The sequence below is a fragment of the Streptomyces sp. CRN 30 genome (genome assembly GCF_034105845.1).
This window is the reverse complement of sequence record NZ_JAVRHI010000091.1, coordinates 1-57,292: the sequence shown is the minus strand read 5'-3', so window position 1 is coordinate 57,292 and position 57,292 is coordinate 1. Positions and strand designations below refer to the sequence as shown.

The window sequence follows — 57,292 nt, the reverse complement described above, 5'->3', positions numbered from 1 at the left end:
CGTCGAGGCCGTGGGTCTCGGCGGTGACGACGAGGTCGCGGGCCGCGGCGACCGTGCCGGACGGCAGGGCGGTGGTGAGCAGGACGCGGCCGGTCATCAGCCGCAGCTCGCGTACGGAGATGTCCAGTACGGCGTCGGCGGGGGTGGGGCCGGAGGCGGGGGTGGGAGTGGTCATGCGTGCTCCTCGTCGTGCGCGGCGGCGGCCGGGCGGGCGGGCAGTTCCCAGTCGGTGCCGTGGTCGCCGGGCGGGGTGTGCCGGGTGGGGGCGCCGTGGAACAGCAGCCCGAGGACGTTGCGTCCGGCCGAGTCGGCGGTCTTGTCCAGGCCGTGCACGGCCGCGTTGAGGAACCGCACGATGTGCACCGGGAGGAACGCGTCGTCGGCGGTGTTCATGTGCGGGCTGTGCAGGGCCGTGCCGGCGAGTCCCTGGACGCGGGTGACGGTGTCGCGGTGCTCGGGGTGGCGCACGCGGAAGACGCCCACGCTCTCGCGGGGGTCGGCCGCCCGCAGGTCCCGGGCCAGGGCCTGGAGCGCGCGGGGCAGGTTGAGCTGCCAGTCCAGTCCCTCGGTCACCTCTTCTCCGGGGCCGCGGCGCGGCTCCTCGGCGGCGCGCGACTTGTACCAGACGTGGCGCAGCGCGCCCGGTGCGGTGAGGTCGGTGCCGAGCGCCCAGCCGTAGGCGTCCTCCAGGTGGGCGAGGAGCGCGGCGACGGGTTCCTCGGGGCGGGCGGTGAGCGTCTCGTCGACGCGCTGCTCATCGACGAGGGGGTCGGTCAGGTCGGGGACGCTGTCGATGAGGACGCCGGCCAGCGCCTCGACGGCGGCCTCGTCCAGTTCGGCGTTCCACCGGGTCCACAGGCGGGGCAGCGCGTCGTCGGCGGCCGGCTCGGCCAGGGCGTCCAGTTGCTCCAGGGCGCGGCGCAGGGAGATGCCGAGGCCGGTGGGCGAACCGAAGACGCCGTAGACGGTCGGGTCCTGTTCGTGGAAGCGGACGGTGCGTTCGACGCGGTCGCGTATCGCGGTGAGGTGGGGAGCGCCGCGCCGGGCGTACAGCGCCCGGGTGAGGGCCTGTTCGCGCAGGGCCAGCCAGCGGTCGACGAGCCGGGGGTGGTTGCCGGTGAAGAAGACCAGGCCGAGCGCGGAGGCGTTGCCGAGGCCGAGGCCGCGGCGGAGTTCCGCGTCCAGGGGGACCGCGTCGGGGCCGCGGTGCCGGGCGAGGTGTTCGGCGAGGTCGGCGGCGAACTCCCGCATCAGGTACGCGGCGAGCATCTGGGCGTGCAGGGGCGCGGCCAGCGGGTGGTTGCCGGGGAGCGCGGCGAACGACCGGGTGCCGAAGGTGCCGTTGCCGTCGAGACCGGTGTTGCGCATCAGGTAGCCGACGTCCCACAGGCGGCGCGCGTCGGGCTGCCGGCCGGTGGCGAGGGCGTCGACGACGTGCTCGAACAGGCGCAGGCTGCGGTTGGAGCGGCACCACACGAGGGTGTGGGCGGTGGCCCGGCCCGCGTAGAGCTTGGGCAGTTCGCGGCGGGTGTGCTCCAGGTCGGCCGCGTCGGCGGTGCCGTCGAAGAGGGCGCCGGTCATGTCCCAGTCGGTGCCGACGATGCGGCTGGTGCGGCCTTCCAGGCGGGGGGCGAAGGAGAACGCCACGAAGTCGAACGGGCCGGAGGGGGTGTGCACGCGGTAGCGCGCCCGGCCCCTGGACCCGGCGTCGATGTCGAATTCCAGGCACTCGACACGCCATCGCTGCCGGGTCATGCGGTGCACGAGGGCCCGGCTCGCGCTGAGCCGCGTCGGCGGCAGCAGGGCGAGCCGCTCGGGCCGCAGCAACCGGGCCGGGGACCGGCCGAGGCTCGGCGTGGGCGGGGCGAAGGGGGTGGTGGGTGTGGTCATGGGCCTTTCCACGGGGAAGGGTCGGGTGCTCGGGTGCTCGGGGAGCCTGGCGGTGCGGGGTGATGGGGCGGTGAGCGCCCCACGTGGGCGCCGGGCGCGGGGTGCGCAGGGGTCGTCGGGCGCGGGATGCGCGGGAGTCGGGGCGGCGCGCGGGCTGGGAAGCCACGACGCCGCGGGGGGGCAACTCGTGGCGGGGTGCCGGCCGCCGGCCTGTGTGATGCGGCGCCGGCCTGTGTGTCGTGACGTCGGCCTGTGTGTGTGACGTCGGCCTGTGTGATGCGGCGTCGGCCTGTGTGGCTCGGTGTCGGCACATGGCGTCGCGCCACCGGTCGGAGGAACGCGGCGACCGGTGAAAGCCACCGTTCAGGGCGTCGGCCGGTGCGTACCGCGGGTCGGGCGCCGCGCCGCCGTGCATGACGCGGTGCGCGGCACACCGCCGGGCCACGGCATCCGGGTGGGCCGGGGGTGTGCGGCACGGGTGCGCGACACCGCGTGCGGTGTGGCGACGGCCGTACGCCTCGTGGGCGTGGCGGCCGGTGCGCGGCGGATCGCCGCGCCGTCCGCGCGGCCGGTCAGGCGCGCAGGCCGAACGCCGCGCCGTCGAGACGCAGCAGAGGCTCGATGCGGTGGGTCAGGGGCCGCAGCACGGCGAGGGCACCGGCGGAGGTGATGCGGTCGCGCGGGCCGTGGACGCTGAGCGCGGCGACGGTCCGGCCGTCCTCCCGGCAGAGCGGCACCGCCAGCGCCGCGACACCGTCCTCGGCGTCGTCGGTCGAGGTGGCCCAGCCGGTGGCGCGGATGAGCGCGATGTCGTCCTCCGACGGCAGCGGGACCCCCCGCCGGGCCGGCACGGCGGCGCTCTCCTCGTCGGCCAGGGCGTACAGCAGCCGCCCGGTGGCACTGCTGTGCAGTGGCAGCCGGTCGCCCAGGAGCAGCGTGGCGTGCAGGGCCCGGCCGGGTTCGGCGCGCTGCACGACCCGGGCCGTGTCGCTGTCCAGTACGGCGATGCTCACCACCTCACCGGCGGCACGCGCGGCCTCGGCCAGGAGGGGTGAGGTCCGCTCCCCCACCCCGGCCTGGCGCAGCGCGGTGTGCCCCAGGTGGGCGGGGCGCAGTGTCAGCCGGTACGCGCCGTCGGGGAGCCGTTCCATCCAGCCGCCGGACTCCAGCGTCACCAGGTGCCGGTGCACCTCGGCACGCGGGGCGCCGACCTCGCGGGCGAGCGAGGAGACACGGACGGGTTCGTCGAGGCCGGCGAGGTGGTCGAGGAGCGCCAGTGCCTTCAGCACGGTGCTCAGGGGGCGGGTCGAGCGGGGGGAGGAGTCCTCGCCGCCGCTTGTCACTATATGCATGACACTGTCCTTCTCTGCGAGACGGCGGAACTCTAGGTGTACACCCGGGGTGCCACAAGACAATCGCTGTTACTTTTTGCCGAGCGGACCCCGGCCCGGCCGCTCCCCCCGTCGCACGCGGACGACTCCCCCTGTCACCCGCGGACGACTCCCCCGGTCACACGCCGACCGGTGACCTGCCCGGCGCGGCGAACCGCTCCAGCGGGGTGAGGCTCGGGTGGCCCTCCAGATCCTCGTCGGTCAGGAAGCGCGCCAGGACGTCGCTGAAGTCCTTGGGCCGCTCCAGGTGGACGACGTGCCCGCTGCCCTTCATCGTGGTGAACACTGCGCCGGGGATGCTCGCGGCGACCGCGCGGGCGCGCTGCGGCGGGCAGAGCCGGTCGTGCTCCCCGCTCACACACAGCGCCCGTACGCCGCGGATGCCCTCGGGGTGGTTGAAGGGGTGCCGCAGCAACCGGTCGTTGGCGGCGGCGTAGCGTTCCGCGTCGTGCGGGTCGGCGGCCTCCAGGATTCGACGCAGCACCTCCGCCGCCTGGTGCGGGTGGGCCGCCAGGCACTCGGGACGGCGGCACACCAACTGGTCGACGGCGCGCCGCGCGAACTCCGGCATCGCGCCCGCCCGCAGCAGCTCGCTGGAGGCAGCCAGCGCCTCCCGCGCGTCCGCCGGCAGGGAGGGGGTGGCGCCGACCAGTGCCAGGCGCGCCACCCGGTCCGCGTGGCGGTGCGCGTAGCGGTAGGCGATGGCGGTGCCGTACGACACGGCGATGATGTTGACCCGCTCCAGCGCGAGTTCGTCCAGGAGGTGTCCCAGCGCGTCGCCCATGAAGTCGAAACCGTGGTCGGCGGGCAGGTCGTCGGCGGTGCCCAGTCCGGGCAGTTCCACGTTGACGAGGGTCGCCGCCCGAGCCCAGGGGCGCTCCGAACGCCGGTTGGAATGCATCGTCTGGTACGCGCCGCCCAGCACCACGACGGGTTCCGTGCGCGGCGCGGGCTGTTCCACTACCCGGCAGCCGAACCGGAACCCCTCGAAGACGCTGTGATGGATGAACTCCACATCTACTCCCGACCTGTTCGACTCGCTTACCGGCGGTCAACGAGCGGTGCCCGTGCCCGGTCACCCCGTGGCGGTCACTGCGAGCGAAAGGATTCGGCGCGCTGCCCCGTCCGCCTTACATGCGGTTGCGGGTGTTGACGCGGTGCGCGGCGCGCGAGGGCCGGTCGCGGAAGGGGTCGGGAGCCTCGGAGCGCGCGGGCGCGGCGAGGGGCTGGAGCCGCATCGCCGACCGTGCGGCTCCAGCCCCTCCCCATGTCCTCACCGGCCGGTTCGATGCCCGAGGCGACTCCCGCTCACCCGGGCGGGCGGGGAGGACGGCGGGGGTGCGAGACACGCGCCTCGGGGGTGCGCGCGGTGTCTCGCACACGTGGGGCGTCCCCGGACGTGCCGGGTCCGCGGACGTGCGGTGCCGGGGTCCGGCCTCCGGCGCACCCGGCGCGGTTCGCGCCGTTCCCGCTCCGTCGGCCGGTCGCCGGTCCGTCCGCCGCTGACGAGTCTCCTCCGCCGGGGCGCCGCGCGATAGGGCCGGGCCGCTTCTGGCCTGAACCGTGTTGGACACTTGCGCCGGCCGCGCACGGCACCCAGGTCGGCAAGGGGTCCGCCGGGGTCGTCGCCACGGCGACGGTCGGGTTCGACTCGTCCTGTCCCGCCTGGACATGATGGGTGATTCTGCGGGAAGACGCGTCGGGAGAGTTGTACCCATGGATCACGTACTCCGGAACGGGTACGCCGAAACACGTCATCTCGCCTCGGGGGAAGACGTCGGGGTGACCCGCGCCGCGCACGGGGAGGGATTTGACGGCGGTGGCGTGGCCCATCCCCACCCGGTGTCCGATGACCGCCCACGCCGCCGCCCCGTACGGCGAGCCGAAGCACACGGGCCGCAGCCCGGGGAACCGCCGCAGCAGTCCGGACGCCGCCCGGGACGCCGGCGGGAGGGGACCGATCTCGGCCCGTACCGCTCCCCCGCCCGCCGGGGCCCGGTCCTGCCGTACGGCCGCGGTGACGGTGGCGCCCCGTCGTCCGAGGGGAAGGCCAGCCGCGGCACACCGTCGTGCCCACCCCGGTGGGCGCGGGGGTGAACCCCTCCAGGAAGCGCAGGGCCGCCGCGAGGGAGAACGGACCCTCGGGGGTGGGGACCACGGTGCTCGCCGTCAGCCTCCGTGCACGGTCAGGCGGTAGCCCTCGGGTCCGGTGAACGTGAACATCGGACCGAACGGGCTCTCCAGCAGCGGGCCGACGTCCGGCGTGCCCGCGTCGACGAGCCGGTCGCGCAGCGCGCCGGCGTCGGGGGCGCGCAGCCACAGCGCGACGCCGAGGCCGGGCCGGGCGTCGCCGGTGAGGTCGACGCCGGGGAGCGGCTCGCGGACGGCGAAGGGGACCGGGGTCGTGGTGAAGACGACCGCGCCGGGCGGCGAGGCGGGGGCGCGGCGCAGCCCGAGGCGCTCCTCGAAGAAGGCGGCGGCGGCAGGCACGTCCCGGACCTGCAGGGCGATGAAGTCGGGACCTTCCACGGCGACGGACATGGCTTCCTCCGGTGGATGCGGCTCCGGACCCGTCCGGAGCGCTCGATGTCAGAACTTTGACATCACCTACCGTAGGTACCGCTCCGCCTCCATGTCAAAATGCTGACATGGAGAACCGAGAGCCCGTCCCCGCACCCCACCCCGCGAAGGACGTCACCGAACACGTGGGCTACCGCCTCAAGCGCACCGCCGCCGCCCTGCGCGGCGCCATGGACCGGGCCCTGCGCGTCCACGGCCTCACCGTGCCGCAGTACTCCTGCCTGGAGCTGCTGGACGAGCGGCCCGGCCTGTCCAACGCCGACCTCGCCCGCGGCACCTTCGTCACCCGGCAGTCCGCCAACGTCGTCCTGCGCGGCCTCGCGGAGGCCGGTCTCATCACCCGGGCGGCCACCAGCGACCACGGCCGGGCACTGCCCGTCCACCTCACGGAGGCCGGCCGGGAGCGGCTGCACGTGGCGCGCGGCGCCGTCTACGCCATCGAGACGCGGATGATCGAGGCCGTGCCCGAGCGGCGCCTCACGGAGTTGCTCGCCGACCTCGACACCATGACCGCCGCGCTGGAGGAGTGAGACCGCGGGACCCGTGGCCCCCGGGGGGCGGGGCGGGCCGAGCGCACACACGCCGATCACATGTTCGGCCGGTCCTCCATAGGTGCATAGCGGCCCCGCGGGACAGCGGCCCCGGTCACTGTGGAACCGATGAGTGGGTGCGACGCAGATGAGCCATCGGAAGAGACCTGTTCTATCCGGGTCGCCACGGTCGATGACGGCCGACGCCTGGTGATCTCCCTGAGCGGGGAGTTCGACGTCGAGTCGGAGCTGGACGTCGAACTCGTCCTGGAGCTCGCCTCCCACGCCGAGTGCGTGGACCTGGACGTGTCCGGAGTGCGGTTCGCCGACTCCACCCTGCTGAACCTCATACTGCGGATGGCGGACAGGTTCCACCTGCGGCTCATCGGGCCGCTCCGGCCACAGCTCGACCAGTTGCTGCGGCTCACCGGGATCTTCGCCCGGTTCGCCCCGCTCATGGTCGGCGACGAGGGGCCGGCATGAGGGCGTACGAAGCGAGCGCGGCCACATCCGGCCCGGGGGGCGGGACCATCGACACGGACGGGTGCTTGTCGTGCTTCTGGGGCGGGGGGACCAAGACCTGGCCGGGCACCCTGGGCGAGTCCCCGGCCCTGCTGCGTGTCGACGGCGACCGGGCGTCCGTCGGGGTCGCGCGGCGGGCCGCCCGGCGGTACGCGGCGGTCTGCTGCCCCCGTCTCGACCCAGGGCACGTGGAGCTGGTGGCGTCGGAGCTGTGCACCAACGCGCTGCGGTACGCCGACGGCTGGTGGCGGCTGCGGGTGCACGCCCACCGCGACCGGCTCGTCCTCGACGTGGACGACGACTGCTCCGTCCTGCCCCGGACCCGGGTGCCCGACCTGGAGCACGGCTCGGGGGGCCTCGGCCTGGTACTGGTGGAGGAACTCGCCGAGGAGTGCCGCGTCATCCGGCACCCCGGCGGCAAGACCGTACGGGCGGTCTTCGCCCGCTGAACACGCCTGCCGGCGTCAGCCCCCGGACCGGCCCGCCGGGCGGCGGCGCGCCCCGGCCTCCCACAGGCACCAGGTCGACCACAGCAGCAGGACCAGGAAGGCGGCGAGCAGCCCCAGCAGCAGCACGGTCTGCCGTGCCGAGCCGTCACCCCTGACCACGCCGAGCAACAGGCAGAAGGACCAGGCGAGCACGCCGCCCGTGTACACGGCCCTGAGCTGTCGCAACTGAGACACCGAACCCATCGTCACCCTTCCGACCGACCCTCACGTTGATCACCCGGTACCCCGAACCGCCGTTCTCACCGCACGCGTCCGGGGGAAACCGGGACCGCCACCGGCGAGCGGGTCCGGGACCGCCGCCGGTGATCGGCGACGGTCCCGGACCCGGAGGCCCGAGTTCAGCGGTGTGCGGAGCGCCGGGAGGTCACAGCGTGCGCTCCAGGCGCTCGGCGACCAGCTTCACGAAGCGCGCCGGCTCCTTCGGCTGACCGCCCTCCGCGAGCACCGCGAGGCCGTGCAGCAGCTCCGCGGTCTCCACGAGCGCCGTGCGGTCCTCGCGCGCGGTGTACGCCTCGTTGAGTCCCTTGACCAACACGTGGTCGGGGTTCAGCTCCAGGATGCGCTTGGTCTCCGGCACCTCCTGGCCCATCGCCCGGTACATCTGCTCCAGCGCCGGGGTCAGGTCGTGGGAGTCGGAGACGACACAGGCCGGGGAGACGGTGAGCCGCGACGACAGGCGCACGTCCTTGACCTCCTCGCCCAGTTGCTCCTTCATCCAGCCGAGCAGACCCGCGTAGTCGGCGGTCTGCTTCTCCCGCTCCTCCTCGGACTTGCCGTCCTCGTCGGGGCCGAGGTCGATGTCGCCCTTGGCCACGGACCGCAGGGGCTTGCCGTCGAACTCGCCGACGGCGTCGGCCCAGACCTCGTCGACGGCGTCGGTGAGCAGCAGCACCTCGATGCCCCGGTCCCGGAACGCCTCCATGTGCGGGGAGTTCTCGATGGACTGCCGGGAGTCGCCGGTCATGTAGTAGACGGCGTCCTGGCCGTCCTTCATCCGCTCCACGTACCCCTTGAGCGTGGTGGGCTCGTCGTCGGAGCGGGTGCTGGCGAAGGAGGCGACGGCGAGGAGCGCGTCGCGGTTGTCGGCGTCGGTGACCAGTCCCTCCTTCAGGACGGCGCCGAACTCCCGCCAGAAGGTGGCGTACTTGTCCGGGGAGCCGGTCATCAGCTCCTTGACCGACGACAGCACCTTCTTCGTCAGCCGGCGCTGCATCAGCTGGATGTGCCGGTCCTGCTGGAGGATCTCGCGGGAGACGTTCAGCGACAGGTCGGCCGCGTCGACGACGCCCTTGACGAAGCGGAGGTACGGCGGCAGCAGCGCCTCGCAGTCGTCCATGATGAAGACGCGCTTGACGTAGAGCTGCACGCCGCGACGGTAGTTCTGGGTGAACAGGTCGTGCGGGGCGTGCGCGGGGACGAAGAGCAGCGCCTGGTACTCGAAGGTGCCCTCGGCCTGGAGGCGGATCGTCTCCAGCGGGTCACGCCAGTCGTGGCTGATGTGCTTGTACAGCTCGTGGTACTCGTCGTCGGACACCTCGTCCCGCGAGCGGGCCCACAGGGCCTTCATCGAGTTGAGCGTCTCGGGTTCCGGCACGGTGCCGTCCTCGCCCGGCCCGGACACCAGCCGGACGGGCCAGGTGATGAAGTCCGAGTAGCGCTTGACGATCTCGCGGATCTTCCACGGGGAGGTGTAGTCGTGGAGCGCGTCGTCGGAGTCGGCGGGCTTGAGGTGGAGGGTGACGGAGGTGCCCTGCGGGGCGTCGTCGATCGCGTCCAGGGTGTACGTGCCCTCGCCCCGGGAGGCCCAGCGGGTGCCCTTCTCCTCACCGGCGCGCCGGGTCACCAGGGTCATCTCGTCCGCGACCATGAACCCGGAGTAGAACCCCACGCCGAACTGGCCGATGAGCCCCTCGGCGTTGGCGCCCTCCTCCGCGGACTTCGCCTCCTGCAGCTCCTTCAGGAACTTCGCCGTCCCGGAGTTGGCGATGGTGCCGATGAGCTGCCCGACCTCCTCGTACGACATGCCGATGCCGTTGTCCCGCACCGTGAGGGTGCGGGCCTCGGCGTCGGCCTCGATCTCGATGTGCAGGTCGGAGACGTCGACGCCGAGCGAGTCGTCCCGCAGCGCCTCCAGACGCAGTTTGTCCAGTGCGTCGGACGCGTTGGAGACGAGTTCGCGCAGGAAGACGTCTTTGTTCGAGTAGACGGAGTGGATCATCAGTTGCAGCAACTGACGGGCTTCCACCTGGAACTCGAAGGTCTGGGCCGGCATGGTTGTCGAGCACCTCACAGGTCGGCTCTGGCGGACTGACGGGAGCTACTGTAAAACAGCCGGTCAGCCTCTGTGAGACGGTCGCCGCGGTCAGGCTGCCAGCGGCCTCGACATCGCGCGCGCCGGGGTCTCGGGAATCCGCGTCCGGGCGGCCGTGAGACGGGTCGGCGGGGCGGGGGTGCCGGCGGTGCGGACGCGGTACGTCGTCTTGCCCGGGTCCACGAGGGGACCGTCGAGCGCGATCCGTCCGAGCTCGTGCAGCCGGTCGCAGACCGCCGTCGGCAGCGCGACGTAGCAACCGCCGCGCTTGCTGCGGGAGTCGTACGGCTGCCAGTAGCCGTAGCGGCGCCGGCCGCCGGTGTGCACGGTGACGAAGACCGGGGTGCGCGGGTCGGCGATGACGCGCAGGACGGCGGCGCTGTCCGTGTCGAACGGGTCCTGCGGGAGTTCGGCGAGGTAGTTCTCGCGCGGCGGCGCGACCGCCCTCGGGCGGGGCTCGGCGACCCGCAGGGTGCCGTGGTTCCTGGTCTGGAGGCATCCGGCCGCCCGCCCGCCGCGCACGGCCACGCCCCGGCCCGGGGCACCGGTATGGTCCGTCGCCGCGCGCGACGGGGCGGGCGGGACGACGGTCGGAGCCTGGGCGAGGGCGGGAGACATCAGCGGTTGCCTTTCACGGGGAACTCAAGATCACCTACCCAATCCAACCAGATGTTGATCTTATTTACCCAACTTTTCGCGAACTGCGTGTCGTTGACTTCACAGCCCCGCTCACCCGCGTCGCGCGGCCCGGCTCACCCGCTCGCGCGGCCCCGCCCGCGCCCTTCGCGCCGCCCCTCACGCATCCCTCGCGCCGCCCCTCACGCACCCCTCGCGGTCCCCTCCGTGCTCTCCCGAAGCACCAGCCGGTGGGCGACGACCAGGTCCTGCGGCGACCGGCCCCGGTCCTCGGCGGCGACCGCCCCGGCCGTGTCCGCCTCCTCGTCCATGCGGTGGCGCAGGAGGTCCACGGCGACCCTGGCGACGGCGGCCTTGTCGGGCGCCACGGTGCTCAGCGTCGGCACGCTGAACCGCCCGCCCTCCACGTCGTCGAAGCCGATGACGGCGACGTCCTCGGGAACCCGCAGCCCGTGCTCGTGCAGGGTGCGCAGGGCGCCCAGCGCCAGTTGGTCGTTGAGGCAGAGCAGCGCGTCGGGCCGCTCCCCCGCGCCCAGCACCCGGGCCACGGCCTCGGCGCCGTCCGGCATCCGGAACGAGGTCACGGGCAGCAGCGCCGCCGGTTCGAAGGCGATCCCCGCCTCGGCGAGGGCGGCCCGGTAGCCCCGGGTGCGGGCCTCCGCCGTACCGAGCCCGGTGTCGTCGCGGCCGCCGACGGCCAGGATCCTGCGGCGGCCGAGACCGATGAGGTGCTCGGTAGCCGCCCTGGCCGCCTTCTCGTTGTCGATGGCGACGTGGTCCGCGCCCTCCTCCAGCAACTCGCCGAGCAGGACGGTCGGCGGCGCGTCCGCGCGCTCGCGCAGATCGTCGGCGGTCAGCGCGAGCGGGCTGAGGATCACGCCGTCCACGAAGGAGGAGCCGAAGCCGGACAGGGCCGCCAGTTCGTGGTCGCGGTCGCCGCCGGTCTGGTGGATCAGCACGGTCAGGGAGCGCCGCTCGGCCTCGCGGATGACGTGCCGGGCGAGTTCGGCGAAGTACGGGACGTCCAGCTCGGGGACGACCAGGGCGATGATGCCCGTACGCCCCTTGCGCAGGTGCCGTCCGGCCAGGTTCACCTTGTAGCCCAGGTGGTCGATGGCCTCCTGGACCACGCGCCTGGTCCGCTCGGAGACGTGGACGTAGTCGTTGATCACATTGGACACCGTCTTCTCGGACACCCCCGCGTGCCGAGCGACGTCCTTGATCCTGGGCCGTGCCACCGCGTACCTCCCTGCCCCCTCGTCGGCCCCGAGTGTAGATCGGGGCAGGCCGGGAGCGGCCGGGCGGTCCGTCCGCGCTCCCCGGTCCCTGAATACCGGCCAGGGGACGCAGACTCTTTACAGCCAATGTACATCGATGTAAAAACGTGCCACCGCACCGCTTCAAGCCGGTGCGCACCCCGCCTGCCGGACACGGCGGGCCACGCCCGCCGTGGTCCGTCGCCCACCGGCACGCGTGTCCGGCGTCGAAAGGTCAACGATGACTGCGCGATCCCCTGTCCCCGCCCCGCCTCCCCGGCCCGCCGCCGTCAGCGGCCTGACCCGCCGTCGCCTGCTGGGCGCGGGCACGGCCGGGGCGGGCGCGCTGCTCGCCGCGGGCGCGCTGTCCGGCTGCGCCTCACCGGCCTCGGCCTCCGACGCCAACGCCCTGAGCGTCTGGGACCCGTTCCAGGGCGGTGACGGCCTGCTGATGGACGACATGATCAAGGCCGTCTCCGACGCCGGACGGGGTTTCGACATCGACCGGACGATCCTGGACTGGGGACCGTCGTACTACACCAAGCTGGCCATGTCGGCGGCCGGCGGCCGGGCCTCCGACGTGGCGGTCCTGCACCTGTCCCGGCTGGCCGGTTACGCCCCCGCCGGCCTGCTGGACCCCATCGACCTGGACGTGCTCGCCGAGTTCGGCGTCACCGAGAAGGACTTCACGCCAGCCGTCTGGAAGCGGACGCAGCACGACGACACCGTCTACGCGATCCCGCTGGACGTCCACCCCTTCATCGTCTTCTACGACAAGGACGCCGCCGACAAGGCGGGACTCCTCGACTCCTCGGGCGAACTGGCCCCCATGGGCTCCCCCGAGGCCATGCTGGACGCGGGCAAGGCGCTCGCCGACGCCACCGGCCACGCGGGCATCGTGTTCGGGCACGTCAACGACACCGCGCAGAACTGGCGGCTGTTCGCGGCCCTCTACGCCCAGACCGGGGCCGCCTTCACCCTCCCGGACGGCGGGGCGCCGAAGATCGACGTGGACGCCGCGGTCAAGGTCGTGTCGTTCATGCAGCAGCTGTTCGACGGGAAGACCAGCCCCGACGACCTGGACTACTACGCCGGTCTCACCATGTTCACGTCCCGCCGCGGCGGCATGGCCTTCCTCGGCGAATGGGAGCTGCCGACGCTGAAGGCGGCCGGATTCCCGCTCGGCGCCGCGCCCTTCCCGCAGGTCTTCGACCACCCCGCCGTGTACACCGACAGCCACAGCTTCGTCCTCCCGCACCAGGACAACCCCGACCCGGCCCGGCGCCGCGAGTCCCACCGGTACGCCGCGGAGATGCTCAAGCAGAGCCTCACCTGGGCGAGCGCGGGCCACATCCCGGCGTACCAGCCGATCCTCGCTGAACCTCAGTACGCCGGCCTCAAGCCGCAGTCCTCGTACGCGGACGCCGCGGAGGTCGCGGTGCTCGATCCGCCGAACTGGTTCACGGGAGCCGCCTCCGCCTTCCAGGTCGCGATGTGCCAGCCGCTCCAGTCGGCGCTGCTGGGCGACACGTCCGCCGAGAAGGCGGTGCGGCAGATGGTCCGCGAGTCGGACCGGCTGCTCAAGCAGCCGAACCCGGTGTCCTGACGAGCAGAAGGAGTGATCCCGTGACCACCACCGCACCCCCCGGCACCGACTCGCGGACGGGTCCCGACGCCCGCCGCGCCGAGCGCCCCCGCCGCACCGGCCGGCAGCGCTCGCTGAGCGCCCCCGGCTCCGGCCTGTTCTTCGTGCTGCCCTTCCTCCTGCTCTTCGTGCTCTTCCTCGTCTGGCCCGTCGTGCAGGGCCTCTGGATGAGTTTCACCGACTCCTCGCTGGCGCTGCGCGACACCGCCTTCGTCGGCTTCGACAACTACGCCGAGGCGTTCGGCGACCCCGACGTGTGGAGCAGCCTCGGCAACACCGTCTTCTTCACCGTCGCCTCCAGTGTGCCGCTGGTGATCGTCGCGCTGGCGATGGCCCTGCTGGTGCACAGCGGGATCGCCGGCCAGTGGGCCTGGCGGCTGGCGTTCTTCGCGCCGTACCTGCTGCCGGTGACGGTGGTGACGCTGATCTGGACCTGGCTCTACCAGCCGGACCTGGGCTTCGCCAACCAGCTCCTCGACACCCTCGGCATGGAGCCGGTGGGCTGGCTGTCCGACGAGTCCGTGGCGATGTGGGCGATCGCCGCCCTCACCGTCTGGTGGACGGTCGGCTTCAACTTCCTGCTCTACCTCGCGGCCCTGCAGTCCCTGCCCACGACCTTCGACGAGGCGGCGGCGCTGGACGGCGCGGGCGCGTGGCGGCGGCTGTGGTCCATCACCCTGCCGCAGCTGCGCCGGACCACCGGTCTGGTGGCCATGTTGCAGGTCCTGGCGTCCCTGAAGGTGTTCGACCAGATCTACATCCTCACCAAGGGCGGCCCCAACAACTCGACCCGCCCCGTCTTGGAGTACGTGTACGACGTCGGCTTCACCGGCTACCGGCTCGGTTACGCCTCGGCGGTCTCCTACCTGTTCTTCGCCCTGATCATCGTCGTCTCGCTCGTGCAGCTCCGCCTCTTCCGCCAGGAGGACTGACCGTGTCCGCCACTCTCACACCCTCGCGCCCGCGGCGTCCCCGGGAGGCGGCCGGCTCCCCGCTGCTCCTCGGCCACGGCCGGCTCCCCCGCGTCCTGGCCGGGACCGCGCTCGTCGTCCTGGCCGCCGCCTGGCTGCTGCCGTTCGTCTGGGCGGTCATCACCTCCGTGCAGAGCGAGCAGGACGTCTCGCAGCCCGGACTCTCCCCGTTCAAGGGCGCGTTCACCCTGGACGCCTACCGGCAGATCCTGGAGCGCGGGAACGTGCCCGTCTGGGCGTTCAACAGCTTCCTGATCGCCGGTCTGGTCACCGTCATCACGGTGGCCGTCTCCACGCTCGCGGCGTACGGCTTCTCGCGCGGCACGTTCCGCGGGCGGCGGGCGCTGCTCGCCGTCACGGTGGCCGCCATCATGATCCCGCCGCAGCTGCTGATCGTGCCGCTGTTCCAGCAGATGCTGATGTTCGACCTGGTGGACACCTACGCGGCGGTGATCCTGCCGCAGGTCGTCGCGCCGATGATGGTGTTCATCCTGAAGCGCTTCTTCGACGGCGTCCCGCGGGAGCTGGAGGAGGCGGCCCGGATCGACGGCGCCTCGGAGTTCCGGGTGTTCTGGTCGGTGATCCTGCCGCTGTCCCGGCCGATCGTGGCCGCCGTGGCGATCTTCGTCTTCATCGGCGCGTGGAACAACTTCATGTGGCCGTTCATCGTGACCAACGACGCGGAGCTGATGACCCTCCCGGTCGGCCTGGCCACCGTGCGGGACTCCCACGGCGTCCAGTACGTACCGGGGATGGCCTCCGCGCTGCTGGCCGCGCTGCCGCTGATCGTGGTGTTCCTCTTCTTCCAGCGCCGCATCGTCAACTCCGTGGCCACCACCGGCCTCGGCGGTTCCTGAGCCCGAATCCCCTTCGCCCCACCGATCGACTGGAGCATGTGTGCCCACCAACTCCGTACCGCGCCCGGAGTATCCGCGACCGCAGTTCACGCGCCGCGACTGGCTCAACCTGAACGGCGCCTGGCAGTTCGAGACCGACCGGGGGGACAGCGGCCTGGAACGCGGCCTCCTCGGCCGTGAGCTGCGCGACGAGATCCTCGTCCCCTTCCCGCCCGAGTCCGAGCTGTCGGGCATCGGTGACACCGACTTCCTGGAGGCCGTCTGGTACCGGCGGACGGTGGCCCTGCCCGCCGAGTGGGCGGGGCGCCGGGTGCTGCTGCACTTCGGCGCGGTCGACCACGACACCACGGTCTGGGCCGACGGCGAGGAGGTCGCCCGGCACCGCGGCGGCTTCACCCCGTTCACCGCGGACCTCGGCGACATCGCCGGCACGGGCGAGGAGGTCGTGCTCACCGTCCGCGCCCGCGACCCCAGGTCGGGCCCGCAGGCACGCGGCAAGCAGGCGGTGCAGTATGCCAACCACGACTGCAACTACACGAGGGTCACCGGCATCTGGCAGACGGTGTGGCTGGAGCCGGTCCCCGAAACCCATCTGCGCAGGCCGCGGATCACCCCGGACCTCGCCGGTTCCGCCTTCCACCTCGAACTGCCGCTGTCCGGCAACCGGCCCGGACACCGGGTACGGGCCGTCCTGAGCGACGGCGACGGCGAGGTGGCCCGCGCCGAGGCCCGCGCCGACCTCGACCTCGCGCCGCGCCTGCACCTGCCGGTGCCGGAGGACCGGCGGCGCGAGTGGGGCCCCGGCGACCCGCACCTGTACGGCCTGCGGCTGGAACTCCTCGACGCCGACGGGCAGGTCGTCGACCGAGCGGAGAGCTACGCCGGGCTGCGCGCCGTCGGGCTGCGCGGCAAGGCCGTCCTGCTCAACGGCCGCCCGGTCTTCCAGCGGCTCGTCCTCGACCAGGGCTGGTACCCGGACGGACTGATGACCGCGCCGACCGACCAGGCTCTGGTCCGGGACATCGAACTGGCCCTGGAGGCCGGCTTCAACGGCGCCCGGCTGCACCAGAAGGTGTTCGAGGAGCGGTTCCTGTACCACGCCGACCGCCTCGGCTACCTGGTGTGGGGCGAGTTCGGCGACTGGGGCTGCGAGACCGGCGGCTCCTCGGGCGACAACCAGAAGCCCGACGCCTCCTACGTCGCCCAGTGGCTGGAGGCCCTCGAACGGGACTACTCGCACCCCTCGATCATCGGCTGGTGCCCGCTCAACGAGACGTACCAGAAGCTGCACGACCGCGTCACCCAGCTCGACGACGTCACCCGCGCCATGTTCCTGGCCACGAAGGCCATGGACACCACCCGGCCGGTCATCGACGCCTCCGGCTACGCCCACCGGGTGCCGGAGACCGACATCTACGACTCCCACAGCTACGAGCAGGACCCGGCCGCCTTCCGGCAGCTGATGTCCGGCCTCGCCAAGGACGAGCCGTTCGTCAACGCCTACGAGAACGGGGCCGCGTACTCCCAGCCGTACCGGGGACAGCCCTACTTCGTCAGCGAGTTCGGCGGCATCTGGTGGGACCCGGAGGCGGCGGCGGAGCTGTCCGGCGAGGACCGCACCCTCTCCTGGGGGTACGGCGAGCGCATCCGGGACGAGGAGGAGTTCCACCACCGGTTCGGCGGGCTCACCGAGGTGCTGCTGGGCGACCCCGGGATGTTCGGCTACTGCTACACGCAGCTGACCGACGTCTTCCAGGAGCAGAACGGCGTCTACCGCTTCGACCGCTCCGCCAAACTCGACGTCGCACGCGTGCGTGCCGCGCAGCTGCGGCCCGCCGCCATCGAGGAACAGGGGTGACGAGCCCGAGGACCTGAAGGGAGGGGGCGGGGGCCGCGGCCCCCGCCCTTCGGGTCAGACCCGCTCCAGCCGCCAGAGCTGCGGCTGGAGTCCGTTGCACGTCCACTGCTGGACGTTGGCGCCGGCCGTGCGGGAGCCCTGGGCGACGTCCAGGCACTGTCCGCTGGAGCGGACGACGAGCCGGTAGTAGCCCCGGCCGGCGTTCTGGAGCTTCCAGTCCTGAGCGGCGGCCGCGTTGCAGTACCACTGGCGGACGTTCGCGCCCGCCGTGGCGGAGCCGTTCTCCACGTCCGCGCAGTAGCCGCTGTTGCGGCCGGTGAGCGTGAAGATCCCGGTGCCGTGCGCGCTCAGCTTCCACTGCTGCGGGCCGAGACCGTTGCAGGTCCACTGCTGGATGTTGCCGCCGGCCGTGCGCGAGTCGGCCGCCACGTCCAGGCACTGCCCGCTGTTGGCACTGACCAGCCGGTAGTAGGCGCCGTCGACGACCCCCGCGGCGTCACCGGTGCCGGTGACGGAACCGGTGGCGTAGTACGGCTTGCAGACCGTGCCGTCGAAGTCGGTGGCGATCTGGAGGACCGTCCGGCCGTCGGCCGAGGGCAGCAGTGGCGAGCTGTAGTTCTCGCAGTAGTTGATCTGGGGGTCGGACACGTCGACCGGCGCCTCGATCTCGTACCACGGTCCGCTGCCGTTCTCGGTGTTGGCGAGGATGGTCCGGCCGCTCTCGGCGGCGACGCCGCCGTCCTTGTCGAGCAGGCGCTGTCCGATGAGCAGCAGGCGTCCGTTCGCGCCGCCGTTCGGGTCCGGCGCCCAGGCGATGGTGGGCGTGGCACGGAAGTACTTGCCGTCGACCGTCTCCGGGCGGATGCCGAGGTCGGTGACGCTCCCCCAGTTCCAGCCGTCGGCGGAGGTGCGGTAGTGCACCACGCACTGGTACTGGCCGCCGGGGGTGCAGATCTCGTAGCTCATGAAGTAGGTGCCGTTCGGCAGCTTGCGGACCACCGGCATGCCCGGCCGGTCGGTCGCCAGGGAACTGGCGACGGTGTCGTGGCGACCCTGCCAGGTGACACCGTCGTAGCTGCGCACGGCGACGAGTTTCTGGCTGTGCGCGGAGTCCGTCTCGTCGGAGTAGTGGCAGACCAGCGCGCCGTCCGAGGCGATGGAGAACTCCGGCTCCCACAGGCCGCTGGTGCTGCCCGCCACCGCGCACGACGACAGGTAGGACCAGGTGCGGCCCACGTCGTCGCTGCGCCAGACGCGCAGCGCCATCCGGCGGTCCGACTCGTCCTGGCCTGCCGAGGAGGCCCACAGGAGTGTCCCGGCCGGCAGCGCTCCGACCTGCTGGGGCAGCTCGAACAGGGTGGTGCAGCAGAGTCCCTGGCCACCGGCGGACTCACCGTCGGCGACCCGGCCGACCTCGCGGAAGGTCGCGCCGTTGTCGGTGGACTCGTGGATGGCGCCGATGCCGTTGTCGCCGTCGAAGGTGACGACACTGGCGAGGATCCGGCCGTTGGCCGACCCGTTGTGGGCGAGGCGGACGGCCCGGGGGTAGAGCCCCGTGCCGTCGCGCAGCGGCGTACCGGTGGCCGCGACGGAGACGGCGTCCGCCGCGGCGGAGGTGGTCGCCTTCGTGGAGGCGGTCGCCTGCGTGGCGGCGGTCGCCTTCGTGGCGGTGTCGGAGGTCGCGGCGACGGCCGGCACGGCGAGCAGGGTGCTCAGCACGGCGGCCAGGGCGAGGAGTACGGCGTGGGGGCGATGACGTCCGAGGGAGCGGAACAGGTGGTGCGTCAACACGTTCTCCTTTCCTGCAGGGAATTCCTGCCGGCGAGATCCGCGCCAGGCTAGAGCCGGATGTACATCGATGTAAACAGGTGTGCGCGAGCCTCAGTGGGCCGGACCGCCGGGGGTGAGGACGCGTACGCGGTCGTCGGTTCCGTCGGTCAGGAAGCGGGCGAGGGAGCGGCCCTCCTCGGTGACGTCGTCGAGTTCCGCCCGGGTGAGGGAGCGCAGCGGGGTGACGACGAGGGTGCCCGCCGCCATGGTCCAGGTGGCGGAGACCCGGCCGTCGACAAGCGCGACCCGCTCCCCGGCGACCGAGAGGCCGCGGTGGGCGTCGTCGATGATCCGGCCGCGGTCCTGGTAGCCGAGGATCGCGTTGTCGAAGGCCGGCAGGAATCTGACGGGCGCGGGGGTGTCGGGGTCCGGGCGCGGGGCGCCGGGCAGGTCGAGCAGTTCGCGGCCCCGGGTGTCCCGGAAGGTGACGAGTTCCTCGCGTACCGCCTTGACCGCGGCGGGCAGTCCGGTGAGCCCGCACCAGGCGCGCAGGTCGGCGGAGGCGGCCGGCCCGTACGCGGCCAGGTAGCGGCGGACCAGGTCCCGGCCGACGGGGTCGGACCCGTCCGGGGGCGGCGGGGTGACCTCCCGGCCCAGCCAGGTCGCGAGCGGCAGGTTGCGGACACCCGCCCGCGCGCGCCACAGTCCGCGCGGCGGCAGCTGTGCCATGGGGACGAGGGCGGCGACGAGCAGTTCACCGAGGGGGCGGCGGGGCCGGCCGGGGAAGCGGTCCGCGACGGCGTCGACCAGTCCGGCCATGGTGCGGGGCAGGCCGTCGGCCATGGCCTCGCGTCCGGCCGCCGCCACCTCCTCCGGGTCGAGTCCGGCGAGTTCGTCGCGGTAGGTGGTCAGGACCCGGCCGCGCAGCATCGTGTCGTGCCGGGCCCGCCAGGCGAGCGCGTCGCCGGCCGCCATCAGGTGGACGGTGCGGCGCATCAGGTGGGTGCGGACGGCCTCCCGGCCGGTCAGCAGGGCGTCCAGGTCGGCCGGCCGGAAGGACCGCACCCTCGACCACAGTCCGGTGAAGGGTTCCTGCGGCTCCTGCGCCTGCATGCCGCACAGGTGCGTGAGGACGTCGAGGGCCGGGGCGTCCGTGCGGTCGAGGAGGAACTGCCGGGCGAGGGTGGCGCGGTTGAGGGCCCGGGGGCCGAGGACGGTCATGACGGCGTCCGTTCGTCCAATGCGTTCGGTCGGTCGGTGTGTTCGGTGCGGCCGGTGCAGCCAGCGTGGTCGGCCCGTTTAGTTCGGTCGGCTCGTCGAGTGCGGTCGGTGCGCGGAAGGGGGCGGGGCGGCTCGTGTTTCCGGCCGCCCCGCCCCTCGGCGCCTGGTCAGCCGTTGTACGGGGCGGCGACGTCCAGGACCCAGACGACGCCGAAGCTGTCCTTGAGCATGCCGTAGAGCGGTGCCCAGGCGGTCGGTGCCAGCGGCTCCACCACCGTGGCGCCCGCGGACAGCTTCTCCCACAGCCCGGTGATCTCGTCGGCGTCGTCACCGCGCACCGAGACGAAGACGGGGTTCTCGCCCGGCTGGTACGGCTTGGCGGACGGCACGTCGTAGGCCATGACGCGGAAGCCGTTGTCCGCGGTCACCTGGCCCCACATGACCCAGTCCGCCTCGTCCGGGTCCGGCGCGGAGCCGGTGTCCTTGTAGGTCACCGCGACGACCTCGCCGCCGAAGACGGACCGGTAGAAGTCGAGCGCGGCGCGGGCGTCGCCCCGGAAGTTGAGGTGGGTCGTGGTCTTGACGGACATGGTGGCTCCCGGCCTGTGTGGTGCCGCGGTCTCCTCCGCGGCCGGTGATTCCACACTCGCACCGGTAGCGGACAGGGTGTGTCCGCTACCTGGAGCATGATGGGACCCATGCCGAAGACGTCCGCGCGCCTGCTCGCCCTCCTCTCGCTGCTCGGGTCCCGCCGCGACTGGCCGGGGGAGGACCTGGCCGCGCGGCTCTCGGTCAGCGCGCGCACGGTGCGGCGTGACGTGGAGCGGCTGCGGGAGCTCGGCTACCCCGTCAGGGCCGTCAAGGGGCCCGACGGCGGCTACCGGCTCGACGCCGGGGCGCTGTTGCCGCCGCTGCTCTTCGACGACGAGCAGGCGGTGGCCCTCGCGGTGGCCCTGCAGACGGCCACCGCGAGCGGCGCGGGCATCGGTGACGACGCGGCGCGGGCGCTCGCCACCCTCCGCCAGGTGCTGCCGGCCCGGCTGCGCCACCGGATCGCCGCGCTCCATGTCACCGCGGTGCCCCCGCCCGGCGCTCCCCCGGTCCAGGCCGACAGCCGGGTGCTGATGGAGATCAGCGCGGCGGTCCACGCGCGCGAGGAGCTGCGTTTCGACTACGCGCCGGCCGCCTCCGGCGGGGCGGCCGGCGTGACCGCCCGGCGGCGCGTGCAGCCGCACCACCTCGTCACCTGGCGGGGGCGCTGGTACCTGCTCGCCTGGGACCTCGACCGCGCGGACTGGCGGACCTTCCGCGCCGACCGTGTCGACCCCCGTACGCCCACCGGCCCCCGGTTCACGCCGCGCGACGTTCCCGGGGGCGATGTCGCCGCGTTCGTCGCGGGCCGGTTCCGCGGCTCCGACGGCACGGCCGGGTGGCCCTGCCGCGGCGAGGCGGTCCTGGACCTGCCCGCTTCCTCCGTGGCGCCCTACGTCCACGACGGCTTCGCCGAGGAACTGGGGCCCGGCCGCTGCCGGGTGGTCCTCGGCTCCTGGTCCTGGGCCGGGCTGGCCTCGGCGTTCGGCCGGTTCGACGCGGACCTGAGCGCCGTGCGCCCCGCCGAACTGCGGGCGGCGTGCGCGCTGCTGGCCCGGCGTTACGCCGTCGCCGCCGACTCCGGTTCCGGCCCCGTCGGGGAGTGAGCGCCGGCGGCCCGTTGTCAGTGGCTCCTGCCACACTCGGTCGCACGCCACATCCACGGCGGCTCCGGACCGAGAAGGCGGCAGCAGACGATGGCCGAGACACCCACACCCCGACACCTCTCACCCCGTTGGTCCGGTGACACCCGTCCCGCGCTGCCCTCCACCGGCACCGAGCGCGAGACGCTCGGCGCCTATCTGGACTGGCACCGGGCCACCTTCGCGCAGAAGTGCGCCGGCCTCTCCGCCGAGCAGCTCTCCACCCGGGCGGTGCCGCCCTCCGCTCTCTCCCTGTACGGCCTGGTGCGGCACCTGGCCGGGGTCGAGCGCTGGTGGTTCCGCATTCAGTTCGCCGGTGAGGAAGTTCCCTTGCTGCATTACTCGGACGACGATCCGGATCAGGACTTCGAATGGCTGGACGGCGACCCGCAAGAAGCCCTCGCGCAATGGCAGACGGAATGCGAGCGGTCACAGCGCATCACCAACGCCGCGAAAAGCCTGGACGAAACGGGCATACGCCGGAGCACCGGCGAACCCGTCTCGCTGCGTACCGTCCTGGTACACCTTCTCACCGAGTACGCCCGGCACAACGGCCACGCCGACCTGCTGCGCGAGCGCCTGGACGGCGCGACGGGAGCGTGACGGCACCGAACAGTCGCAAGACATTCACATTCGCGGGGCAACCTGCTTCGAGGGCACAAATAACTGCCCAGTAACACATATGACCCCTGGTAATGTGCGCGCCGTTCCACCCCCCACAGAACAATGCACTCAATCCTTGGATTCACTTTATGACTGGTACGCCAGACGAAACCCCCACGAACACCTTCGTCCCGGGCGGACGGCGTCGGCACCGCAGGACAAGAGTGAGCCGCACCAGCGCGCGACGGGCACTCGTGCTCGCGATGGCCGTCCCCGTGGCCTCGGCCACCCTGGCCGGCACCTCGGCGTTCGCCGCCGACGACACCGCCACCACGGCGGCGAGCGGTGCCACCACGGCCGGCACCCTCGACGCCGACGACCAGAAGCTGATCGAGAACCTCACGGAGCGCGTCGCCGACGAGCGGCTGGGCACCGACGTCAGCGGCGTGGTGCTCGACGCGGACTCGGACACCACCCTCTGGGACCACAACGGTTCCACGGCGCTCATGCCCGCCTCCAACGCCAAGCTGGCCACTGCGACCACCGCCCTGACCCTGCTGGGCGCGAACCACGAGTTCACCACCAAGGTCGTCTACGGCGACGGCACCCTCACCCTCGTCGGAGGCGGTGACCGCACCCTCACCAGCGACGACCTCGCCGAGATGACGAAGGACGCGGTCGCGGGCCTCAAGGCCGCGGGCCGCACCGACGTCAAGGTCCGTGTGGACGACAGCCTGTTCGCCGAGCCGACCCTCGCCAACGGCTGGAACGACGGCTACTACCCCACCGAGGTGGCGCCGGTCCGTTCGCTCGTCGTCGACGGCGCCGCCGTCGAGGACACCTCCCTCGACGCGGGCAAGGTCTTCGCCGAGCAGCTCACCGAGACCGGCATCACGGTCGACGGCGAGGTCGGCCGGGCGACGGCGAAGCAGTCCGACGTCCCGGTGGCGCAGCACAGGTCGGCGCCGCTGTCGGACATCGTCAAGCAGATGCTGAAGACCAGCGACAACAACATCGCCGAGACCCTGCTGCGGATGACCGCCGTGGAACTGGGCAAGCCGGCCACCTTCGAGGGCGGCGTCGAGCTCGTCCGCCAGGTGCTGAGCTCGTACGGCATCTCCCTGGACAACTTCGAGATGTACGACGGCAGCGGTCTCTCCCGTGCCGACCGCATACCGGCCGCCACCCTCGCCCAGCTCCTCGACTCCATCACCGAGGCTCCCGCCCTGAAGTCGATCCTGGACGGCCTGCCGGTCGCCGGTGAGGCCGGGGCCAGCCTCGGCCCGGAGTGGGGCCGCTTCGACGACCCGAACTCCGAGTGCGCCGTAGGCAAGGTGCAGGCGAAGACCGGCACCCTGACCGGGGCCATCGCGCTGAGCGGCGTGACGCGGACCGAGGACGGCGAGTGGCGGGTCTTCTCGTTCATCGAGAACAACTCGACCGCCGACCCGAGCGACATCAAGGACGCCATGGACGGCCTCGCGGCCACCGTGAACGGCTGCTGGGCCTGACGGCTCCGCCCGCACGTCCGGCTCGAAGTCCGCGCGCCGCCGGTTCTCCGGCGGCGCGCGGACGCGTGAGCCCTCACACGCGTGAACCCTCAGACGCGTGAACCCTCAGGGCCCCACCGTTCGTTGAGCCTTCGACAGCGCACCGCGACACGCCAGGCGACACGACTCTGTTTGAGGAGTTCCGGTGAAGGATCTCAAAGCTTCGATCGAATCGGTGGAACAGCTCGCCACGGTGTGGCGGGCGATGGTCCTGGACCGCGACCCGGGGGCCGACGTACGCGACCTGCCGGGCATCGCCGTCCGCTGGGCCGACTGCCGGTTCGCGTTCTGGAACTGCGTCACCCTGACCGACGTGGCGGCCGACGCGGCGCTCCTGGGGCGGCGGTTGGACGAGGCCGCGCGGCTCATGCGGGCCAAGCGACGGGCCGGGTTCCTGTGGCTCTTCGAGGATCTGCTGGACGACGGGGCCCGCGCGGCGCTGGACGCGGCGGCGGAGCGGGCGGGGCTGCGGTACGCCTTCCCCGGCACCGGCATGGCCGGTGACCTGCTCCCCGTACCCGACCCGGTCCACCCGGACCTGACCTTCGTCCGGGTCGCCACCGACGAGCATCTGCGGGCGTACGCGGACATCAACTCCCGCGCGTACGGCTTCGGCCTGGACGAGGGCCGCGACGGAATCGCCGGCTCCGCGCTGTGGAAGAAGGACGTGCACGCCTATCTCGGGCTGCGCGACGGCACCCCGGTGACGTGCGCGGCGACCTTCCCGGCCGAGGGCAGGCTGTTCGTCGCGCTGGTCGCCACCGAGCCGGGGTGCGAGCGCCGGGGCTACGGCGAGGCGGTCACCCGGAAGGCGCTGCACGAGGGCGGGCGGGCCACGGGGCTGACGCGCGCCGCACTGCACGCGACGGCCGCCGGGGCGCCGGTGTACCCGCGTATCGGCTTCCGGCCCAACTCACCGATCCGCTTCTACGGCCTGCGGGACTGAGCAGATCCCACGGCCTGCGGCACGAGCAGATCCCACGGCCCGCGGAACCGAGCCGGTCCTACCGTGGGGCGCCGGCCGGTGCGATGCGGGTGACGCCGTCCTCGCCGCCGGGGCCGGACGCCGACTTGTCGAGGACGTAGGCGGTGCCGTCGCCCCGCAGGTGGACGTGGTTGGGCAGCGCCTCGGTGGCGATCGTCTCGGTGACGTTCCCGGCTCCGGGCGCGACGACCGAGACGGTGCCGGCGAGGCGGTTGACGACCAGGACCCGGTCCGAGCGGCGGTCGGCGGCCACGGACTTGGCGCCCTCGCCGGTGGGGACGGACCGGGTGACGGTGCGCGTGCGCAGGTCGAGGACGGACACGGTGCCCGCGCCCTGGTCGGCGGTGTAGGCGGTGCGGCCGTCGGCGGAGAGCGCGACGGACAGCGGCCCGTCGCCGGTGGGGGTGAACCGCGGCGTCGAGGAGCGGGGGGTGACGGTGATGACGCGGTCGTGGGTGAAGTCGGCGGCGTGGACGGTGCCGGTGCGCTCGTCCACCGCCAGTCCGGTCGGGCCGGATCCCTCGACCGTGACGCGCCTGACCTCGCGGTGAGTGCGGGTGTCGAAGGCGACGACCGAACCGCTGCCGTAGGCCGTCGTCCACACCAGGTCGCGCCTCTCGTCCACGACGACCTCGCGGGCGTGCGGGACGCCGGGCACGGTCGCGAGGTGGCGGCCGGTGCGCTGGCTGTAGACGGCGATGCTGTCGTGGCGGGTGTTGGTGACCCACACGGTGTTCCGCTCGTCGTCGACGTCGATGCCGTACACCGCCTCGACCGTGCCGTCGGCGGCGTCGAGGGGCGCGTCGTACGACGCCAGCACCTCCAGTGTGTCCGGGTCGAGCCGCACCAGGCTCGACCGGGTGGTCGCCGCCGGGGGCTGGCCCACCGAGGCCGTCGCCCACAGCACGTCGTTCCGCTCGGAGTACGCGGACTGGTAGAGCCCGGGGACGAGCGGGGCGGACCGGACGGCGGACGGACCGGCCGCGGGGGCCGCGGTGACGGCCCCCGTCGGCGTGAGCGCGCCGGCCGCCGTGAGGATCACGGCGGTGGCGGCGGCGCGGCGGACCCGTAGGGGGGTCGATGGCATGAGGTGCGGTCTCTCTGCGTGGGCGCCTCTGGGCGAGCGGGTGCGCCACCGGGCGGGGCGGACTGAAGGTATCCCCGGGGTAAAACTTAGGTAAGGCTAAGCTAATAGGATCTTCAGTCGCGAGGCAACTACAGCAGATCGCGCGGCACCGTCTCGTTCCACGTACGGGAGAAGACCCGGCGGTCCCCTTCCCAGCCGTCGAGCGTGGCGTCGACGAAGAAGTCGTGCTCGTCGCAGGTGAGCCGGGTGTGGGTGACGACCCGCACCTCCCAGGGCTCGCGCCGGAAGGTCATGGTCCACGTCGACTCCCCGCTGACGGAGGTGAAGTCGTCGGCGACGGCCCCGTACCGCTCCTCGGCCCGGAGACCGGTGTCCAGGCCGATCTCCTCAAGGCGGACCGTGCCGCGGTCCTTCACGATCTCCAGCTCGGCGCGGTAACCGACCAGGTCGCGCTTGACCTCCCAGCGCTCCTCCCGCGGCGTGAGCAGCGTCGTGGCGAGGGGCGGGGTGCCCTCCGGCAGGCCGAACGGCTCGGCCGGTGTGTCGTCGGGCGTGTCCGCCGGCCGCACCGGGAGGGTGAGCGTGCTGGAGTGCTCGCGGACGCGCAGCCGGGCCGGCTTCGGCGGTGGCCAGGCGAGCGGCCAGTACGACGTCGACAGCGACAGCCGGATGCGGTGGCCCGGCGGGAAGATCTGCGCCACGCCGTTGAGGTGCACGGTGGCGCGGTACCGGCGGCCGGGCTCCAGCGGCTCGGGGTGCTCGGTGCCGGCGTGCCGCGTGAGGTTGAGCAGCCCGTACGTCACCCGGGTCGCGGCCCCGTCGGGCCGTACGTCGGAGATCCGGGCGGCGACCATGGCGACGGGTTCGTCGACGGACAGGTCGAGGTCGACGGTCGGTGAGCCGAGGATCTCCACGCCCTCGGTGAGCGGCTCCGTCTCGAAGACGAGGGAGCCGCCGTCCTCCTCGCGCTGGTCGTAGGGCAGGTCCGGCGGTGCGTTGTAGGAGGCCCACTTGCCGGCGAACTGGCCCACGGAGAGCGGGGAGAGCACCGTGAGCTCCGCACCGTTCTCCGCCCCGTCCGCCGGCGCCGGCTCGTCGGCCGGTGCGATGCGGTGCCGCAGGAGGGGGTGGGTGACGGGTTCGACGTTCGGGGACGGCCAGGACGGCTCCGACACCCAGCGGCCGGGCCGCTCCTCGTAGGCGGTCGACGGCTCGACGCTGTCCTGCATCCAGGTCCGCAGCATGGGGCCGTCCATGACGCCGTTGTCGACGCCCCTGAGCCAGTGGTCCCACCAGCGCACCACCTCCTGGAGGTAGCCGATGGCGGGGCCGGGCTCGCCGAGGTGGGGGAACTTGTGCGACCAGGGCCCGATCAGACCCTTGCGGGGGACGTCGAGGTGGGCGAGGAGCCGGGTGACGGCGTTGGAGTAGCCGTCCGCCCAGCCGCTGGAGGCGAGCACCGGACAGCGGACGGCCGTGTAGTCCTCGGCGACGGAGGCGTGCCGCCAGTAGTCGTCGCGGCGCTGGTGGCGCAGCCACCGCAGGACCCAGGGGTCGGTGTTCTCCAGCCGTTCGAGCCACATGTCGCGCCAGCGCTCGCCGACCACCGCCGGGTCGGGCGGGCAGGTGGCGTAGGCGAACATGGTGCCCGCCTCGGCGAGGTTGTCGGAGAGCATCGCCCCGCCCATGTAGTGCATGTCGTCGGCGTGCCGGTCGTCGGTGAAGGACGCGATGACGACGGCCTTCAGGCTCGGCGGCTGCCGCGCCGCGACCTGGAGGGCCGCGAAGGCGCCCCAGGAGATGCCCATCATCCCGGTGCTGCCGTCGCACCAGGGCCGGTCGGCGAGCCAGGCCAGGACCTCCTCCGCGTCGCGCTGCTCCAGCTCCAGGTACTCGTCCTCCAGGACGCCCTCCGACTCGCCGGTGCCGCGGATGTCGACGCGGACGCAGGCGTACCCGTGCCCGGCGAGGTAGGGGTGGTGGACGGAGTCGCGGACGGCGGTCAGGTCGCGCTTGCGGTAGGGGACGTACTCCAGGACCGCGGGCACGGGTTCGTGGTCGGAGGAGGTGGGGCGCCACACGCGGGCCGACAGGCGGACGCCGTCGGACATCGGAATGACGACGTGCTCCTCCTCCTTGGTCGCGTACGGCAGTTGGGTGACGTGACGCATGTACGGGGCCTCCTTACGCGCGTGGTCCTTCCCCGGGCTCGTCGATCACGAGCCCGAGGGCCGCCACGCAGCGGTCGAACTTCCGGCGCAGGTCTTCCTCGTCGTCGCCGCCGGTGAAGATGTGCGCCACTTCGTAGCTGTAGCTGTCCTGCTGGGCGAGGCCGGACAGCCGCTGTCCCTCCTCGGGGACGACGTCGACGCGTACGCCCGGTATCTCGCGCTCGATCTCGGCGATCCGCTCGGCCGAGGGCACGTCGCGCACGACGCCGTCCGTGAACCAGCGGTAGTACCACTTGGCCGCCATGGCGTACTCGCCCTGCCGGTAGGGCACGGCGGGGTCGGTGCCGAGGGCCAGCGCGAGCATGCAGTGGTGGTTGGGCACTCCGTCGACGAACTCGAAGAGTTCGGCGTGCGACTGGGAGTGCCGGGGGTTGATCTCCAGGAGGTTGATCTCCTGGGTCTTCGGGTCGTAGAAGTACTCCACGCTGAAGGTGGCCTCGTCGAATCCGACCTGGGCCAGCACGCGCCGGGTGACGTCGTGCAGTTCGGTGACGACCTGGGGCGGCAGGGCCGAGGGGTACTGGTGGCGCAGGAAACACGGCGTGTCCGGATAGTCGATGGAGTCGAGTACGCCGTACACGGTGATCTCGCCCCGGTGCGCGTAGCCCTCGACCGCCACCTGGATGCCCGTCAGGGACTCCTCGGCGAGGCAGACGCTGCCGCCCACGCCGCGCATCTCCGGCGGCAGGTCGACCCGGTCGAGGATGTGCTCGAAGGGTCGGCCGACGCGGTCGATGCCCTCCCGTATCTCGGCGACGGCCGCCCGGAACTCCTTCTCGTCCTGGACGCCGAAGGCGAGTTCGGAGGAGTAGGACAGGGCCGGCTTCAGCCACATCGGGAACGACATGCCCTCGGGGACGCGCGGCGGATCGGCGTCCAGGTCGACGCGGCCGAAGCGCGGCAGGCGGTCGGTGACCTTGGCCTGTTCGACCCTGCTCCAGTATTTGTGCTCGCACTTGACGATCGATTCGAGGCTCGTGGTGCGGGTCCCGTACCGCTCGCCCAGGATCGGCACGAGGGTGCTCACCGGGAAATCCCAGTAGCCGACGATCGCGTCGACACTCCCGTCGAAGGCGTCGAGGATTTCCTCCGCCTTCTTGATGACGTCCGGCAGCGACACTTCGCCGTCCTGCAGTTCCGCCACGGTCAACAGGCCGTGGAACCGCAGCGATTCGCTGCCGGGCACCGCCTGGAGCGTCGGAAGATTGGCCTCGTCCAGGCCGACCACGAAAACGTTCTTGATATCACCGGCTGACATTCTTCTCCCTCCCAAGATCGCCGGAGTACCCGGCCTCGTCTTCGTCAACCACGCCGTGCGGAAGGGGAATGCCGTGATAATGGGTGCCGTGAACGGGTATTCGAGCACTTCGTCACGTGGGGGACGGACATCATGCCCAAGCACGCCAGGCCGAGGCCGCGCTCCCTGCGTATCGGCATCCTCGTCACCGCCGGGGCCGTCACGACGACGGCCCTTTCCCTTGCCGGCGCCGCCGACGGGAACCCCTCGGGGCCCCGGGTGACGCAACTCGCCCTCGGACCGGGGTACCTGGCCGCCGGGGAGAGCGCGGCGGCGCGGCTGGAGATCGCTGCCGACCGGTGCGTCACCGCGTCCCGGATCACGGTCGCCGTACGCGACGAGTCGGGCCGCAACGTCGACTTCCCGGACGCGGCCTCCGGCGTACGGCTCTGCCCCTCGGGTCACACCTTCACCTCGGGGCAACGCGCCTTCCCCGCCGGGACGTACACGATGTTCGGTTCGTGGCGGGACGGCGAGGGGACGTGGCACCCGCTGCCGTCGGCCGAGCTGAAGGTCGGGAAGGCGGCGCCCTCGGCCTCCACGGCTCCCCCGGCAACGTCGACGACTTCCACAGCGTCCCCGGCGGCTTCCCCGCCCCCCGCGTCCACCCCGGCCGCTCCGTCGACCGACGCGACCGATGCGACCGGCACGGCCGGGTCCGCCGGGTCTGCCGGGTCCGCCGCCCGGCCGACCTGGGACGAGTCGGGCACGTGGCGGCTGAGGTTCTCCGACGACTTCGACGGCGACGCGCTGGACACCGCGAAGTGGAACACCGGCTGGTTCGGCACCGGCGTCACCGGACCGGTCAACAGCGCCGAGGACGCCTGCTACGACGAGCGGAACATCCGCGTGTCCGGCGGGGCGCTGCGGCTGCGGCTCACCGACGCGGAATCGTCGTGCAAGGGGGCGTCGCGTCCGTACTCCGGGGCACACGTCAACACCATGGGGAAGTTCTCGTACAGCTACGGCGCGGTCGAGTACCGCGCCCGCGTCCCGGCGGAGGACGGCGAGGTCGCCAACTGGCCCGCGCTCTGGGACACCGGCGAGTTCTGGCCCCGGGACGGCGAGACCGACACCATGGAGGGCCTCTCCGGAGAGATCTGCTCCTACTGGCACAGCACGGGGACGGACCGGGGGCACTGCCCGTCCGGGGAGCGCACCGGCTGGCACACCTTCGGGCACCGCTGGGAGCCCGGCCGGATCACCTGGTACTACGACGGCAAGGCCGTGCACACCCAGAGCTCCGGCGTGGTCGGCTCCCCGCACTACCTGGTCATGCAGAACACCCAGGGCTCCTTCGGCGGACCGACGCTCACCCCGGCCGACCTGGAGGTCGACTACGTACGGGTGTGGTCCGAGTGACACGGGTGGCGGGTGGTCACGCGAGGGGAGCACGAGAGGTGGCAGTCCCGCCGGGGGGCCGTGACACTGAGGGGACGAGCGCTCGGAGACAGGCGGGTCATGAGCACCATCGAAGAGACGGTCGAGATCGCGGTGCCGGTGCGCACCGCCTACAACCAGTGGACCCAGTTCAAGGTCTTCCCGCGGTTCGTCTCCGCGGTGAAGGGCGTCGAACAGATCAAGCCCACCCTCACCCGCTGGGACGTCGGGTTCGGCCCGGCGCACCGCGAGTGGCTGGTCGAGATCGTCGAGCAGCGGCCGGACGCGTACGTGCGCTGGCAGGTCCTGGGCACGCGCCGCGGCGGTGAGGTGTCGTTCCGCTCCCTCTCCCCCGACCGCACCTCGGTCACGGCCGGGGTGGGCCCGGCCGACGCCCTCGGGGTGACGCGCCGGGTGCTGCGGAGCGGACTCGGTGACTTCAAGGAGTTCATCGAGGGCCTCGGCGAGGAGTCGGGGGCGTGGCGCGGGGCGGTCCACAACGGGCACGTCGTCCCGGCGGGCTCGGAACCGCTGACGTGCCACGGACCCCACTGGCCGCACGGCTGACCCCCTACCCGGAAAGCGAGAGTCCCGCCCGATGCACAAGCCACCGACCGAAGAGCCGGCGGAGAACCTCACCGTCGATCCGCCCAAGAAGTGGGCGACGGGCGCGCCCGCGGCGGCGCACGCGCTGCAGTACTCCCTGGAGGAGACCTCCGTCCGGCGTACGGGGGTGACGCTGCTGACCATGAACCAGGTGGACGGCATCGACTGCCCCGGCTGCGCCTGGGCCGATCCCACCCCGGGCCACCGGCACGTGAACGAGTACTGCGAGAACGGCGCCAAGCACATCAACGACGAGGCGACGACCCGCAGGATCACCGCCGACTTCTTCCGCCGGCACTCGGTCACGGAGCTCGCCGGCCGCTCCGACCAGTGGCTCAACCAGCAGGGACGGCTCACCGAGCCGGTGGTGAAACGCCCTGGTTCGGACCATTACGAGCCGGTCGGCTGGCAGGAGGCGCTGGGGCTGCTCGCGGAGGAGCTGCGGTCGCTGGACTCCCCCGACGAGGCGGTCTTCTACACGTCGGGCCGGGTCAGCAACGAGGCCGCGTTCGTCCTCCAGCTCTTCTCCCGGGCGTACGGCACCAACAACCTGCCCGACTGCAGCAACATGTGCCACGAGTCCAGCGGCTTCGCGCTGCACGAGACCCTGGGCACCGGCAAGGGCACGGTCAGCCTGGAGGACCTGCACCACGCCGACCTGATCTTCCTGGTGGGACAGAACCCCGGGTCGAACCACCCGCGCCAGCTCAGCGCGCTGGAGGAGGCCAAACTCAACGGCGCCCGCATCGTGGCGGTCAATCCGCTGCCGGAGGCGGGACTGCTGCGGTTCAAGAACCCGCAGAAGCCGCGCGGGGTGATCGGCCGGGGTGTCGACATCGCCGACCGGTTCCTGCAGATCCGGCTCGGCGGCGACCTGGCGCTGTTCCAGGGGCTGAACCGGCTGCTCCTGGAGGCCGAGGACGCCGCCCCGGGCACCGTCCTCGACCACGACTTCATCCGCGCGAGCACCGACGGCTTCGACGCGTACACCTCCCATGCCCGCTCCGTGGCCTGGGAGGACATCCTCGGCGCGACCGGGCTGACCCGCGCGGAGATCGAGCAGGTCCGCGACGAGGTGCTGCGCAGCGAGCGGATCATCGTCTGCTGGGCGATGGGCGTGACGCAGCACAAGCACGGCGTGCCCACCATCCGGGAGATCGTCAACTTCCTGCTGCTGCGCGGGAACGTCGGCCGGGTCGGGACCGGTGCCTGTCCGGTGCGCGGGCACAGCAACGTGCAGGGGGACCGCACGGTCGGCATCTGGGAGCAGATGCCGGACTCCTTCCTGGACGCGCTGAAGGACGAGTTCGGCTTCGACCCGCCCCGGGCGCACGGCCTGGACTCGGTGAACTCGATCAAGGCGATGCGCGAGGGCCGCGTGAAGTTCTTCCTGGGGGTGGCGGGAAACTTCGTACGGGCCGCTCCGGACAGCGACGTCACCGAGGACGCCATGCGGCGGTGCCGGCTCACCGCGCACATCTCCACCAAGCTCAACCGGTCGCACACCGTCTGCGGTGAGACGGCCCTCATCCTGCCGACGCTCGGCCGCACCGAGCGGGACGTCCAGGCCACCGGCGAGCAGTTCGTCACGGTGGAGGACTCGATGAGCGAGGTGCACGCCTCGCGCGGCCGTCTGGAGCCCGCCTCCCGGCTGTTGCTGAGCGAAGTGGCGATCCTCTGCCGGCTGGCCCGCCGGACCCTCGACGGCAAGGCGGACATCCCCTGGGACCGGTTCGAGGCCGACTACGGCACGATCCGCGACCGGATCGCCCGCATCGTGCCGGGGCTGCACGACTACAACCGGCGGGTGGACCGCCCCGGCGGGATCAGGCTGCCGAACCCGGTCAACGAGGGTGTCTTCGGCACGTCCTCCGGCAAGGCGCAGTTCAGCCGCAACGACTGGCAGGCGCCGGAGGCACCCGAGGGGCACCTGCTGCTCCAGACGCTGCGCTCGCACGACCAGTGGAACACGGTTCCGTACACCACCAACGACCGCTACCGGGGCATCCACGGCAGCCGACGGATCGTGATGGTCAACCCGGAGGACCTCACCCGGCTCGGGCTGGCCGACGGGGACCACGTGGACGTGGTGAGCGTGTGGTCCGACGGCATCGAGCGCCGCGCCGAGGACTTCACGGTGGTGCCGTACCCGAGCGCGCGGGGCTGCGCGGCCGCGTACTACCCGGAGACCAACGTCCTGGTGCCGCTGGACAGCGTGGCCGAGGGCAGCAACCAGCCGGCGTCCAAGGGGCTGGTGGTACGGCTCGAGACCCGGACGACCCCGGATTGACGTGCGGTTTTCCCGTCGACTAGGTTTCTGTCCCGCTGCCGCCCAGCGGTCGGCCAGAGACATGCCCAGCCGGTGGAACGGCCCCGCGCCGCGAGTCCGGACCGAGTCGCCAGGACAGCTTCGGCGTCCGAGGCGGGGACGTGTCCGCCAGATGGAGCTGTCCACACATGCGTCGCCTTCGTTCCCCTTTCCGTCCCCGCGCCGCCGTCCTCGCGCTGTCGGCCGCCCTCGCCCTGTCGGTCACCGCCTGTTCGGGCGGTGACGGCACGGCGGAGGAGGCGAAGAGCGCGGGACCGGCGGTGACACCGCCGCCGGTGCGCACCGGCTTCGACTACCAGCTCGGCGGCGCCTACACGCCGCCGAAGGGTGTCGAGGTCGTCGCCCGGGACCACACGGCGTCCCCCGCCTCCGGCCTCTACAACATCTGCTACGTCAACGCCTTCCAGGCCCAGCCGGACGCGGCGGACGAGTGGGACTCCGACCTGCTGCTGCGCGACGAGGACGGCGAGATCGTCATGGACGACGACTGGGGCGAGGCGATGCTGGACATCTCCACCGCCGCCAAGCGCGAGCGGATCGCCGAGAAGGTCGACGGCTGGATCGACTCGTGCGCATCCAAGGGTTTCGACGCGGTCGAGCCGGACAACTACGACACCTACACCCGGGCGCCCGAGGGACTGCTGAGCGCCGGTGACGCCGAGGCGTTCCTGAAGCTGCTCGCCGGGCACGCCCACGACGAGGGCCTGGCCATCGGCCAGAAGAACACCCCGCAGCTGGCGAAGGACCGGGAGGAGGTCGGCCTCGACTTCGCCGTGGCGGAGGAGTGCGGCAGGTACGAGGAGTGCGACGCCTACGTGGACGCGTTCGGCGACGACGTCCTGGTGATCGAGTACGACGAGAAGGGCCTCAAGGCCGCCTGCGCGGGCTGGGGCGAGGAGATCAGCATCGTCCGGCGCGACCTCGACGTCCTGCCGGCGGGCCGCGCCGGTCATGTACGGGAGACCTGCGACGACGTGTGAGGCACGGCCCGACGGTCCCCGGACCGCTAGCGGACCAGGCAGGGCCGCTTGGCGTCGAACGTCCAGTCGGGTACGAGGTACCGCATGCCCACGGCGTCGTCCCGGGCGCCCAGCGCCTTCTCCTTGTACAGCTCGTGCGCGGCGAGGAGCCGGTCGGTGTCGAGGGTGACGCCGAGGCCGGGGGCGTCGGGCACGGCGATCTCGCCGCCGACGATCCGCGGCGGCTCCACGGTGAGGCGCTCCAGGCCCTCCTGCCATATCCAGTGCGTGTCGAGGGCGTTGTACTCGCCCGGCGCCGCCGCCCCGCAGTGCGTGACCATCGCCAGCGAGATGTCGAAGTGGTTGTTGGAGTGGCAGCCCCAGGTCAGTCCCATGGCGTTGCACAGCTGCGCCACGCGGACCGAGCCCTGCATGGTCCAGAAGTGCGGGTCGGCCAGCGGGATGGAGACCGACTGCAGGGCCAGGGCGTGGGTCAGCTGCCGCCAGTCGGTGGCAATCATGTTGGTGGCGGTGGGCAGTCCGGTGGCCCGGCGGAACTCCGCGAGCACCTCCCGGCCGGAGTAGCCGCCCTCGGCGCCGCAGGGGTCCTCGGCGTAGGCGAGGGTGCCGACCAGCGGCTTGCACAGGTCGACGGCCTCGCGCAGCGACCAGGCGCCGTTGGGGTCGAGCGTGACGCGGGCCTCGGGGAAGCGCTTCTTGAGCGCCGTCACGGCCTCGACCTCCTCGGCGCCCGCCAGGACGCCGCCCTTGAGCTTGAAGTCGCGGAAGCCGTAGCGGGCGTAGGCGGCCTCGGCCTGGCGGACGATGGCCACGGGGGTGAGCGCCTCCTCGTGGCGGACGCGGTGCCAGGCGTCGTCGGCGTCGGGTTCGCGGACGTACTCCAGGTCCGTGCGGTCGGGGTCGCCGACGTAGAAGAGGTAGCCGAGGACCCGGACCGCGGCGCGCTGCTGCCCGTCGCCGAGGAGTGCCGCGACGGGGACGTCCAGGTGCTGGCCGAGCAGGTCGAGGAGGGCGGACTCGACGGCGGTGACCGCGTGGACGGTGGTGCGCAGGTCGAAGGTCTGCAGGCCGCGCCCGCCGGAGTCCCGGTCGGCGAACCGGTCCCCGATCTCGCGCAGGACCCGCTTGTGGTCTCCGATCCTCGCGCCGACCACGAGGGACTCGGCGTCCTTCAGGGTCTGTGTGATCTTCTCCCCGCCGGGCACCTCGCCGAGGCCGGTGCGTCCCTCGGAATCGGTGAGGACCACGATGTTGCGGGTGAAGTAGGGGCCGTGGGCGCCGGAGAGGTTCAGCTCCATGCTGTCCCGGCCCGCCACGGGATAGACGGAGAACGCGGTGACGGTCGGCTGGCTCGTGCTCATAGTCGGGTCGGACTCCTCGGGTCGGCGGGGGCGGAGGGGGTTTCGTACGGTCGGCGGATCGGGGCGGTCAGGGGCTGCGGGCCGGTCAGAGGCTCAGGGCGTCCAGGACCCACTCGCCGGCCAGGACACCGGCCAGGCCGAGGACGGACAGCACGGTGGTGTAGCTGGTCCGCACCTTGATGGCCTGGACGACCGAGAGGTTGAAGTACTCCTTGAAGAGCCAGAAGCCGGGGTCGTTGACGTGCGAGAAGGCGATGGAGCCGCAGGAGACGGCGAGCACCATCATCTCGGCGTGCGTGCCGCTGCCGGCCAGCAGGGGGAGCACCACTCCGGAGGCCGTGACGACGGCGACGGTGGCCGAGCCGAGGGCGATGCGCAGGATGGCCGCGATCAGCCAGGCGAGGATGATGGGCGAGATGGACCAGGAGTCGGTGAAGTCCTGGATGTAGTCGGCGATGCCGCCCTCGACGAGGACGTTCTTGAAGGCGCCGCCGGCGCCGATCACCAGCAGGATCATCGCCATCGCCTGCGCGGCGGAGCCGCAGGAGGCGCCGACGTCCGACAGGCTGCGGCCGATCCGCGGGCCGAACGCCCAGACGGCCAGGCAGAGGGTGAGCAGCAGGGCGATCGGGGCGGAGCCGATGAACGCGACGGTGTGCAGGAGGGGCGTCTCGGCGGAGGTGGCCATGTCGGTGACGGCTGCACCGGCGATCAGGACGACGGGGAAGAGCGCGACCGACAGCGACCAGCCGAGTCCGGGCATCTCCTCCTCGGTGAACTCGCGCTCGGAGACCAGACCCTGGGGGATGGTGGGGCTGATGGCCCGGACGAACGGCAGCCGCGGCCAGAGCAGCGCGATGAAGGCGCCGACGGGGACGGCGATGAACAGACCGTAGAAGAGGGTCAGGCCGACGGAGGCGTGGAAGGTCGCGGCGACCGCGGTGGGGCCGGGGTGCGGCGGCAGGAAGCTGTGCATGGTGGAGAGCGCGATGGACATCGGCAGGCCGACCCAGAGCAGGTTCGCCCTGGTGACCCGGACCAGGGTGAAGGCGATCGGCACGATGATGATGAACGCGACCTCGTAGAACATGGTCACGCCGATGAGCATCGAGGTGACCACCATGGCGACCTGGACGCCGCGCGGCCCGAAGGCGTCGAGGAGCCGTCCGGCGATGCGCTGGGCGGCGCCCGAGTCGCCCATGATGCGGCCGACCATGGCGCCGAGGCCGATGACCAGCATCGTGTCGCCGACCTGGCCGCCGATGCCCTCCGAGAGGATGTCCGGTATGTCTTTGACCGGTATCCCCTGGACCAGGGCGACACCGACCGCTACCAGCAGCAGGGCCGCGAAGCCGTTCAGCTTCAGCCTGGTCATCAGGAGCAGCAGGACCACGACACTGATGCCGACTACGACAAGTGGCATGTCAGTTCCCCTTTGAACTGTGGGTGGAGTGACCGCCGAACGGCAGAGAGAAGGACACGCTTCGGTGGCTGTGACGACCGTAAAGATCGCGTCGATGCACGTCCATGTCGAATTTTGTTGCGTGCGATACCTTCCTTGTATGACCGGCGAGTGACGTCCGTGCTTCACGCGCGTGTCACAGATGGCGCAGCAGCGCCTCCAGTGCGGGGTTGTCGCTGTTCTTTCGCCACACCAGCTTCAGTTCGACCGGCCTCGGCTCCGGCAGCACCACCTGCCGGAAGACGATCCCGCCGTAGCGCATGTGCGCCGCGGTCTCCGGCACGATCGCGATGCCCCAGCCGCCGTTGACCAGGGCGAGGATGCTGTGCACCTGGGTGAGATACTGGGTGAATTCAGGCCATACCTGGGCGGCCCGGAAGATACTGATCAGCAGTTCGTGGAAGTAACGGGCCTCGATCGGCGAGTACATGAGGAACTCCTGGCCGGCGAAGTCCTCGACCCGCAGGGGCCCGGCGGAGGCCGCCAGGGGGTGGCTCGCCGGGAGCGCCGCGACCAGTCCCTCGCGGACGGCGGTGCGGGAGCAGAGGTCCGCGCCGGTGGCCGAGGGCCGGATCAGTCCGAGGTCGAGCGAACCCTGGCTGAGCGCCTCCAACTGGTCGCGGGTGACGAGTTCCTGCAACAGGATCTCCACTCCCGGCAGCGCGGCCCGCGCGGTGTCCAGGAGGCCGCCGAGGGCGGAGTAGGCGCTGGCGGCCGTGAATCCGACGGCGATGGCGCCCGCCTCACCGGTGGAGACCCGGCGCACGGCGAGCGTCGCCTGCTCGGACTGGCGCAGGATGCGGCGGGCCTCGACGAGGAAGGCCCGGCCCGCCGGGGTGAGCCGCACGGTCCGGTTGGTCCGGTCCAGCAACTGCACGCGCAACTCGTTCTCCAGGAGCTGGATCTGCCGGCTCAGCGGCGGCTGGGTCATGCTCAGCCGTTCCGCGGCGCGGGTGAAGTGCAGTTCCTCCGCGACGGTCACGAAGCTCGTCAGTTGGGCGAGGGTGAACATTGATGCTCTCCAGGTATTACTACATCCAATATCTATGTTGGACGTGAATCAAAGACGACCGTAACGTCAGGCCACCGACCGCCTCCACCCCCAGGGACATGACGTGGTGACCTCCATGAACACGACACCGCAGGACGCGTACACCGGACACGAGACCGCCCGGGACCGCATCGCCTGGCTCCGCCTCTCCTCGGTGACCCTTCCGCTGGCCACGCCGATCAGCGACGCCAAGGTCCTCACCGGCCGGCAGAAGCCGATGACGGAGGTGGCGTTCCTGTTCGTGGAGGTGACGACCGAGCAGGGCCACGAGGGCGTCGGGTTCGGCTACTCGAAGCGGGCCGGGGGGCCGGGGCAGTTCGCGCACGCCAAGGAGATAGCCGAGAACCTGATCGGGGAGGACCCCAGCGACATCGGCCGGCTCTGGACAAAGCTGGTGTGGGCGGGTGCCTCGGTGGGCCGCAGCGGACTGGCCACCCAGGCGGTCGCCGCCTTCGACATCGCCCTGTGGGACCTCAAGGCCAAGCGCGCCGGGCTGCCGCTCGCCAAACTGCTGGGCGCGCACCGCGACTCGGTGCGCTGCTACAACACCTCCGGCGGCTTCCTGCACACGCCCACCGAGCAGGTCCTGGACAACGCCACCGCCTCCCTGGCCAGCGGCATCGGCGGCATCAAGATCAAGGTGGGGCACCCGGACGGGAAGTACGACCTGGCCCGGCTGACCGCGGTGCGCGAGCACATCGGCGACGACGTGCCGCTGATGGTCGACGCCAACCAGCAGTGGGACCGGCCCACCGCCCAGCGTATGGGCCGCGCCATGGAACCCTTCCACCTGGACTGGATCGAGGAGCCGCTCGACGCCTACGACGCGGCCGGCCACGCCGCGCTGGCCGCCTCCCTGGACACGCCCGTCGCCACCGGCGAGATGCTCGCCAGCGTCGCCGAGCACGCCGAGCTGATCCGGCACGGCGCCTGCGACATCATCCAGCCCGACGCGCCCCGCATCGGCGGCATCACCCAGTTCCTGAAGCTGGCCGCGCTCGCCGAACACCACCACCTGCAGCTCGCCCCGCACTTCGCCATGGAGATCCACCTCCACCTGGCCGCCGCCTACCCGATCGAGCCCTGGGTGGAGCACTTCGACTGGCTGGAGCCGCTGTTCAACGAGCGCCTGGAGATCCACGACGGGCGCATGCACCTCTCCGCCCGGCCCGGACTCGGCGTCACCCTCAGCGACCAGGCCCGCGCCTGGACGGTGGCCACGCACGAAGAGGGCACCCGCCCCTGAGCGCGGCCCACGGCGCTCCGGCCGACCGGCCGCCCCCGTCCTCGCTGCCCACCCGACCCGGCGCGGGCGGCGTCGAAACGGACAGCCGCGCCGCCCGCGCCGTTCTCCCCCCGCCTCGACCGCCCCACCGCCGCACCCGCGCACACCGACCCTACGGAGCACTCCCATGACGTCCTTCACCCCGGCAGAACTCGGCGCCCGCATCGGCTCCGGCCTGCTGTCCTTCCCCGTCACCCACTTCCGCGAGGACCTCTCCTTCGACGAGGACGCCTACCGCGAGAACATCGTCCGCCTCGCCAAGTACGACGTCGGCGGCCTGTTCGCGGCGGGCGGCACCGGTGAGTTCTTCTCCCTCACCCCGGCCGAGGTGGAACGCGTCGTGGGCGCCGCCGCCGCGAGCGCCCCCGACGGCACGCCGATCCTGGCGCCGGCCGGCTACGGCACCGCCACCGCGGCCGAGTTCGCCGCCGCCGCCGAACGCGCCGGTGCCGACGGCGTCCTGCTCTTCCCGCCCTACCTCACGGAGGCCGGGCAGGAAGGGCTCGCCCGGCACGTGGAGGCGGTCTGCCGCGCCACCTCCCTCGGCGTGATCATCTACAGCCGCGCCAACGCCGTGTACTCCGCCGACACCGTCGCCCGGCTCGCGGACAGCTGCCCCAACCTCATCGGGTACAAGGACGGCGTCGGCGACATCGACACCGTCACCCGCATCGTCGCCCGGCTCGGCGACCGCCTCACCTACATCGGGGGCCTGCCCACCGCCGAGACGTACGCCCTGCCCTACCTCCAGCTCGGCGTCACGACCTACTCCTCGGCCATCTTCAACTTCCTCCCCGAGTTCGCCCTGGCCTTCTACGACGCCGTCCGCGGGCTCCGGCAGCCCGAGGTCACGCGGATGCTGTCGGACTTCGTGCTGCCGTACACGGAGATCCGCAACCGCAGCGCCGGGTACGCGGTCAGCATCGTCAAGGCCGGTATGACGGCCACCGGCCACACCGCCGGACCGGTCCGTCCGCCGCTCACCGACCTCACCCCGCAGGAGTTCGAGGAACTCTCCGCGCTGATCGCCGCGCTGCCCGCCACCCGGGCCTGACTGACCCGCGCTGCCGGCCGCCGTCGGCCCCCGTCAGACCGGTGAGACCCGGGCAGCGACCGGCAGGTGGTCGCTGCCCGTCGCCGGCAGGGTGCGGATGGGGCCGACGGTCGCCGAACCGGCCATGATCTGGTCGATCCTGGCCACCGGGAGCGCCGCGGGGAAACTGAAGGCGAACCCGCTGCCGGGCGCGTCGAGCCGCGAGGTCAGCGGGTCCAGACCCCGGTCGTCGACCGTGCCGTTGAGGTCACCGAGGAGCAGTACGGTCTTCTGCTCGTCGGCGGCCACCGCCGCGCCCAGCAGCCGGGCGCTCTCGTCGCGCCGCGCCGAGGCGAGACCGGTGGCGCCGACCCGCACCGACGGCAGGTGCGCGACGTACACCGCCAGCTCGCCGTGCGGGGAGTGCACGACGGTCCGCAGCCCCCGGCTCCACGGCCCGGTGATGCCCTCGGGCCGGATGTCGACGTGCGGGGTGCCGCTGAGGGGGTACTTCGACCAGATGCCGACGGTGCCGCGGACCGCGTGGTACGGGAACTCGGGCGCGAGGGTCTTCTCGTAGGCGCCGAGGCCCGGGGCGACCAGTTCCTCCAGGGCTATGAGGTCGGGCGCGGCGTCGGTGAGGGCGCGGGCCGTGCCCACCGGGTCGGTGTTCTCGTCGCTCGCGTTGTGCTGCACCACCAGCAGGCCGGGCGGCTCGCTCTCCGGTCCGGGCCGCAGCAGCTCACCGAAGTGGACCAGCCAGGCGACCACCGGCAGTACGAGGGCGACGGCTGCGGTGGCCGAGCGGCGCAACAGGGCCAGGACGAGCAGCACCACGACCACGAGTCCGAGCCAGGGCAGGAAGCTCTCCAGCAGGCTGCCGAGGCGGCCGACGGAGTTGGGCACGGCGCGGTGGAAGAGCAGGAGCAGCGCGGTCAGCACCGCGAGCGCCGCGAGGACACGGCCGCGGCTCCAGACCGTGCCGCGCCTCCACAACGAGGAGACGCGGCCGCGCGGCAAGGAGAGACGGTCGCGCGACGCGGGGACGCGGCTCCGGCGCGTGCCACGCCTCTGGGCCGGGCCTTCGCCGTCGCTGTCGCTGTCGCCGCCCGTCCGCTCCGCCACGCGCTCCCCCTCGCTCCCGTCCCGCCCATCCCCTCGGCGCCGTCGTCGTGATCAACGCTCGGTCCGGTGCCAGGAGTTCCCGGACGGGGCGCGCGGCACGGCTTCCGGGCCGGTGCGGGGCATCCGGGCGCACCGCCGTGGCCGTCGTACGGCCGACGAGTGACCCCCGTGCGTGTCCCCCCGCCCGCGCGGCCCCGCCCCGCTATTCCTGCTCGGTGTGATCACACATCTCTGCCGAGCCGCCGTGGCCGTATCGATCGGCGCCGCGTCCTGTCTCGCCGTGCCGTCGTCCGCCCACGCCGCCGAGTCCCTGCCCGTCGACCGGGCCGTCGCGGCCCTCCCCGGGGCCACCGAGTCCCGTGAGGGGTACGAACCGGCCGCCTTCGCCCACTGGAACTCCGGCAGCGACGCGGGCGACGCGTGCGACACCCAGGGCGAGGTCCTGATCGCCGAGGCGGTCAGCGCGCCGGAGACGGGCGCGGAGTGCGCGCTGAGCGGCGGCACGTGGTGGTCGTACTACGACGGCCGCGAGGTGGACTCGGCCGCGGCGCTCGCCGTCGACCACCTGGTGCCGACAGCCGAGGCGTGGGACTCCGGGGCCTCGGGGTGGACGGCGGAGCGGCGCGAGCAGTACGCCAACGACCAGGGCGATCCGCGTGTCCTGGTCGCGGTCTCCGCCGCCGCGCACCGCGACAAGGCGGACCAGGATCCGGCGCAGTGGCTCCCGGCCGACCCGGGGGCGACGTGCCGTTACCTCACGGAGTGGGTCGCGGTGAAGCTGCGCTGGCAGCTCACCGCCGACGCCGAGGAGCAGCGCGCGCTCACCCGGCTCGCCGAGGGGTGCCAGGGCGCCGAGGTCACCTACGAACCGGTGCCGTGAGCCGCCGGCCCGGTCTGTTCACCCCACTCACGCCTCCCCTGTGACCAGGGCGGAAAGGTCTCGTTGACCCAGACATGCGCATCACTCACCTGCGCCGTACCGCTGTCCTGCTCGTCACGCTGGCCGCTCTCCAGGGCGCGTCACCGGCTTCGGCCGCCGACGGCGGTGGTGGTCAGGAGGCGCCCTCGACGCAGTCCTCGTCCTTCGACCTGACGCCGCGCGTCTACTGACCGCGTCCGCGCGAACGGCCGTCCGGCCGGTGTCTCAGACGCCGTGCCGGCCGGCCGTGAGCCTCGGGAGTGTCCTGGTAGCGGTCCGCTGGTAGGTGACGAACGCGTACACGGAGAGGCCGGCCCACAGCACCGCGCTGAGCAGCGGCCACCAGCGGTCGTACCCCTCGGTTCCCGTGATCAGGCTGTTCACCCAGGACAGGACCCAGCCGACGGTGAGCAGCGCGGCCACCCACCTGAACCAGCGCATGAGGTTCATGGTCCCTTTCGCCCGTGCCACGGCGGTGTCCCGGCCGTCGGACCGGGCTCGTCGGTTCTTCATACCTACCGCGTACCCCGCTTCCGCGGCGGCACAGGGGGCGGATGGGACGGACCGCGGTCTCCCGCCCCCCTCCGGCCGGCCCGTCGTCGCGGGCCGGCCGGAGCGGAGGGTGTGACGCGGGATCAGCCGACGGGCTGCCCGGTCGTGCGGCGCACGCCCACGGCGGCCACGACCGCGCCCACGACGCACAGCGCACCGGCGACGAGCACGGAGGTGTGCACGCCGTTCATGAACGCCTGGTGGCTGCCCTCGACGACGGCGTCACGGAGCGCGGCGGGCATCTCCTCGGAGACGGGCGCCACCCCCATGGCGACCGCGTCCTTCGCCTCGTCGAGGCCGGTGGCGACGTTCGCGGGCACACCGGCGGAGGTCAGCTCTCCGTTCAGGGTGGAGCCGACGCGGCTGCTGATCAGGGAGACCAGGACGGACGTGCCGAGCGCGCCGCCGATCTGCAGGGCGGTGGCCTGGAGACCGCCCGCGACACCGCCGTCCCGGACGGGCGCGTTGCCGACGATGGCGTCCGAGGAGGACGCCATCACCATGCCGACGCCGAGGCCGAGCGCGATGAACGGCGGCCACATCGTGGCGTAGGACGAGTCGGCGCTCCAGCCGAGCATCACGAAGCAGGCGACCGCCTGGAGGGCCATGCCGAGCGGCATGGTGAGACGGGGGCCGAAGCGGTCGGTGAGCGCCGCGCCGAGCGGGGACGCGACGACCGAGGCGAGGCTCAGCGGCAGGGTGCGCACACCGGCCTCCACGGGGGTGAAGCCGCGCACGCTCTGCAGGTAGAGCATGACGAAGAAGATCACGCCGAGCAGGACGAAGAAGTTCAGCGCGGTCACGACGGCGCCGATGGTGAGCGCGCGGCTGCGGAAGAGGCGCATGGGCAGCAGCGGGGAGGCGACCTTGGTCTCCCAGAGGCCGAAGACGAGCAGGACGACGACGCCGGCGGCTATGGAGCCGAGGGTGCCGCCGGAGGTCCAGCCCCAGGACTCGCCCTTGACGACGCCGAAGACGACGGCGAGCAGTCCGAGGGCCAGCAGGATCACGCCAGCGAAGTCGAACTTCTCGTCCGCAGCGGCGTCGTTCTTCGTCTGCGGCAGGACGATCAGGCTGAAGACGAGGGCGATGACGCCGATGGGGGCGTTGATGTAGAAGACGGACTCCCAGTCGACGTGCTGGACGAGCAGACCGCCGACGATGGGGCCGAGGGCGGTGGAGACCGAGGAGACCATGGCCCAGATGCCGACCGCCATGCCGAACTTCTTCGGCGGGAAGACGGCGCGCAGCATGCCGAGGGTGTTGGGCATCAGCAGGGCGCCGAAGAAGCCCTGGACGGCGCGGAAGGCGATGACGCCCTCGATGGAGCCGGACAGCCCGATGGCGACGGAGGCGAGGGTGAAGCCGGCGACTCCGATCAGGTAGAAGGTGCGGCGGCCGAAGCGGTCGCCGAGCTTCCCGCCGAGGATCAGCGCGGCGGCGAGGGCGAGCAGATAGGAGTTGGTGACCCACTGCAGGTCGGAGGTGGAGGCGCCCAGGTCGCGGCCGATCTCGGGGTTGGCGATGGAGACGACCGAGCCGTCGAGGCCGACCATGAAGAGCCCGAAGGCGACGGCGATGAGCGTGAGCCACGGGTTGGCCCGGCGGCCGCGCGGGGCGGCCGGGGCCGGGTCGTGGGCGGTCGGTGGAGCGGTGGAGCCGGTGACGGCGGAGGGCATGGCTGTGCGTGTCCTTCGATGGTGCCAGGGTGAGGGTGTGGTGGGTGCGGAGAACAGCAGCGGTACCCGGCCGGCCCGGTCACGGAGCGCGACGGAGACGGCCGGGAGGGCGTGAGGGTTCCGCGGGGTGTCGTGACGGCGCCGCGAGGCCGCGGGAGCCGCCGGTGACCACGTCCCGTCACGACCGCCCCGGTCCACGCGGGGACCGGGGCGGCTGGTGCTCAGTGACGGGGGTGGAGGTGCCGGCCGAGTGCCGCGAGGGCGTTCAGGGCCGAGCCGAGAGCGTCCAGCTCACCCTCCGTCATGGCCCGCAGCGCGCTGCCGAGGTGGGCGCTCATCAGGCGCTCCACGTCGGCGAGCTGCTGCCGGGCGGTGGGGGTGAGGTGCAGGTGCGCGACCCGTTTGTCGGCCGCGTCCTGCCGGCGCTCCAGCAGTCCCTGCTCGGTCAGCTGGGTGACCAGCGCGCTGACGTTGTTGGGTTTCATCAGCAGCGCTTCGGCCGCCGCGCGGACGGTCACGCCGTCGTTGTCCTCGACGTGCCGCAACAGCGCGAGCTGCGCCTCGGGGGGCTTGGGGTGCGCGTAGTCCTGCGCGACCTGCCGGTCGAGGGCCCGAGCCAGCCCCGGCAGACATGCCACGAGGCCGGCGGCCACATGGTCGATGTCCTGGGCGGACGCATTCTTCTCGGGCATACGGTCAGCGTAAATATGCTGTCATACCTATGTCAAGGCAGCCATTGCCGCCCGCTCCCCGGCCCGGGGCGGCCGGCGTCGCCCCGGGCCGGCGCGTCGGGCGCCGGTTACTTCCGGCGCTGGACGTAGAGGCGGTTGCCCTCGGGCCCGGTCCACTCCAGGCGGACGACGCCGGGTACGGCGGCGTCGCCGACGCGTGAGGCGTTGGACCAGTAGCCGGCGGCCGGGTTGAGGAAGTAGGTGGCCCAGAGGTCGCCGCGGTGGTCGGTGAAGAAGTTGTTGTGCCCGGCGCCGACACCGGCGGTGTACCGCTCGGAGTACGGGCCCTCGAACGTGTCGGCGACGGCGACGATCGCGTCGTACTGGTACTGCACGCGGCCGGTGGCGGCCACGTCGTAGGCGTGGCGGGTGGTGCCGTCGGCGTTGACGGAGGCCCGGTTCCACGCGGCGTGCACCAGGAAGTACTTGCCCTTGTGCTTGAAGACGTAGGCGCCCTCCAGGTACGGCTCGGGCGAGTACGGCTGCTGCTGGAACTTCGGGAGGTCCGTCGGGGTGACGATGTCCTCCATGTCGTCCCGGAACTTGGCGTACAGGTTGTTGTGCAGGACGAGCCACGCGTCGTCGCCCTCGGAGTACAGGCCGCCGTCGATGTGGTGGTAGGCGCCGGGTTCGATGAAGCCGGGGCCGCCGATGAACGACTCGCCGAAAGGCTTCTCCAGGTTGCCCTCGACCAGCCGGTAGGGGCCCTCGACGCCGCCGTCGCTGACGAGCATGAACGAGCCGACCTTCTTGGCGTAGTCGCCGGTGCACGCGACGATGTACCACTTGCCGCGGAAGTAGTGCACCTCCGGCGCCCAGGCGTGGCCGCGCTTGCCGTACTTGTCGTCGGTCCAGTACTCCTGCCAGGGGGCGACGACCGTGCGTCCGGCGGTGTTCTCGCCGACGAACTCGGGCGACCAGACCTTGCCCTTCTCCGCGTCGGGCCGGACGCGGGTGGTGTCGGCCAGTCTCCAGGGGCCTTCGAGGGAGCGGGCGGTCCAGACGAAGATGCCGTCGTTCCAGGGGGCGGCGACTTCGAGGCCGGGCACGCGGGTGGTGCCGGTGGCGACGTAGAGCGGGCGGCCGTCCACGACGAAGCAGTTGACGTAGGTGTCGCGGATCCAGACCGTGCCGCGCTCCTTGTCGCGGGGGCGCAACTCCAGCGGGAGGACGAAGGAGTTGTCCTCGCGGGGCCAGAGGTCGGTCCGGGCGTCGGCCAGGCCGTAGGGCTCGGGGTCGGGCCAGTTGCGCGGGTACCGGCGCGAGGACGCGGACTTCGCCGGTACGGAGGCCGTGGCGGCGGCTGTGGCGGAGGCCGGTACGGAGGCGGCGGCCGGTGCCGCCTGAGCCGCGGCCGTCGGGAGCACGGCGGCCGCCCCGACGCCGGCGACACCCGCCAGGAGGGACCGCCTGCCGACGGGGAAGCTGTTCTCGCTGTGGGTCATCAGTGGCGTTCTCTTTTCGTGGTCGTGGCCGCTCACCCGCACCGGTTTCCGGCGTGCGGGCAGGAGGGAGCGGCGCGGGGTACGGCGAGGGGACGCGTCCGGCGGCCCGGTGGGGCCGCGCCGGAGGGGGACGGGGCCGCGGGCGCCGTCGGTGTGCGGCCCGCGGGAAGGTGTCGCGCAGGTGTGCGTCAGGGACGACAGCGCGCGTACGGACACGCCGTCGCGGTCCGGCCGGTGTCTGCGGTGAGGCCCTCCGTGGATGCCATGTCCCCAGCATGCGAAGGGCTTTCGAATTACGTCAACACTCCGGATATTTAATCCGGACCCCTCCGGCTCCACCGCACCACGCGGGTCCCGGCGTTCCCGCAGGTCACGCGAGAGCACCGGCGGCAGAGCGGCATCATGAAGATCATGTAACGCGGTGTCGGCTCCCGGGGCCTGCCCGGCCGGCCGGGCAGGCGCTCGCACAGGGTATGGACAGGCGTCCGGTGCCGTGTTGTCATTCCGCTGTCACTCGATTTCCAACGTTAGAACCGCCGCGACCGTATACGGGCCGCCGCCTCGCCGTGCCCCTGGCCGGCTGTGTGTCCGCAGCCGGTCCGCGCACCGCGCGAGGAAGGCTCCGATGACGAGACGACACCCCCCACGAACCCGTGCCGGAGTGGGGGCGCTGCTGACCGCGGCGGTCCTGCTGCTGCCGGCGGCCGGCCTGCCGGCCACCGCGTCGGCCGCGCAGCAGTCCGCCGCACCGGCCGGCAGCGCCTCCGCACGTGCCGCCGGGACTCCCGCCGCGGAGACCCCCGCCGCCGAGGTGCACGGCCTGAAGGGCGAGTACTTCGCCATGTCGGCGCCCGGCGCCCGGGACTTCGCCGAGCTGGGCGGCACCCTCCTCGACCCGCAGATCGGCTTCTCCTCTCTGACGGGGACGTTCGAGGAGCTGACCGGCCGCACCGAGCACACCACCGCCCGCTGGACGGGCCGGATCGAGGCGCCGGAGACCGGCGACTACACGTTCTACGCCGTCGGCGACAACGGCTTCCGGCTCCTCATCGACGGCGAGCCCGTCATCGACCACTGGGAACCGGACTGGGACAAGGAGCAGACGAGCGCGCCGGTACGGCTGGCGGCCGGTGAGAAGCACGACTTCCGGCTGGAGATGTTCCAGGACACCGGCGGCGCCAACATGTTCCTGCGCTGGTCGTCCCCGACGACGGCGAAGCAGCCCGTGCCGATGTCGGCGTTCACCCCGCCGGACGGCTTCGAGGTCTACCCGGTGGAACTCACCGTCGCCGAGGACGGGAAGCGGCTGCGGGCCAGGTTCGAGGACGAGGTCGGCGGCCTCACGGATGTCGCGGACCACCTGAAGGTCGAGGCCGACACCACCGCCATGCCGGTGGAGTCGGCCGCGGCGGCCCCCGGCGACGCCGACTCCCTGCTCGTCACACTCGCCGAGCCGATCCAGCAGGGCCAGCAGGTCCGGTTCGCCTACGACGGCGAGGGCGGCCTCACGGCGGGCGGCGAGACCGTGCCGGAGGTCCGGCGGTACGCGGAGAACTCCTCCGCCCACCGGCTCACCACCGAGTGGGGCGACCGGCTCGACAAGAAGAACCCGCTGCCGGAGTACCCGCGGCCGCAGCAGGTGCGCGACCGGTGGAAGAACCTGAACGGGCAGTGGCAGTTCGCGGGCGCCGAGGCGGGCGAGCAGCCGGTCTTCGGCAAGGAACTCGACGAGAAGATCACCGTGCCGTTCCCGGTGGAGTCCCAGCTCTCCGGTCTGGAGCGGCACGAGGACCACATGTTCTACCGGCGGCTCGTCGAGGTGCCCGAGAAGTGGAAGGTCGGCAAGGACAGCCGGCTGAAGCTCAACTTCGGCGCCGTGGACTACGAGTCGACCGTCTGGGTCAACGGCGAGAAGGTCGCCGAACACACCGGTGGCTACACCGCGTTCAGCGCCGACATCACCGACGCCCTGAAGCGCAAGGGCAAGCAGGAGATCGTCGTCGCGGTCACCGACACCGGCGGCGCCGACCAGCCCAAGGGCAAGCAGTCCACGAACCCGGGCGGCATCTTCTACACCCAGTCCTCCGGCATCTGGCAGACCGTGTGGATGGAGCCCGTCGCCCGGACCGCCGTCGACGACGTCGTCACCACCCCCGACATCGACACCGGCACCCTCGCGGTGACCGTCGGGTCCGCCGGTGCCTCCTCACGGGCCCGGGTCGAGGCCGTCGCCCGCGACAAGCGCGGCAAGGTCGTCGGCCGCGTCACCGGACCGGCCGGGAAGGAGCTGCGGCTGCCGGTGGCGAAGCAGCACCTGTGGAGCCCGGACGACCCGTACCTCTACGACCTCGACGTCACACTCACCGACGGCCGCTCCACCGACCGGGTCGGCAGCTACTTCGGCATGCGGGAGATCAGCGTCGAGGAGGTCGGCGGCTATCAGAAGCTCGTGCTCAACGGGAAGCCGGTCTTCTCCCTCGCCACGCTCGACCAGGGCTTCTGGCCGGACGGACTGTACACCGCGCCCAGCGACGAGGCCCTCGCCTTCGACCTCCAGGCGCACAAGGAACTCGGGTTCAACGCCGTCCGCAAGCACATCAAGGTGGAACCGGCGCGCTGGTTCTACCACGCCGACCGGCTCGGCCTGCTGGTCTGGCAGGACTTCGTCTCCGGCGACCTGACCGGCGAGAAGGGCCAGGACGCCTTCGTCGACCAGGGCAGGGAGGTGATGCGGCAGCACCACGACTCCCCCTCGGTGATCGGCTGGATCGTCTTCAACGAGGGCTGGGGCGAGTGGAACCGTGAGGAGAGCGGCCGGATCGCCGAGGCCGTCAAGGCCGCCGACCCCTCCCGGATCGTCAACGCCCACAGCGGGGTCAACTGCTGCAACTCCAAGGGCGACTCCGGCAAGGGCGACATCATCGACCACCACGACTACAACAACGACGATCCGCCCTTCCCCGACCACCGGGCCGCCATGGACGGCGAACACGGCGGCTTCACGCTGCGCACCCCGGGCCACATGTGGCCGGGCACCCCGACCGTCATCTACAGCGGTGTCGCCGACAAGGAGGCACTGACCCGCAAGTACGTCGAGAACACCGAGAAGTTCTACCTCGACCAGGCCGGCGCCGAACTGTCCGGCTCGGTGTACACGCAGATCACCGACCTGGAGAACGAACTCAACGGCCTGTACACCTACGACCGCCGGGAGATCAAGGTCGATCCGGTCCGGGTCTGTGAGGTCAACGAGAAGGTCATCGCGGCCGGTGCCGCGGCGGGCGACCGCGAGGAGCTGAAGGGCGGCGGCCACTGGGCCCTCGACGAGGCGGCGGGCACCACCGCCGCCGACGCCGGCCCGGGCGGCCGGGACCTGACCCTCTCCGCGGGCACGGCCTGGACCGACGGGATCAGCGGCAGCGCGCTGAAGTTCGACGGCCGGGGCCAGCACGCCGAGACGGACGGCCCGGTGCTCGACACCACCGGCAGCTACTCGGTCTCCGCGTGGGTGCGGCTCGACGCGCTCCCCGGCAACTACGCCACCGCCGTCAGCCAGGACGGCCGGCGCCAGGCCAGCCCGTTCTACCTGCAGTACGGGCAGGGGGCGTTCGCGTTCAGCATGCCCGGCGAGCAGCGGGCGCGGCTGGTGACGACGCCCGAGACCGGACGCTGGTACCACCTCGTCGGTGTGCGCGACGCGGCGAGCGGTCAGATCGAGCTGTACGTGGACGGCCGCCTCGCGGCGACCGCGGCGAGCGGCCCCGCCTATGTGGGCACCGGTCCGCTCGCGCTCGGCCGGGCCCAGTGGAACGGCGCGGACACCGACTACCTCAACGGTGCGGTGGACCAGGTCCGGGCCTTCGACCACGCGCTCACGGCCGCGGAGGTGAGCGCCCTGCACTCCTCCGAACAGCCGTGACCGGAGCCTGATCCGGCCGGCCCGGCGGACCCGTCCCCTGACGGGCTCCGCCGGGCCGGCCGCGTCTTCAGACCTGTTCGCGCGGGCGGCCCAGTGTGCTCTCGCGTGTCACCAGGCGGTGCTCCGCCCGGATACGCCGGGGTTCCGGGGTGTTGCCGCCGAGCCGGGCGAGCACCGACTCCACCGCCAGCCGGCCGATCGCCGTCTTGTCGGGGGACACGGAGGTGAGGCTCACCGCCGCGAACCGTCCCTCGACCACGTCGTCGAAACCGACGACGGCGATGTCCTCCGGTACGCGCACACCGCGCGCGTGCAGCACGCGCAGGGCGCCGATGGCCATCGGGTCGTTGTAGGCGAAGACCGCGTCGGGCCGCCGCCCGGAGTCCAGGATCCGCCGCATGGCCGCCTCGCCGTCGGCGTGCCCCCAGCTGTCGGTCGCGGCGACGAGACCGTCGTCGGCGGGGAGCCCGGCGGCGGTCAGTTCCTCGCGCCAGCCGCGTACGCGCAGCTGGGCGGTGTGGCTGCCGCCGCTGCGCGCGCCGATGAACGCCACCTCCCGGCGCCCGATGCCGGTCAGGTGCCGGACGGCGGCGCGGGCGGCGGCGACGTTGTCGATGGCGATGTGGTCGTAGGGCAGGTCGTACTCGCGCTCGCCGAGCAGCACCAGCGGGACGTTCTCGGCGCGGTCGCGCAGGTCCTCGGTCTCCAGCTCGATGGGGCTGAGGATCAGGCCGTCGATCACCCGGGCCCGGAACCCCTGGCTGACCAGGAGTTCCTGTTCGCGGCGGCCGCCGGTGTGGTCGAGGAGCACGATGTAGTCGTGTGCGGCGGCGCTGTCGATGACGGCGGCGGCGAGCTCGGCGAAGTAGGGGTTGCCGAGTTCGGGGAGGGCGAGGGCGATGATGCCGGTGCGGCCCTTGCGCAGGTGCCGGGCGGCCAGGTTGGGCCGGTAACCGAGGGTGTCGATGGACCGCTGGACGCGTTCGCGCATGGCGGGGGTGACGTGCTGATAGTTGTTCACCACGTTGGAGACGGTCTTGATGGAGACCCCCGCGTGCGCGGCGACGTCCTTGAGGCTGACCCGCACGGTGTTCCGTCCTCGTGCTGCTTCGTTGACGCCGGTCATGGTACTGCCCGCCCGGTCCCGGGTCAGCGGGTTTCCGGGCGGGCCGGCGGGCGCGCTACGTCACCCGGCGTACGTCTCGAACTCGGCCACCTGCGGAGTCCCGGACGCGCCGGTGATGTCGAAGGTGATCTTGCGCAGGGAGGTGGCGGGGAAGGAGATGACGCCTCCCCCGCTGCCGGAGGTCAGGACGGCGCCGGTGTCGGCGTTCAGCACGCGCCAGGTGCCGATGCGGCCCGTGGCGCCCGAGGTCTCCCGTACGGCGATCGTGGACACGGTCGTGGCGGTGTCCCACTTGATGGAGACCGAACCGGTCGTGCCGTTCGGTGACCAGTAGGTGGTCAGGTCACCGTCGCGGACGTTGCCGTAGCTGGTCCCGCTCGCCTTGCTGGAGCCGTCGGAGCCCGCGCCGATGCTGAGGTTGGTCCCGCCGGGGTCGGTCGGATCGGTCGGATCGGTGGGGTCCGTCGGATCGGTGGGGTCGGTCGGGTCCGTGGGGTCGGTCGGGTCGGGTGTCTGCGGTGTGCAGTTGCCGTCCGACACCTGGAGTCCCTTGCCCGCGCCCGCCGTGCGGCTCACCACGTCGGGGACGCAGGACGCCTGGTCCAGTGTGTAGGAGTAGGGGATGCCGACGGTCGTGTTGGACTGCGGGTCCGGACCGGCGGGAGCGGTGTCCTCACCCGGGCTGGACCAGGTCACGTTGTCGTAGATGTTGCCGCTCACCTGCCAGTAGCCGGCCGCGTCGGTGTAGAAGGTGCCGAGGACGTCCTTGGAGTCCTCGAAGTAGTTGTTGTCCACCTTGGCCTTGGCGCCGGCGCGGGAGTTGATGCCCGACTCGTTCAGGCTGACGTAGTGGTTGTTGTAGATGTGCGCGATGCCGCCGCGCAGCAGGGGCGCGCGGGAGTCGATGTTCTTGTACAGGTTGTGGTGGAAGGTGACGTAGCCGTTGGAGACGTCGCTCTCGCTGGAGCCGATGAGGCCGCCGCGGCCGGAGTTGCTCAGGGTGCTGTAGGACAGGGTCACGTACTGGGTGTTGTCCTTCATGTCGAAGAGGCCGTCGTAGCCCTCCGACTCACCGCCGGACGCCTCCAGGGTGGTGTGGTCGACCCACACGTTGCGGACGTCGCTCTCCATGCCGATGGCGTCGCCGCCGTTGGAGGTGGGCGAGCCCGACTTCTTGACGTTCCGCACGGTCACGTTCTGGATGATGATGTTGCTGGACTCGCGGATGTGGATGCCGAGCTGGTCGAAGACGGCACCGCTGCCGACACCCACGATCGTGACGTTGCTGATCTGCTTCAGCTCGATCTTGTCGGCGGCGGTGTTGCAGCTGTCGCCCGACACTTTCGTGGTGTTGCCGTGGTTGATGGTGCCCTCGACCTGGATGGTGATCGGGGTGCTGCTGGAGGCCCGGCCGCACAGGGCCTGGTGGATGGCGGTGCCCGTGGTGGCCCGTACGGTGGTGCCGCCCGCGCCTCCGGTGGTGCCGCCGTTCTGGGTGGCGTAGCCCGTGACTCCGGCGGTGGCCGCTGTCGCCTCCGGCGCCGTCAGGACCGCGCCGGTCGCGGCCGCGAGGGCCAGCGTCCCCAGCGCCGCGTACAGCCGCACCGCGACTGGTCGTCTCATCCTCGACTCCCCTTGCCTCTTCGTCTGTGCCGAATGGTGTGGTGGTGCCGAACCGTTGCCGCCGGGCGACCCTGAAGAGCTGGGAAAGCGCTTTCCGCAGGGGAGGATAGGGTGACGATTGTGACACTGGCAAGAGTCCGCGCGGTTACGGGTCACGGTGGGCTGTTGAGTCTAGAAATGGCTTTCTACCCGATGGCGATGCGGTAGAGATCTCGGGACCGGCCGCACCGTCCTTCGAGGAGCCGCATGTCCGACCTCGTCCGTCCCGCCCGCGCCGCCGACCGTCCGACGGTGGAGCGGCTGTGGCCACTGTTCCGGCACGATCTGTCGGGCATGAACGGGGTGCTGCCCGAGCCGGACGGCACCTTCCGCGACGACCGGCTCCGGTCGGCCTTCACCGACGCCGACTGGGCCCCGTACCTCTTCACGCACGACGACCGGCCCGTCGGCTTCGCCTTCGTCCGGGCGCTGAACGGCCCGGTGCGCGTCCTGAACAGCTTCTTCGTCGTGCGGGGCGCCCGCCGGACGGGGATCGGGCTGCGGGCCGTCCGGGAGGTGGCCGCCCGGCATCCGGGCCCGTGGGAGATCGCCTTCCAGGACGCCAACGCGCCCGCCGTCGCCTTCTGGCGCCGGGCCGCCGCGGAGCTGGCACCGGGCGCCTGGGCAGAGGAGCGGCGGCCGGTACCGGGCCGTCCGGAACTGCCGCCGGACGTCTGGATCTCGTTCACGATGCCGCCGGCGACGGCGGCACACGGCTGAGGGGTCCCCGGCGGCTCTCGCCCGCGGTATCGGCAGAGGTGGTCCCAGGCGCGGGCGGTGTCACGCGGCGCCGCCCGGCGCGGGTCCGTTCCCCCGGCGTTCGGCCCGGCACCTCGCCCCCTCAGCTCACCGAGGCTCACCGGGGGTGATCCGTGTCCGTCGTCATCTCCACCGCGGGACTTCCCGCGGCCGACCGGGCGGAGCGCCGGCGCGACGCCGTCTCCCGCGCCTACGTGCCGCTCGACGTCCGTCCGCTGGAGGACGAACCGTCGCCGGGACGGATCGAGAGCGAGCGGCTCGGTGCCCTCCGGGTGACCCGCGTCCAGGCCGGCCCCCAGACGGCGGCGCGCGCCGGACGCCTGATCGACGGGGACGACACCCCGGACTCCTCGGCGAGTTCCTCGATGGTCCGGCGCCGGCTCTGCCGCAGTGTCCTCAGCAGCCGCCCGAACGGCGGTCCGGCGTCCTCGCGCCTGTCCTGCCCCGTACTCACGGGGGCGATGTCGTACGGCGTCGCGGGTCGGTTCTGGGGGGTCGTCCCGTGCACCGTGGGAGCAGAGGCCGTGCGCCGTTGAGCAAGCACCGGGCGCGGGGGCTTCTAGCGTGGACGCAGACGGCACCGTTGGTCCGCGTTTCGGCCGATCCGCGGAGACGGTGGCGCTGTACGCCGGGTTCACCGGCGGTCGTCGATATCCCAGGAGTTGGTCATGTCTCACCCCGTCGAGCCGGTTCAGCCCGTTCTGGAGCCCGCCGCCCAGGCGTTCGTGGAGGCGACGGCGAACCCGCCGTACCTGTTCGACCTCGCGCCCGCCGAGGGCCGCAAGGCGGTGGACGAGGTGCAGTCCGGCGAGATCGCCAAGCCGGCCGTGGACGAGGAGTGGATCACCGTATCCGGCGGTCCCACCGGTTCCGTCCGCGCCCGGATCGTCAAGCCGGCCGGTGCCGAGGGCACCCTGCCGGTCATCCTCTACATCCACGGCGCCGGCTGGGTCTTCGGCAACGCCCACACCCACGACCGCCTGGTCCGCGAACTCGCCGTCGGCGCGAACGCGGCCGTGGTCTTCCCCGAGTACGACCTCTCCCCCGAGGCCCGCTACCCCGTCGCCATCGAGCAGAACTACACCGTCGCCCGCTGGATCGTCACCGAGGGCGCCGGCAAGGGCCTGGACGCCGCCCGCCTCGCCGTCGCCGGTGACTCCGTCGGCGGCAACATGACCGCCGCCCTCACCCTGATGGCCAAGGAGCGCGGCGACGTCCCCCTCGTCCAGCAGGTGCTGTTCTACCCGGTCACCGACGCGAGCTTCGACACGTCGTCCTACCACCAGTTCGCCACCGGCTACTTCCTGCGCCGCGACGGCATGCAGTGGTTCTGGGACCAGTACACCACCGACGCCGCCGAGCGCGCCCAGATCACCGCCTCGCCGCTGCGCGCCACCACCGAGCAGCTAACCGGTCTGCCCCCGGCCCTGGTCATCACCGGTGAGGCCGACGTCCTGCGCGACGAGGGCGAGGCCTACGCCAACAAGCTCCGCGAGGCCGGCGTCGCCGTCACCGCCGTTCGCTACCAGGGCATCATCCACGACTTCGTGATGCTCAACGCCCTGCGCGAGACGCACGCCGCGGAGGCCGCCATCACCCAGGCCGTCACCGTCCTGCGCGGCGCGCTGCACGCCGGCTGACACTCCCGGCCGTACCGACCCCTCACACGAAGAAGAGAGACAGACATGGGCACGACCCCGACCGCCCTCCTCGTCCACGGCGCCTTCGCGGACGCCGGCAGTTGGTCCGGCGTCATCGCCGAGCTGCAGAAGGACGGCATCCCGGTGGTGGCGCCGCCGAACCCGCTGCGGGGCCTCGCCTCGGACGCGGCGTACATCCGGTCGCTGGCCGCCCAGATCGACGGTCCGGTGGTCCTGGTGGGCCACTCCTACGGCGGTGCGGTCATCTCCGTCGCGGGCGCCGCGGAGAACGTCGTCGGGCTGGTCTACATAGCCGCGTACGTCCCCGAGGAGGGCGAGAGCCTGGGTGAGCTGCAGGGACGTTTCCCGCTCTCCTCCCTGGTCGCCAACCTCCAGGAGCGGACGTACCCGGTCGAGGGCGCGGAGCCGGCGGTCGAGGTGACCATCGCGGCCGAGGCGTTCCCGCGGATCTTCGCCGCGGACGTGCCCGCCGACGTGACCGAGGTACTGGCGGTCGCGCAGCGCCCGCTGGCCACCTCGGTGTTCGCCGAGACGGCGTCGGCTGCGGCGTGGCACACCAAGCCGTCCTGGGCCCTGGTGGCCACGGCGGACGAGGCGATCAACCCGGAGGTGGAGCGCTTCGGCGCGGAGCGGGCCGGTGCGACGGTCGTCGAGGTCGAGGGCGCGTCGCACGCGGTCGCGGTGTCGCGCCCGGCGGAGGTCGCGGAGCTGATCCGTACGGCGGTCCGCGCGACGGCCTGACCCGCGGACCGCGTCCGCCCGCACCGTCCCGGGCGCCCGGGGGCGTCACCGCC

The 57,292-nt window shown here is 72.2% G+C and carries 49 protein-coding genes (1 of these 49 cut by a window edge); 24 read left to right on the top strand and 25 right to left on the bottom strand.

What is annotated here, in order from left to right; all coding sequences use genetic code 11:
* From UW392_RS08715 to UW392_RS08695, 5 genes are all read right to left on the bottom strand, one after another.
* A protein-coding gene (locus UW392_RS08715; RefSeq protein ID WP_320774310.1) for a hypothetical protein crosses the window boundary here: on the bottom strand, positions 1-175 show its start. 515 nt of this gene lie to the left of the window's left edge; 175 of the gene's 690 nt are visible here — the first part of the coding sequence; the start codon lies at positions 173-175; its stop codon lies off the left edge, out of view.
* Entirely contained in the window at positions 172-1,890 is a 1,719-nt protein-coding gene (locus UW392_RS08710; protein ID WP_320774309.1) for a hypothetical protein, read from the bottom strand. The genes UW392_RS08715 and UW392_RS08710 overlap by 4 nt, the downstream gene beginning before the upstream one ends.
* Positions 1,891-2,462: 572 nt before the next feature.
* Positions 2,463-3,242 carry an IclR family transcriptional regulator gene (locus tag UW392_RS08705; RefSeq protein ID WP_320774308.1) on the bottom strand — a complete coding sequence of 260 codons (780 nt, stop codon included), beginning with the start codon at positions 3,240-3,242 and terminating at the stop codon, positions 2,463-2,465.
* A 157-nt stretch (positions 3,243-3,399) separates the two neighbouring features.
* Positions 3,400-4,296 (bottom strand): alpha/beta fold hydrolase, encoded by an 897-nt coding sequence (locus tag UW392_RS08700; protein WP_320774307.1) that lies wholly within the window; start codon positions 4,294-4,296, stop codon positions 3,400-3,402.
* Between the two features lie 1,154 nt (positions 4,297-5,450).
* Positions 5,451-5,822, bottom strand: a complete 372-nt coding sequence (locus UW392_RS08695; protein ID WP_320774306.1) for a VOC family protein — start codon at positions 5,820-5,822, stop codon at positions 5,451-5,453.
* 107 nt (positions 5,823-5,929) lie between these two features.
* On the opposite strand from UW392_RS08695, the gene UW392_RS08690 reads away from it, so the two are divergent.
* The 3 genes from UW392_RS08690 (at position 5,930) to UW392_RS08680 (ending at position 7,362) form a co-directional block, all read left to right on the top strand.
* Positions 5,930-6,391, top strand: coding sequence for a MarR family winged helix-turn-helix transcriptional regulator (locus UW392_RS08690; RefSeq protein WP_320774305.1), 462 nt, complete (start codon positions 5,930-5,932; stop codon positions 6,389-6,391).
* 210 nt (positions 6,392-6,601) lie between these two features.
* On the top strand, positions 6,602-6,874 hold the full coding sequence (locus UW392_RS08685; protein ID WP_320774304.1) for an STAS domain-containing protein: 273 nt from the start codon (positions 6,602-6,604) through the stop codon (positions 6,872-6,874).
* 65 nt (positions 6,875-6,939) lie between these two features.
* A complete protein-coding gene (locus UW392_RS08680) occupies positions 6,940-7,362 on the top strand; it encodes an ATP-binding protein (protein WP_320774303.1) in 423 nt (140 codons plus the stop codon).
* Between the two features lie 15 nt (positions 7,363-7,377).
* On the opposite strand, the gene UW392_RS08675 is transcribed toward UW392_RS08680, so the two are convergent.
* From UW392_RS08675 to UW392_RS08660, 4 genes are all read right to left on the bottom strand, one after another.
* The gene (locus UW392_RS08675) at positions 7,378-7,596 is read right to left on the bottom strand and encodes a hypothetical protein (protein WP_320774302.1); all 219 of its coding nucleotides are present in this window, start codon (positions 7,594-7,596) and stop codon (positions 7,378-7,380) included.
* Positions 7,597-7,786: 190 nt separating this feature from the next.
* A complete protein-coding gene (htpG, locus tag UW392_RS08670; protein WP_320774301.1) occupies positions 7,787-9,694 on the bottom strand; it encodes a molecular chaperone HtpG in 1,908 nt (635 codons plus the stop codon).
* A 90-nt stretch (positions 9,695-9,784) separates the two neighbouring features.
* Positions 9,785-10,351, bottom strand: coding sequence for a hypothetical protein (locus tag UW392_RS08665; protein ID WP_320774300.1), 567 nt, complete (start codon positions 10,349-10,351; stop codon positions 9,785-9,787).
* A gap of 200 nt (positions 10,352-10,551) precedes the next feature.
* Positions 10,552-11,607 (bottom strand): LacI family DNA-binding transcriptional regulator, encoded by a 1,056-nt coding sequence (locus UW392_RS08660; protein WP_320774299.1) that lies wholly within the window; start codon positions 11,605-11,607, stop codon positions 10,552-10,554.
* A 259-nt stretch (positions 11,608-11,866) separates the two neighbouring features.
* Here UW392_RS08660 and UW392_RS08655 point away from each other — a divergent pair, with 259 nt between their 5' ends.
* Genes UW392_RS08655 through UW392_RS08640 form a run of 4 tightly spaced genes read left to right on the top strand, consistent with a single transcriptional unit; the run spans position 11,867 to position 16,956 of the window.
* Positions 11,867-13,231, top strand: coding sequence for an extracellular solute-binding protein (locus UW392_RS08655; RefSeq protein WP_320774298.1), 1,365 nt, complete (start codon positions 11,867-11,869; stop codon positions 13,229-13,231).
* Between the two features lie 20 nt (positions 13,232-13,251).
* A complete protein-coding gene (locus UW392_RS08650) occupies positions 13,252-14,202 on the top strand; it encodes a sugar ABC transporter permease (RefSeq protein WP_320774297.1) in 951 nt (316 codons plus the stop codon).
* A 2-nt stretch (positions 14,203-14,204) separates the two neighbouring features.
* Complete coding sequence (locus tag UW392_RS08645; RefSeq protein WP_320774296.1) at positions 14,205-15,098, top strand: carbohydrate ABC transporter permease; 894 nt, start codon at positions 14,205-14,207, stop codon at positions 15,096-15,098.
* 40 nt (positions 15,099-15,138) lie between these two features.
* Positions 15,139-16,956: a glycoside hydrolase family 2 protein gene (locus UW392_RS08640; RefSeq protein ID WP_320774295.1), complete on the top strand. Its 1,818-nt coding sequence runs from the start codon at positions 15,139-15,141 to the stop codon at positions 16,954-16,956.
* A 54-nt stretch (positions 16,957-17,010) separates the two neighbouring features.
* Here the strand turns inward: UW392_RS08640 and UW392_RS08635 are convergent, their stop codons facing one another.
* From UW392_RS08635 to UW392_RS08625, 3 genes are all read right to left on the bottom strand, one after another.
* A complete protein-coding gene (locus tag UW392_RS08635) occupies positions 17,011-18,744 on the bottom strand; it encodes an RICIN domain-containing protein (protein WP_320774294.1) in 1,734 nt (577 codons plus the stop codon).
* Positions 18,745-18,837: 93 nt separating this feature from the next.
* Positions 18,838-19,947, bottom strand: a complete 1,110-nt coding sequence (locus UW392_RS08630; protein WP_320774293.1) for a winged helix DNA-binding domain-containing protein — start codon at positions 19,945-19,947, stop codon at positions 18,838-18,840.
* 167 nt (positions 19,948-20,114) lie between these two features.
* Positions 20,115-20,537, bottom strand: a complete 423-nt coding sequence (locus tag UW392_RS08625) for a VOC family protein (RefSeq protein WP_320774292.1) — start codon at positions 20,535-20,537, stop codon at positions 20,115-20,117.
* 108 nt (positions 20,538-20,645) lie between these two features.
* Here UW392_RS08625 and UW392_RS08620 point away from each other — a divergent pair, with 108 nt between their 5' ends.
* The 4 genes from UW392_RS08620 to UW392_RS08605 all read left to right on the top strand — a co-directional run bounded on the left by UW392_RS08620 (position 20,646) and on the right by UW392_RS08605 (position 24,779).
* Positions 20,646-21,644, top strand: coding sequence for a helix-turn-helix transcriptional regulator (locus UW392_RS08620; protein WP_320774291.1), 999 nt, complete (start codon positions 20,646-20,648; stop codon positions 21,642-21,644).
* Positions 21,645-21,734: 90 nt separating this feature from the next.
* Complete coding sequence (locus UW392_RS08615) at positions 21,735-22,283, top strand: DinB family protein (RefSeq protein ID WP_320774290.1); 549 nt, start codon at positions 21,735-21,737, stop codon at positions 22,281-22,283.
* Positions 22,284-22,432: 149 nt separating this feature from the next.
* The gene (gene dacB / locus UW392_RS08610) at positions 22,433-23,794 is read left to right on the top strand and encodes a D-alanyl-D-alanine carboxypeptidase/D-alanyl-D-alanine-endopeptidase (protein ID WP_320774289.1); all 1,362 of its coding nucleotides are present in this window, start codon (positions 22,433-22,435) and stop codon (positions 23,792-23,794) included.
* Positions 23,795-24,038: 244 nt separating this feature from the next.
* Positions 24,039-24,779 (top strand): GNAT family N-acetyltransferase, encoded by a 741-nt coding sequence (locus UW392_RS08605; protein WP_320774347.1) that lies wholly within the window; start codon positions 24,039-24,041, stop codon positions 24,777-24,779.
* Positions 24,780-24,837: 58 nt separating this feature from the next.
* Here UW392_RS08605 and UW392_RS08600 read toward each other — a convergent pair whose 3' ends face one another.
* The 3 genes from UW392_RS08600 to UW392_RS08590 form a co-directional block, all read right to left on the bottom strand.
* Positions 24,838-25,905 carry a YncE family protein gene (locus tag UW392_RS08600; protein ID WP_320774288.1) on the bottom strand — a complete coding sequence of 356 codons (1,068 nt, stop codon included), beginning with the start codon at positions 25,903-25,905 and terminating at the stop codon, positions 24,838-24,840.
* A 128-nt stretch (positions 25,906-26,033) separates the two neighbouring features.
* Complete coding sequence (locus UW392_RS08595; RefSeq protein ID WP_320774287.1) at positions 26,034-28,076, bottom strand: CocE/NonD family hydrolase; 2,043 nt, start codon at positions 28,074-28,076, stop codon at positions 26,034-26,036.
* A 13-nt stretch (positions 28,077-28,089) separates the two neighbouring features.
* The gene (locus UW392_RS08590) at positions 28,090-29,394 is read right to left on the bottom strand and encodes an ATP-grasp domain-containing protein (RefSeq protein ID WP_320774286.1); all 1,305 of its coding nucleotides are present in this window, start codon (positions 29,392-29,394) and stop codon (positions 28,090-28,092) included.
* 132 nt (positions 29,395-29,526) lie between these two features.
* Between UW392_RS08590 and UW392_RS08585 the strand changes: the two genes are divergently transcribed.
* From UW392_RS08585 to UW392_RS08570, 4 genes are all read left to right on the top strand, one after another.
* Positions 29,527-30,795 carry a glycoside hydrolase family 16 protein gene (locus UW392_RS08585; protein ID WP_320774285.1) on the top strand — a complete coding sequence of 423 codons (1,269 nt, stop codon included), beginning with the start codon at positions 29,527-29,529 and terminating at the stop codon, positions 30,793-30,795.
* Positions 30,796-30,894: 99 nt separating this feature from the next.
* Positions 30,895-31,380: an SRPBCC family protein gene (locus UW392_RS08580; protein ID WP_320774284.1), complete on the top strand. Its 486-nt coding sequence runs from the start codon at positions 30,895-30,897 to the stop codon at positions 31,378-31,380.
* Between the two features lie 31 nt (positions 31,381-31,411).
* Entirely contained in the window at positions 31,412-33,709 is a 2,298-nt protein-coding gene (locus UW392_RS08575; RefSeq protein WP_320774283.1) for an FdhF/YdeP family oxidoreductase, read from the top strand.
* A 167-nt stretch (positions 33,710-33,876) separates the two neighbouring features.
* Positions 33,877-34,728, top strand: a complete 852-nt coding sequence (locus UW392_RS08570) for an endo alpha-1,4 polygalactosaminidase (protein WP_320774282.1) — start codon at positions 33,877-33,879, stop codon at positions 34,726-34,728.
* A gap of 26 nt (positions 34,729-34,754) precedes the next feature.
* Here UW392_RS08570 and UW392_RS08565 read toward each other — a convergent pair whose 3' ends face one another.
* The 3 genes from UW392_RS08565 to UW392_RS08555 all read right to left on the bottom strand — a co-directional run bounded on the left by UW392_RS08565 (position 34,755) and on the right by UW392_RS08555 (position 38,563).
* Positions 34,755-36,089, bottom strand: coding sequence for an enolase C-terminal domain-like protein (locus UW392_RS08565; protein ID WP_320774281.1), 1,335 nt, complete (start codon positions 36,087-36,089; stop codon positions 34,755-34,757).
* Positions 36,090-36,174: 85 nt separating this feature from the next.
* Positions 36,175-37,512, bottom strand: coding sequence for a gluconate:H+ symporter (locus UW392_RS08560; RefSeq protein ID WP_320774280.1), 1,338 nt, complete (start codon positions 37,510-37,512; stop codon positions 36,175-36,177).
* Positions 37,513-37,687: 175 nt separating this feature from the next.
* Positions 37,688-38,563 (bottom strand): LysR substrate-binding domain-containing protein, encoded by an 876-nt coding sequence (locus tag UW392_RS08555; protein WP_320774279.1) that lies wholly within the window; start codon positions 38,561-38,563, stop codon positions 37,688-37,690.
* Positions 38,564-38,678: 115 nt separating this feature from the next.
* Between UW392_RS08555 and UW392_RS08550 the strand changes: the two genes are divergently transcribed.
* Positions 38,679-39,848, top strand: coding sequence for an L-talarate/galactarate dehydratase (locus tag UW392_RS08550; RefSeq protein ID WP_320774278.1), 1,170 nt, complete (start codon positions 38,679-38,681; stop codon positions 39,846-39,848).
* Positions 39,849-40,014: 166 nt separating this feature from the next.
* Positions 40,015-40,941, top strand: a complete 927-nt coding sequence (kdgD, locus tag UW392_RS08545) for a 5-dehydro-4-deoxyglucarate dehydratase (RefSeq protein WP_320774277.1) — start codon at positions 40,015-40,017, stop codon at positions 40,939-40,941.
* Positions 40,942-40,974: 33 nt separating this feature from the next.
* Here the strand turns inward: kdgD and UW392_RS08540 are convergent, their stop codons facing one another.
* Entirely contained in the window at positions 40,975-41,916 is a 942-nt protein-coding gene (locus UW392_RS08540) for an endonuclease/exonuclease/phosphatase family protein (RefSeq protein WP_414495807.1), read from the bottom strand.
* A 373-nt stretch (positions 41,917-42,289) separates the two neighbouring features.
* Here UW392_RS08540 and UW392_RS08535 point away from each other — a divergent pair, with 373 nt between their 5' ends.
* A complete protein-coding gene (locus UW392_RS08535; protein ID WP_320774275.1) occupies positions 42,290-42,925 on the top strand; it encodes an HNH endonuclease family protein in 636 nt (211 codons plus the stop codon).
* 74 nt (positions 42,926-42,999) lie between these two features.
* Positions 43,000-43,155, top strand: a complete 156-nt coding sequence (locus UW392_RS08530; RefSeq protein WP_320774274.1) for a hypothetical protein — start codon at positions 43,000-43,002, stop codon at positions 43,153-43,155.
* A gap of 34 nt (positions 43,156-43,189) precedes the next feature.
* Here UW392_RS08530 and UW392_RS08525 read toward each other — a convergent pair whose 3' ends face one another.
* The 4 genes from UW392_RS08525 to UW392_RS08510 form a co-directional block, all read right to left on the bottom strand.
* Positions 43,190-43,405 (bottom strand): hypothetical protein, encoded by a 216-nt coding sequence (locus UW392_RS08525; RefSeq protein ID WP_320774273.1) that lies wholly within the window; start codon positions 43,403-43,405, stop codon positions 43,190-43,192.
* A 194-nt stretch (positions 43,406-43,599) separates the two neighbouring features.
* A complete protein-coding gene (locus tag UW392_RS08520) occupies positions 43,600-45,195 on the bottom strand; it encodes an MFS transporter (RefSeq protein ID WP_320774272.1) in 1,596 nt (531 codons plus the stop codon).
* Positions 45,196-45,416: 221 nt separating this feature from the next.
* A complete protein-coding gene (locus tag UW392_RS08515) occupies positions 45,417-45,887 on the bottom strand; it encodes a MarR family winged helix-turn-helix transcriptional regulator (protein WP_320774271.1) in 471 nt (156 codons plus the stop codon).
* Positions 45,888-45,994: 107 nt separating this feature from the next.
* The gene (locus UW392_RS08510) at positions 45,995-47,371 is read right to left on the bottom strand and encodes a family 43 glycosylhydrolase (RefSeq protein WP_320774270.1); all 1,377 of its coding nucleotides are present in this window, start codon (positions 47,369-47,371) and stop codon (positions 45,995-45,997) included.
* A 625-nt stretch (positions 47,372-47,996) separates the two neighbouring features.
* Here UW392_RS08510 and UW392_RS08505 point away from each other — a divergent pair.
* Positions 47,997-51,290, top strand: coding sequence for a LamG-like jellyroll fold domain-containing protein (locus UW392_RS08505; RefSeq protein WP_320774269.1), 3,294 nt, complete (start codon positions 47,997-47,999; stop codon positions 51,288-51,290).
* Positions 51,291-51,357: 67 nt separating this feature from the next.
* Here UW392_RS08505 and UW392_RS08500 read toward each other — a convergent pair whose 3' ends face one another.
* Together UW392_RS08500 and UW392_RS08495 are read right to left on the bottom strand one after the other, a co-directional pair.
* Positions 51,358-52,377, bottom strand: a complete 1,020-nt coding sequence (locus tag UW392_RS08500; protein ID WP_320774268.1) for a LacI family DNA-binding transcriptional regulator — start codon at positions 52,375-52,377, stop codon at positions 51,358-51,360.
* 99 nt (positions 52,378-52,476) lie between these two features.
* Positions 52,477-54,039, bottom strand: a complete 1,563-nt coding sequence (locus UW392_RS08495; RefSeq protein WP_320774267.1) for a pectate lyase — start codon at positions 54,037-54,039, stop codon at positions 52,477-52,479.
* 246 nt (positions 54,040-54,285) lie between these two features.
* Between UW392_RS08495 and UW392_RS08490 the strand changes: the two genes are divergently transcribed.
* From UW392_RS08490 to UW392_RS08475, 4 genes are all read left to right on the top strand, one after another.
* On the top strand, positions 54,286-54,798 hold the full coding sequence (locus tag UW392_RS08490) for a GNAT family N-acetyltransferase (RefSeq protein WP_320774266.1): 513 nt from the start codon (positions 54,286-54,288) through the stop codon (positions 54,796-54,798).
* A 152-nt stretch (positions 54,799-54,950) separates the two neighbouring features.
* The gene (locus UW392_RS08485; RefSeq protein ID WP_320774265.1) at positions 54,951-55,373 is read left to right on the top strand and encodes a hypothetical protein; all 423 of its coding nucleotides are present in this window, start codon (positions 54,951-54,953) and stop codon (positions 55,371-55,373) included.
* A 132-nt stretch (positions 55,374-55,505) separates the two neighbouring features.
* Complete coding sequence (locus UW392_RS08480; RefSeq protein ID WP_320774264.1) at positions 55,506-56,477, top strand: alpha/beta hydrolase; 972 nt, start codon at positions 55,506-55,508, stop codon at positions 56,475-56,477.
* A 45-nt stretch (positions 56,478-56,522) separates the two neighbouring features.
* Positions 56,523-57,239 carry an alpha/beta hydrolase gene (locus UW392_RS08475; RefSeq protein WP_320774263.1) on the top strand — a complete coding sequence of 239 codons (717 nt, stop codon included), beginning with the start codon at positions 56,523-56,525 and terminating at the stop codon, positions 57,237-57,239.
* The last annotated feature ends 53 nt before the right edge of the window (positions 57,240-57,292 follow it).

Bases quoted from the DNA above. Each gene is read 5' to 3' on its own strand.
- UW392_RS08630 (WP_320774293.1), bottom strand. From the start codon at position 19,947: ATGACCGTCCTCGGCCCCCGGGCCCTCAACCGCGCCACCCTCGCCCGG.
- htpG (WP_320774301.1), bottom strand. From the start codon at position 9,694: ATGCCGGCCCAGACCTTCGAGTTCCAGGTGGAAGCCCGTCAGTTGCTG.
- UW392_RS08615 (WP_320774290.1), top strand. From the start codon at position 21,735: ATGGCCGAGACACCCACACCCCGACACCTCTCACCCCGTTGGTCCGGT.
- dacB (WP_320774289.1), top strand. From the start codon at position 22,433: ATGACTGGTACGCCAGACGAAACCCCCACGAACACCTTCGTCCCGGGC.
- UW392_RS08550 (WP_320774278.1), top strand. From the start codon at position 38,679: ATGAACACGACACCGCAGGACGCGTACACCGGACACGAGACCGCCCGG.
- UW392_RS08515 (WP_320774271.1), bottom strand. From the start codon at position 45,887: ATGCCCGAGAAGAATGCGTCCGCCCAGGACATCGACCATGTGGCCGCC.
- UW392_RS08600 (WP_320774288.1), bottom strand. From the start codon at position 25,905: ATGCCATCGACCCCCCTACGGGTCCGCCGCGCCGCCGCCACCGCCGTG.
- UW392_RS08655 (WP_320774298.1), top strand. From the start codon at position 11,867: ATGACTGCGCGATCCCCTGTCCCCGCCCCGCCTCCCCGGCCCGCCGCC.
- UW392_RS08530 (WP_320774274.1), top strand. From the start codon at position 43,000: ATGCGCATCACTCACCTGCGCCGTACCGCTGTCCTGCTCGTCACGCTG.
- UW392_RS08510 (WP_320774270.1), bottom strand. From the start codon at position 47,371: ATGACCCACAGCGAGAACAGCTTCCCCGTCGGCAGGCGGTCCCTCCTG.
- UW392_RS08605 (WP_320774347.1), top strand. From the start codon at position 24,039: ATGGTCCTGGACCGCGACCCGGGGGCCGACGTACGCGACCTGCCGGGC.
- UW392_RS08705 (WP_320774308.1), bottom strand. From the start codon at position 3,242: ATGCATATAGTGACAAGCGGCGGCGAGGACTCCTCCCCCCGCTCGACC.
- UW392_RS08590 (WP_320774286.1), bottom strand. From the start codon at position 29,394: ATGTCAGCCGGTGATATCAAGAACGTTTTCGTGGTCGGCCTGGACGAG.
- kdgD (WP_320774277.1), top strand. From the start codon at position 40,015: ATGACGTCCTTCACCCCGGCAGAACTCGGCGCCCGCATCGGCTCCGGC.
- UW392_RS08520 (WP_320774272.1), bottom strand. From the start codon at position 45,195: ATGCCCTCCGCCGTCACCGGCTCCACCGCTCCACCGACCGCCCACGAC.
- UW392_RS08665 (WP_320774300.1), bottom strand. From the start codon at position 10,351: ATGTCTCCCGCCCTCGCCCAGGCTCCGACCGTCGTCCCGCCCGCCCCG.
- UW392_RS08565 (WP_320774281.1), bottom strand. From the start codon at position 36,089: ATGAGCACGAGCCAGCCGACCGTCACCGCGTTCTCCGTCTATCCCGTG.
- UW392_RS08495 (WP_320774267.1), bottom strand. From the start codon at position 54,039: ATGAGACGACCAGTCGCGGTGCGGCTGTACGCGGCGCTGGGGACGCTG.
- UW392_RS08690 (WP_320774305.1), top strand. From the start codon at position 5,930: ATGGAGAACCGAGAGCCCGTCCCCGCACCCCACCCCGCGAAGGACGTC.
- UW392_RS08480 (WP_320774264.1), top strand. From the start codon at position 55,506: ATGTCTCACCCCGTCGAGCCGGTTCAGCCCGTTCTGGAGCCCGCCGCC.
- UW392_RS08570 (WP_320774282.1), top strand. From the start codon at position 33,877: ATGCGTCGCCTTCGTTCCCCTTTCCGTCCCCGCGCCGCCGTCCTCGCG.
- UW392_RS08595 (WP_320774287.1), bottom strand. From the start codon at position 28,076: ATGCGTCACGTCACCCAACTGCCGTACGCGACCAAGGAGGAGGAGCAC.
- UW392_RS08580 (WP_320774284.1), top strand. From the start codon at position 30,895: ATGAGCACCATCGAAGAGACGGTCGAGATCGCGGTGCCGGTGCGCACC.
- UW392_RS08505 (WP_320774269.1), top strand. From the start codon at position 47,997: ATGACGAGACGACACCCCCCACGAACCCGTGCCGGAGTGGGGGCGCTG.
- UW392_RS08695 (WP_320774306.1), bottom strand. From the start codon at position 5,822: ATGTCCGTCGCCGTGGAAGGTCCCGACTTCATCGCCCTGCAGGTCCGG.
- UW392_RS08475 (WP_320774263.1), top strand. From the start codon at position 56,523: ATGGGCACGACCCCGACCGCCCTCCTCGTCCACGGCGCCTTCGCGGAC.
- UW392_RS08710 (WP_320774309.1), bottom strand. From the start codon at position 1,890: ATGACCACACCCACCACCCCCTTCGCCCCGCCCACGCCGAGCCTCGGC.
- UW392_RS08620 (WP_320774291.1), top strand. From the start codon at position 20,646: ATGCCGAAGACGTCCGCGCGCCTGCTCGCCCTCCTCTCGCTGCTCGGG.
- UW392_RS08525 (WP_320774273.1), bottom strand. From the start codon at position 43,405: ATGCGCTGGTTCAGGTGGGTGGCCGCGCTGCTCACCGTCGGCTGGGTC.
- UW392_RS08575 (WP_320774283.1), top strand. From the start codon at position 31,412: ATGCACAAGCCACCGACCGAAGAGCCGGCGGAGAACCTCACCGTCGAT.
- UW392_RS08560 (WP_320774280.1), bottom strand. From the start codon at position 37,512: ATGCCACTTGTCGTAGTCGGCATCAGTGTCGTGGTCCTGCTGCTCCTG.
- UW392_RS08555 (WP_320774279.1), bottom strand. From the start codon at position 38,563: ATGTTCACCCTCGCCCAACTGACGAGCTTCGTGACCGTCGCGGAGGAA.
- UW392_RS08585 (WP_320774285.1), top strand. From the start codon at position 29,527: ATGCCCAAGCACGCCAGGCCGAGGCCGCGCTCCCTGCGTATCGGCATC.
- UW392_RS08625 (WP_320774292.1), bottom strand. From the start codon at position 20,537: ATGTCCGTCAAGACCACGACCCACCTCAACTTCCGGGGCGACGCCCGC.
- UW392_RS08490 (WP_320774266.1), top strand. From the start codon at position 54,286: ATGTCCGACCTCGTCCGTCCCGCCCGCGCCGCCGACCGTCCGACGGTG.